Genomic DNA, 57,671 nt, shown 5'->3' on the forward strand with positions numbered 1-57,671 from the left:
AAATGGTGCAAAAGAGGTCAAAGAGAGCTTTTTTTATGATGGATACCTGAAAGATACATTACTGAAAAAAGCTACCTTTTATGCAAAAAATCATACCCAGTACAACATCAATTGTATTTTCGCCTATTCTGAAACACTCAAATATTTCTGTGAGTGGTATGTGCAGCTTTGGGGTGAAAGCTTAGGAAAACATCAACGCCACAGTGCATTTCATGTAGGTCTTACCCCTATCGGCCTTATCGGCCCAGAAGACCAACATTCATTTCTACAGCTTATCATGGAAGGGACCAGAGACAAATCAGTCACTTTCATTAAAATTGAAGATTTTCATGACAATATCACTATCCCGGATATCACACTTCCCCACTTGGAAGGTCTTGATACACTCAATAATCTACCTTTTTCCAAACTCATCAATATGCAGTGTGACTCGGTGTTGGAATCACTGGAAGCACAAGATGACATTCCTATTGACACTATTATCCTTCCAAGTGTCGATGAAAATACTATAGGATCACTTCTCTACTACTATGAGCTACTTACCTCACTTGTAGGAGAACTTATCGATGTGAATACCTATAATCAACCCGGAGTGGAAGCAGGAAAGATCATTTTAAAGAAAAAACTAAATCAAAAGGAAAGATAAAATCATGGGTTACAAAATAGCCATAGCAGGTACAGGATATGTTGGACTATCCAACGGTATTTTACTGGCACAGCACAATGAAGTCGTAGCCCTGGATGTCATTCCTGAAAAGGTAGAGATGCTCAACCAAAAGATCTCTCCTATCGAAGATGCAGAAATAGAAGCGTACCTTAAGAACAAGCCTCTGAACTTTAAAGCGACACTTGATAAGCATGAGGCGTATGAGAATTCAGATTTTGTCATTATTGCTACCCCTACAGATTATGACCCGGAAACAAATTATTTCAATACTGAACTAGTCGAATCGGTAATCAAGGATGTCATAGAAATAAATCCAAATGCAGTAATGGTCATCAAATCTACCATTCCTGTAGGTTATACAAAAAGTATTAGAGAAAAATTCGACTGTGACAATATCATTTTCTCTCCAGAGTTCCTTAGAGAAGGCAAAGCACTCCATGATAACCTCTACCCTTCTCGTATCATTGTAGGCGAGAAGAGTGAACGTGCAAAAACCTTTGCAAACCTTTTAGCACAAGGTGCCATCAAAAAAGATATTGACATTCTTTTTACTGGGTCTACGGAAGCAGAAGCGGTGAAGCTCTTTTCAAATACATTTCTAGCAATGAGAGTTGCCTACTTCAATGAACTAGACTCCTATGCTGAGACACATAACCTTGATACCAGACAGATCATAGAGGGTGTAGGACTTGACCCTAGAATAGGTATGCACTACAACAATCCTTCCTTTGGATACGGGGGCTACTGCCTGCCTAAAGATACCAAACAGTTGCGCGCAAACTATAAAAATGTGCCCAACAGTCTTATAGGCGCTATTGTAGAAGCCAACAGTATGAGAAAAGACTTTATTGCGGACTCTATCTTAAAAAAGCACCCGTCTACAGTCGGTATCTACCGTTTAACGATGAAAAGCGGGTCAGACAACTTTAGATCTTCATCGATCCAAGGTATTATGAAACGTATAAAAGCCAAAGGTATCAACGTCGTGGTCTATGAACCCGTACTACAGGAAGAATCGTTCTTTCACTCAAAAGTCATGAAAGATTTGCAAGAATTCAAAAATATTTCCGATGTGATCGTAGCGAATAGACTCTCAGATGACCTCATAGATGTAAAGGAGAAAGTCTATACCAGAGATCTCTTTGGTAGTGACTAACGGAAGAAAATGAAGATATTAGTCACAGGAACAGCGGGGTTCATTGGATTTCATTTGGCAAAGAAATTACTTGAGCGCGGGGATGAAGTCATTGGCATAGATAATATCAATGACTATTATGATATAAATCTCAAATATGGCCGCTTAAAAGAGTTAGGCATCGATCCTACAAAAATAGAAGAGAACCAGCCTGTCGCTTCGAGCATTTTTCCAAAACATACTTTTATCAAATTAGATCTTGCCGATAAAGATCAAATGGAAGCCCTGTTCAAAAAAGAACAATTTGATGCCGTTTGTAACCTTGCGGCACAAGCAGGTGTACGGTTCAGCCTTGAGAACCCTCATGCCTACATCGAAAGTAATATACAGGGCTTTATGAACATCCTTGAAGGGTGTCGAGAAAATGGCATCAACAACCTCTCTTACGCTTCCAGCTCTTCTGTCTATGGACTCAACAAAGAACAACCCTTCAAAACCACTGATCAGGTCGACAGACCTATCTCTATCTATGCAGCTACCAAAAAATCAAATGAACTGATGGCACATACCTACTCTCACCTCTTTGGTATCTCTACAACCGGTCTTAGATTTTTTACCGTCTATGGTCCTTGGGGCAGACCCGATATGGCTCCTATGCTCTTTGCGGATGCCATTCTTCATGGCAGAGCCATCAAGGTCTTCAATCAAGGGGATATGAGCAGAGACTTTACTTACATCGACGATATTGTAGATGGATGTATCAAGGTGATCGACCACCCTAATGAAAAAGATCTCTATCAGATCTATAACATCGGGAACAATGCCCCTGTACAACTGATGGATTTTATCAAGGCTTTAGAGAACTCTCTAGGAAAAGAAGCAAAGAAAGAGTATCTCCCGATGCAGCCAGGGGATGTTAAATCAACCTATGCAGATGTCAGTGGGCTCATGAATGACTTTGGTTATAAACCCGATACTTCTATCCAGGAGGGTGTGGACAAATTTGCACAGTGGTATAGAGCGTTTTACCATATATAAAATATAACAGAATATATTTTTTATAAGTTTGTAAATTTTAACATATCCATCTTTTTATCATACACTTCACTTTCCACATCAAAGAGCCCAAGCAGTGTGGAGAAAAGATTGTCTTGAGAAAATTCATTTGAAGCAGTTTTTCTAATCTCTTCTTTATCCAGAGGAAAATCTTTTCCTAACCATAGCAGAGAAGCCACATTTTTTTGAGCATCCGGCGCTATAAAATATGGAAGTCCATGCAGGTAGAACCCTCCTTCGCCCAAAGACTCGCCATGATCCGCCATATAGAACATCGCTGTATCCACAGTATCCTCATACTTCTTCAAAAGCCCTATCGTCTGAGAAAGAAAGTAATCGGTATAGAGTAGTGCATTATCATAGGCATTGGCAATCTCTTCCTGGGAACACTCTTCTAGCTGATTGGTCTGGCAAGTGGGAGTAAAGCGTTCAAACTCTTTTGGATACCGTTTGTAATATGCTGGGCCATGATTCCCCATTTGATGCAGCACGATCACCATGTCTTTGGAGCTCTCTTCGATCACTCTATCCAGCCCGACCAGCATCCCTACATCTCGACACTCCCCCTCACACATAGTATTATTCTCAGGTGTTTTATAATACTCATACTGTACTCTATCCGCCACACCTTTAGAATCGGAGTTATTGTCTCTCCATAATACCTCTACCCCGGCATGAGAAAGTACATCCAGTACATTTTCGGTGTGAAGTCCTTTTTGTGTATCATAATCATCTCTATCATAGACAGAGAACATACAAGGTACGGAAACAGCTGTCGTGGTCCCACATGAATACATGTTCGAAAAATTGATGATATTTTCTTGTTTCATCCGTGGATTGGTCTCTCTTTGATACCCATTCAATGACAAATGATCAGCACGCGCTGCCTCACCCACAACCATGATCACTACTTTTCTCTTTTCTCTTTTCCCTATCTTTGCATCTAATCCTGTCTGTATAAGTGGCATATCTCTCTCTGTGACCTGTTCTTTCACATAAGAACCTAAAGAGTAAAGTCCATAAGTTGGATTGCTGTAAGAACGTAAGATCTTATGCTCTCTGAAAAAAGAGGTATAATGTTTGGAAAAAGGGAGCATCACAACAAATATCAAAACAAAACTGCCTGCACCCAATTTTAATTTTGAAAACAATTCCTTTCTGAATCCACGATATACCAAAGGTGTTTTATAGATGATATAGGAAGGCAGAACTCCAAACAACAGCACATAGCCAAACAGCTTCCAACTCATAAGATCGGAAGCTTCATTTATATCTGTCTGCACAGTGTTTTCGATCATCGTTGTATCTATGATGATGTTATAGGTCTGCATAAAATAGTTTACCGTCGCCGCAGTCATCAACATGACGATAAGTATCGGCTTAGTCACATATCTCCAACTTAAAAGAGAGAGTATGAAAGTTAAAAAAAGGCAAAATACCACACCTTGCGAAATGACAAAAGGTGCATAGGTACTGTCAAAAGGGTATACTTCCAATACATGCTTGAAAAATGAAACATTGCTAAAGAGTACGATAAATAACGAAACTCCTATAATAAGAGATGCTGATGTTCTAGGTTTCAATGTTATCCTTGGAAAGATTTTCGTTATGGTAGCTTAAAAAAGTAAATAGATACTATGTGATTCTCCTTACAGCAGTATTTTTCTTTAAAAAAGGTGAAATTTCGAATATTATTTTTTCAGTTCCTTTCACTGAAACTGAGTTAAAAAGTAAAAATTATAATTATCCTAATGTAAAGGAAAGAATTTGCTTTACATTCGACTTAGTTTACTATATAATCTTACTTCCACCTCTAATATAAAGACCATACTTAATGAATATTCTAAACTATACACTTGATACGTATAAAAAATTTCAAGAAAAAAATTTATTTATGAAAATATTTCAAATTCTATTATTTATTTGGATATTTTCAATTCCACTGAAAAACTCCATCTATCAAATAAGTACTGTTTTGATCATTATTTTTTTCTTCATACATTATCTTTATTATAAACAAAAAACTTTTTTATTAGAAATGTTGGCTGAATATAAAAAACTACTTATTGTATTTTTAGCCTTTATTGTTTCGATGACGCTTTCCAGTTTACTTGGCATCAGTGACAAAAATGTACTAATCGAAATTTTGAAATATTTTTTTAGATACGTACTTATTTTAACTATACTATTTTATTTTTATAAACAAAAATTCTATTCAAAAAAATGGTTATTAACAGTAATATTTATTGTTCTATTAATACATTGCCTAGATGGAATTTATCAGTATATCACAGGTTTTGATTTCATCGCACATCAAACACCTCATGGAACTTCCAATCAATTGACAGGTGCAATTTATAGTGTTAATCCCTTTGGCCTTTTAATGGTAGTAGGAGCTAGTATTTCTTTAGTCTTATTTTTTGATAAAACTCATTATAAAAGCTTTCAATATGATAAGATCATATATTTTACAACTTTACTCATGTTTCTATTTACTCTTTTTCATTCTCAGTCAAGATCTGCTTGGGTTATGTTTGGCATTTTCTCTATAGGCTATATGTTTTGCTATATTAAACATCATGGTATTGATAAAAAATTATTTTATACATTATCTTCCTTATTTATCTTCTCTATACTACTTTTTCTCTTAGATGATAATTTATTTCATAGATTAACTTTACTGATTCAAGCATACAGCTCTGGAAGGACATCAACAATTTGGCCATTTACCATAGAAAATATTATAGATTCACCGATTTTAGGCTATGGTGTTGATACATTTAAAATACTAGCAGTTAGGACTCCAGATCTTCGTCTTACAGCTCTAGGTGTACATAATTTAACATTAGAGTTATTACTTTATACTGGTATTGTTGGGTTTTCTATTTTTCACTATTTAATATGGCTTACACTGAAAGAAAGTTTTACCAAGGATAAAATAATATATTTTATCCTTCTCCTATCCTTTATTATTCACATGCAATTTGATGGTAGCTTGATTGATAGTAAAATACATTTGAATATATTTATATTACTATTGTTTTTTATTTATTCTTTTAGACTAGATAAAAAGCCTCCTGACTTAATAAAGTAAATTCTGTTGCTACTTGTTAAATATTTTTTATAAAATTATTAATTTTCCAGAAGGCAAATCGTATTAAGTCTGGCAGATGCCTTACTCTCATCATTCTTCGATTATATATCTTATAATCAGTATCAAGAGATTTGTCTTCTTTTGCATTCTCAACGATATTATTTATCATCGCCAATAAGTTATACTCTTCAATCACTCTTCTTCTTGCCTCTTTTACCGCAGGTAGTCTTCTTTCATATTCACCAGGAGTAGATATAATTTTTTTAATCTTTTCAATGGACCCTTCAACATCATAAATATCTATTAAAATCAAACTTTCTTCTGGAAAATAATCATATATATTTGGGCATCCAAAATAAATGGGTACAGCATACCCTAAAAATGTATCTGCAAGTTTTTCAGTCCAAACATGTGGAGCATAATGATTTTCAATCGCTACATGAAACTCATAGTCATCTATAGCTTCTGCTTTTGTTTCGATCCACTTAAATCCCCTACCAAATCTCTCTAATTCAGGAATCCTCTCTTCCATGATTTTTGTAAATTCATATCTGAGTTTATGTATAGTGTGTCCTTGTTGTTTATTTGAACATACTGTCGATATTTTTTTTGTTTTCGTTGGTTCCTTTACCGCTAATATCTCATCTAGTGATTTACCATAAAACCAGACATTCCCTGTCTGAGAACGGATAGCATTTGGATGAGGCAAGGCTTTTTCATCTTGATTTGTAATCACATAATGAAATTGACCAGTAAAAGCTTTGCCATACATTGTAATTGTACTTGGCTCTGTTGTGACTAAAATAGTGTTTTCTTTTGGACATGATAACTGTTCTACACCATTTGGTACTATACGTGGAACATCATCGATTATGACCAACCAGTCATAATCTTTTTCTAATGGGTTAAATGTAAATGAAGAAGATTCCCACTTAGCTTCATTTCCTCGAGATTGATTTTTAAAACCTGAGTTTTCATCTGCTAAACTTCCACGATTTACTAATTTTACTTGATTACCTTTTTTCATATTTTTCTCTTTATTAATTATTTATTTTATGAATATTAACCGGATCAATATTTGAATTTTATTTTTTTGCAAGATTCTCACCTATTTTATTTATAAAAATAAAATGGCATCTATAAACCTAAATATCCAAAAACTTTTTCATAAGCTTTTTTTACTGTATAGCTTTTTAAACATTTTTCATAACCATTTTTAGCTATTTGTTCTCTTTCTTCTTCATTCTCCAAATAATATTTAACTTTTTTAAGTAAATCTTCTTTTGAATTATATGTCTCTATATCTTTACCCAAATCAAAATATTCTTTTAACTCTTCATGATGCCCTGTCATATAAAAACTTCCAGTTAAAGGAACTTCAAAATCTCTTCCCTTCAGAATATAAATATCATCATTTTTTCCAACAGTAGAAAAACCCAAAACAATTTTTGATTTATTGAAAATTTCAATCATTTCATCTGACTCTGCAAAACCTTTTTGCCAACCTTTTCCTTTTGCATATACATTAATCCCATTATCTTGTAAATACTGTATATACTTATCTCTAATACCATAACTAGCACCAACAAACCCAACATCATACTCTTTCTTCAAGTGTAAGTTTTTATAAATTTTTTCATTACCTGCATAATCTTTATACATTGGTTTTCCACCCTCAACCAAGTATTTAACAAGAGCACTTTGGGACGTGGTTAATGAAAGATCAAAGAATCTACAAATATCCTTCATTCCTCTATAAATTCCATCTTTGCCTTTTTTACTAATAAATTTTCGTTCATCATCCAAACTTTCATTTATCATAAATATGTTATATGATTTTATTTTTTTTAAAACTTCTGGAGTAGTACTAAATCCTGAAAGATAACAAACAATGACATCAATTTTATGATTTCTAATTGTATTATCAACAAAATTTAACATTTCATTATTTCTTTGCACTTTATTTTGATACCAATTTTTTCTATCATCATCTTTATCTAATTCAAACTTGAATACTGTCCCAAATTCTTTTAAAGGCTCATATGTATTATTGATACTAAATGATCCATCATATTGTGTCAAATATATAATATTTAGTTTTTTCCCAGAGAAATTATTTGCTTTAAATTTAAAATTCTTTAATTCAAGTTCTGAACCAAATTGAAACTTGTAAAGTAGGTTTTCTATAGAGTATTTTAATTTTTTAAACATTGCAAATCTCAATTATAAATTTTTTCTAGCATATGAAGTGTTACTACTTTTTCATTAAATATTTCATGCGCTTTTTTATGACCAGCCCGCGCAACTTTAACCCTTTCATCTTCATGCTTTAAATAATAACTCACTTTTTGTTCCAAGTCATTAAAATTATCAAAATAAACGACTTCTTCATCAGTAAACAATTTCTCAAAGTTTGGAATCCTTGGTGTAAATACCAATACACCTTGTCCAGTTAATTGAACAATTCTATCAGATGAATATAATGATATATCGTTAAAACGACTATAGTTAACAGCCATTTTTGACTGAAAAAGCAATTCTAAAAAGTCATTCCCTAAAACTAATGTATCACGACTAGAACCAAAATGTTTATAATTAATATTTTTTAAACCATTAAGTTTTTGAATGAACTCTCTTCTATTTTCATCATCTCTCCCTATAAAAATCAAATCATATTTATGGTCTTTATTTTCAAAAGATTTCTGTACTTCAATAGAGTTGTCACATAAGTTTGGGATATAAAAAAAACTTGTTTTTGTTTTAAATAGTTTATCAAAATATAAAGGATCTGTTGTTGCAAAAAAAGCATCAAGATATTTTATTCTATCATGGATATGGTCAATATTCTCAAATGGATCAACCCACCACATTGCAATTTTCATATTAGGATAAATTCTTTTTACCTGATCCAAAGTATCATTGAAAACAATTTCAGAATGTCCTAAAAGGAGAATATCAGGTTTGATATTTTCAATCACTTTCATCAAAGCTAGATTCATTTTTTTTGCACCAAGTTTTTTACTTTTAAAAAATGCTAAAGATTTAGCCACTTCTCTATAACTAAAATCATATACAAAATGACCATTTCTAATTAATCCATTTGAAATTTTCCTATCAATAGCATAAAATACTGCACCGTTTTTTGATTCACTAAAATTTGCACAATGTACTACCTTTAGACTTTTCATATATACTGCCTTTTTATAAAGTCTACGATTCTCTCACACGCTTTACCATCACCATAAGGATTATGCGCCTTACTCATTCTCTCATATTCCTTTTCATCATCTAAAAGCTTCTGGGCTTCATCTATGATAGTTTGCGAATGTGTTCCTACCAGTTTCACTGTGCCTGCTTCAACGGCTTCTGGCCGTTCAGTAGTATCTCTCATTACAAGTACCGGTTTTCCCAAACTGGGAGCTTCTTCCTGAACTCCACCAGAGTCTGTGATAATAAAGTATGATTTATTCATCATATAGATAAAGTTTTCATACTGTAGTGGTTCTATCAAAAATACATTTGATACATCAGATAGTATCTCTTTCACAGGTTTTTGAACATTTGGATTGAGATGAACCGGGTAAACGATATCAACATCTGGATTATTTAACGCTAATGTTTTTAGTGCTTCGCAGATATTGATAAATCCTTGTCCAAAGTTTTCTCTTCTGTGACCGGTTACAAGTATCAATTTCTTAGTACCATTAAATTGATACTGAGAATTGATAGATGCAATGATCTTATTTTTTAGTTGAGGAGTATTTTCTATTTTATCTAAAGCTAAAAATAGTGCATCGATGACTGTATTACCGGTTACTAAAATATTGTCTTTGTTCTTATTCTCTTTAAGAAGATTATCTTCACTTGTAGTAGTTGGGGCGAAATGGTAGTTTGCTAAGACACCTGTTATCTGTCTATTGGCTTCTTCAGGCCAAGGGCTGTATATATTACCCGTTCTTAAACCCGCTTCTACATGCCCTACTTTTATTTTATGATAAAAAGCTGCAAGAGAACTGGCACTTGTAGTTGTCGTATCTCCATGAACCAAGACAATATCAGGATTGAAATCAGCCAATACCTCTTTCATACCTAATAGCACATTGGATGTTACATCAAATAAGTCTTGTCCTGGTTTCATAATATTTAAATCATAGTCAGGCTTGATATCAAACATTTCAAGCACTTGATCTAACATCTCTCTATGTTGTGCAGTTACACATACTTTGGATAAAATTGAAGCCTCTTTTTCAAATGCTTTTACTAAAGGCGCCATTTTTATGGCTTCTGGTCTTGTGCCGAATACTAAAAGTACTTTTTTCATTTTAATAGCTCTTTGTATTCATTCAATGTCTTGTTGGCTATTTGAATCCAATCAAACTTTTCTTCAACAAACTTCTTGGAATTTTTACCCATTTTTATAAGATCCTCTTCTAAAATCTTATCAATTTTTTCAGCCAGATCTTTAGGATTCGCCGGTTCACAAAGATACCCATTAATGCCATCTTTTATTAAAACAGGTATTCCACCGACTTTTGTACCAACTAAAGGCAACGATGCAGCCATTGCTTCCAGCCCACTGATACTTGTAGCCTCCATTAAGGATGGTAAAATGGACAGATCAGAAGCACTATAATAGTCGATTATTTCATGATGTTTTTTTGAACCCAAAAGAATAAATCTATCTTTAAAATTTTCTTCTAAAATATTTTTTACTTCTTGAAACTGTTCACCATCACCAATAAACAGTAGTTTTAATTTATCATTTTTTATATATTTAGTCGCAAGAGCAAGATAGTTAATTCCATTTTTCCAAACCATTCTTCGAGTCATGATCGCTAGTTTTTCATCATCTTTAATGGATAATTCTGTTCTTAATTTTTTTCGAATTTCTTCATTTCTTGTAAATTTAGAAGAGATCACACCATTTGAAATAAAAACTTTTTTTGCCTCAAAAGAGAATGGAACTTCAAGAAGTTCTTCACTTGGTGCCAAAAATAATTTGGGTTTACTGAACAGTCTTTTTAATAGAGGGATTCTATATCCGCCTTTTTTAATTCTTTTCAAATAACCGGAAGTATGGTTTGTGTACACAAGAGGAATATCTTTTATATTGTAAAATTCTAATGGCCTCATCCCATGTATATGTATGATATCAAAATGGTTTTCTTTTACCAGTTTTTTTAAAAATTTATTGATCTGATATCCGTAGGTAAACCCAATATATTTTAAATCGAATCTATAAATATCAATGCCATCTACCGTTTCAAACGCTTTTTGATCTTTATCAAGAAATTTAGTAGCAACAGTGACATCACATCCTATATTTTTTAAAGCTTGTGAAAGCTCATAGACATGTGCAGTAATACCTCCTACTGTAGGAGGATAATCCAAACTAACCATTAATATTTTCATCGTTTTAATAAGCCTTCATATACTGCAATAGTCTTCTCTACCATATTCTTCAAGGAAAAATTATAAGTTACATAATTATATCCATCGAACTTTAATCCCTTTGACTTTAAAATCTTTTCAGTCAATACTTCACTCTCACCTACAGGATAAAAGAACCCATTTTCACCTTCAACGATAATATCCAACACTCCTCCATGACTTGTCGCCACTACAGGTGTGTTAAGAGCCAATGCTTCAGCAACACTTCTTCCAAAACTCTCTGGTTTTTTAGAACTGCTCACCACTACATCACTTAAAGCATAGATCTCAGCTACTCTACTTTGTGAACCGGTAAAAATAATATTATCCTCTAAACCTAATTCTTTCACCAATCCTTCTAAGGAGTGAAAATACTCCTGTTTGTCTTCTCGTACTCCACCAACGATCAAGCCTACAATGTTTGGATCATTTTTTTTCAATAAAGCAATAGCACGGATAAAGGTCTGATGGTCTTTAAGTTGTGTAATACGACCTACGGTTGTGACAATTTGTCTCTCTTCTAGATGATACTCTTTTTTGAAATCTTCGATAAATGATTGATCAAGATTTTGAGGATTGAATTTTTCTAAGTCTATGCCTCGTGGTATTACGGTGATCTTCTTCTCTTCTGTGTGATAATGCTCTTGGATATACGCTTTGATGGCACCGCTCACACAGATCACCCTATCTCCTTTTGCCATAATGGCACTGTAAGGGCTCACACTGTTAAATCCATGCACTGTGGTAACAAAAGGGATATGTAGCTTTTTATTTGCCAGGTAAGTAAGCCATGCAGGGACTCTGCTTCTTGCATGAAGGATATCAGGCTTTAATTCGCTCAAGATTTTTTGTAATTTCACTATACGTAAAGGAGCAGTCAAAGGATTTTTGGAACAGACATCAAAAGTGATATGTATCCCGCCCTCTTTTGTGATCTGTTCTTCCAGTTTTCCCCCTGCACTGATCACGATACTCTCATGCCCCAATTTCACCAACTCACGGCTCAACTCTACAGTACCGCGTTCTACACCGCCTTCATTCAGTTCAGGCAATAACTGTACTATCTTCATAGACTTACCTCTTCAAGGTATGTCTTAAAATCTATTTTTTTATTATGATGTTTTATAGTGCCATCAAAAATATGCAGATACCCTTCTTTTTCCAACGTATCTATGAATCGAGTGAATTTATTATCTCCCTGACTCTCTAAAGGCAAAACAACCACATTTGACATACCATAGGAAACCGCTTCTGAGATCATTGAGGTGCTGTCCCCCGTGATAAAGACCGTTTCACACTGTTCCAAAAAATCAGGGATCGGATTAATGGGGTTTTTAGAGAAGATCACTTCATAATCAAAAGCATATGACTCTATCAGATCTTCTATCTCTTTACTGGTCCTAGGAGATGTGGTGATAGCAACCTCATACTCTCTGTATGCTTCAACTATCGTGTCTAATTGTGCCTGTAGTTCTTCTTTCGACATAGTAAAACTTTTATTGTCCCCGCCTATCACGATACCTATAGACTTTTTTTGTGCCTTATAAAGTCCTTTAGGCTTCACATAAGAAAAATTTGCAGGTATCTCTATAATGTTCTTCTGTTTAGGCGGATTGTCATGGCTTTGGGCGAAGATGGTATCAAAATCATAACGATATCCTCGAGGCAGCATCATCGCTACAGATTTTGCATGCATTTTTTTAGCCAGCACTTTCGTTGCATAGGATGTGCTGGAGCCTGTCCCCACGACCATATCATATGTTTTATCTAACTGTATATCGAACAGTTTTTCACTGTATATTCCTACTTTATCAAATATATAGCTCAGTGCTTTAAACCATTGATGTTTAAATGTGACCGATACAACATCATAAGATACATTCAAATACTTCACAAAAGCTAGCGACTGATTCAGATGTCCAGGACGACCATCACTGAGTATAAGTACTCTACTCACAGCCGCCACCTGTTATGCATCCAGAACCATTGTGAAGGATACTTTCTAACGACATCTTCTATGGCTTGATTGTATTTCAAAGTCATCGCTTCAAGCTTTTTCTGCTGATCTTCTATCTCATCTGCCACATACTCAACGGGTGCATTGATCACCAACTCATACAACCCGTCACTACCTCTCACCACAAAAACAGGCACGATCAAGGGATCAAGCTTCAATTTCAGTGAAGCAACAGAAAGCGTGGTCTCCGCAGGTTTTCCAAAGAAGTCTATCTTGGCACTGTGTGAACCACCCGATTTCTGATCTATAAGCAGTCCTACATTCCCCTTCGCTTTCAGCTTTTTCATCATTGAAAGCATTGCTTTATCTTTACTTGCAGCACTATTACCGTATTTTTCACGAAACGGTGTGGTAATGTTGGATTCTATCAGTCTGTTGTTCCCCTTGCGACCTATGACGATCATAGGGAGTCCGTTTTTTGCAATAAAGTGTGCCATGAGTTCCCAGTTGGAGAAATGTGCCGTCATAAAGACGATACCATGTGGACTGTTTTGTGCCAATTCTTGTAATTTCTCTTTGACTTCTTCTCTGTTTTTGATCGCATTGTCGATATCGAATTTTCCCGTGAACATCAACAAAATTTCAGTAATGGTTTTAGAGAGTTCCCTGTACACTTCTTTAGAGAGGATCACTATCTCTTGAGGTGTTTTCTCAGGAAAGGCCATGGCAAGATTAGTGATAGTAAGATGGCGTCTTTTTTTATCGACATGATAGACAAGAAGGGTAAGCGCTTTCATCATCATATAAATAAATGATGTAGGTGCTATCTTTGCCAACCACAAAAATAGTCTTACAAACGCATACTCAATTTTTTCTCTCATTCCTATCCTGTCTGCAAATATGATATGTAATTTTACCCAAATAGCCTAAAGGATAAAGACCCCAAACACCTGCTTTCAATTTAATTTGCTATAATCACAGTAATTTATAAGAGTATCAAAGGAATACGATCGTGATAGGAATCGTCGATTACAACATGGGGAACCTGGCCTCTGTCATTAATGCATTTGCTAAGGTCGGTGCAGATGCCACTCTGGAGAGTGACCCTTCCAAACTTGGCCAGTATGATAAACTCATCCTGCCTGGGGTAGGTGCCTATGGTGATGCTATGGAACACCTCAAAGCAAACGGTATGGATAAAGCGGTCATTGATTTTGCTGCATCAGGCAAACCGCTTTTAGGTATCTGCCTTGGGATGCAATTGCTTTTTGAAAGTTCTGAAGAGTTTGGACAGACACAAGGTTTGGGACTGATTCCCGGCAAAGTCGTTGCTTTTGATGAAAAGAAATTTGACCATCACCTCAAAGTACCGCATATGGGTTGGAATGAACTCTTTCAACAAAAAGAGACGGCTATCTTTGCAGGACTGAACAAAGACTTCTATCTCTACTTTGTCCACTCATTCCATGCTGTATGTGATGATCAGTACGTCATAGGAAAAACACACTATGGGTATGAGTTTGTATCGGCCGTACAAAATGGGAACATTTACGGTATCCAGCCACACCCTGAAAAAAGCCATGAGAATGGTTTGAAGATCATAGAAAATTTTACAAAACTATAGGAAAAGAACAGATGACAATACTACCAGCAATAGACCTTAAAGACGGTAAAGCAGTAAGACTAAGCAAAGGGCTCATGGAATCTGCAAAGATCTACTCGGATGAACCTTGGCAAGTGGCCAAACGTTTTGAAGAGCTTGGGAGTGAGTGGGTGCACCTTGTTGACCTTAACGGTGCTTTTGCAGGTAAGCCTGAGAACTTGGAACAGATCAGACAAATCCGTGAACACTGTAACCTTAAACTTGAACTGGGTGGAGGTATCCGTGATGAAGAGACTATCAAGATGTACCTTGACTTGGGGGTTGACAGACTCATATTGGGTTCAGTAGCAGTCAAAAACCCTCAGTTTGTAAAAGATATGGCAGCCAAATACCCAATCGTTGTGGGCATTGATGCCATAGACGGCATGGTCGCTGTGGAAGGCTGGGCAGAGGTGAGTGATATGAAAGCCACTGACCTCGCACGAGAATTTGCCAACGCAGGTGTACAAGCGATCATCTGTACTGATGTAGGCCGTGACGGAATGATGACAGGGGTCAATGTAGATTTTACACTGGAAATTCAAAAGGCTTCAGGCCTTGAAACGATCGCTTCTGGCGGATTAAAAGATATGACAGATATCAATGCACTTATAGAGGCAGGTATCGATGGTACGATCGTAGGTAAAGCTTTCTACGAAGGTACACTTGACTTGGAAGAAGCATTTAAGGTCGCTAATGCAAGATAAATATTATGAACTGACCATCACACTTGATGATACTTATGTAGATTTTATCGCAGACTTCATTGCCAATATTTATGGTGAAGGACTGGAACTCGGTACAGGAAAGATCATCGTACGAAGTGAATCTGATTTAACTTTCGTTAAAGATGCACTTGTATCATTAGCCGGTACTTTAAGTAATGCCATCAAAATGGACTATACACTCGAAGAGAAAGAAAATATAGACTGGATAAAAACCTATCAAGACTCTATCCAACCTATAGAAGCTGGTAAATTCTATATCTTCCCAAGCTGGTATGCGCCTAAAGAAGAGTGTATCAATATCAAAATAGACCCTGCACTTGCTTTTGGTTCAGGACACCATGCCACGACATTTTCATGTTTGGAGGCTATCAGCACTTATGTCGATGCCGGTAAATCTGTTATAGATGTCGGTTGTGGTTCTGGTATTTTGGGTCTTGCATGTAAGAAACTGGGTGCAAATGTAGAACTTTGTGACACGGACCCTCTCTCTGTTGAAAGTTGTAAAGAGAACTTCACACTCAACGAAGAAACCTACGACAAACTCTGGGAAGGCTCTATAGACAAAGCTGAAGGTACCTATGATATAGTCATTGCAAATATCATAGCAGATGTACTCAGATTTATCGCAAAAGATTTAAAATCTGCCTGTAAAGAAGATGGACTGTTGATACTTTCAGGTATTTTAGATAAAAAAGAAGACCTGGTAGTAGAATCATTTAAAGAACTTACACTAGTACAAAGAATACTTAAAGATGAGTGGGTCACACTCGTATATAAGAAGGAAATAAATGGCTAATCAAAATAATAATCAAGATAATAATAACAATAATAATAATTTTTTCAACAATAACCCGTTATTGGCATTTGCACTCTTTTCTATTGTTATCATCATGATCTTTAAATCGTTTGTGGGTGATAGTGGCGGTCTTGGCAATATGCTCGACAGCAGCAACAATGTCACACAAACTAAAACAGTAAAATACTCTGAGATCAAGAGTGAAATAGCAAAAGGAACGATCACATCTGTAAAACTTACGCCTACAACGGTAGAAGCTATCGCTGATATTGATGGACGTAAAACGCGTTTTATTGCACAAAATGTTCCTACCTATGACAAAGATCTTATCCCTCTTTTGGAAGAAAAACATATCACTTATGAAGGTATCATGGGCGGTGGATTTCTTTCTGATCTTTTAGGGTCACTGCTGCCTATCCTTATCTTCTTTGCTATTTGGATCTTCTTGGCTAAAAAAATGTCTAAAGGTATGGGGGGCGGTATACTGGGTGCAGGTAAAGCCGACAAGCTGATAAACTCTGAAAAACCTGATACGAAGTTTCATGATGTACAGGGAGTGGAGGAAGCCAAAGATGAAGTAAAAGAGATCGTAGATTTCCTTAAATTCCCTGAACGTTATATAGAACTGGGAGCAAAGATCCCTAAAGGTCTACTTTTAGTAGGACCTCCAGGTACGGGTAAAACGTTGCTTGCAAAAGCTGTGGCAGGTGAAGCCTCCGTTCCTTTCTTCTCTGTAAGTGGTTCAAGTTTCATTGAAATGTTTGTGGGTGTGGGAGCAAGCCGTGTACGTGATCTTTTTGCCCAGGCAAAAAAAGAAGCACCCTCTATTATTTTCATTGATGAGATCGATGCCATTGGTAAAAGCCGTGCATCTGGTGGACAGATGGGTGGAAATGATGAGAGAGAACAGACACTCAACCAGCTCCTGGCAGAAATGGATGGGTTTGGTACAAATACTCCTGTGATCGTACTTGCTGCGACGAACAGACCAGAAACACTGGATGCAGCCCTTCTTAGAGCAGGACGTTTTGACAGACAGGTACTGGTGGACAAACCTGATTATGACGGACGTTTGGCTATCTTGAAAGTACACTCTAAAGATGTGAAACTAGCAGCCAATGTTGATTTGACCATTGTTGCAAAACAGACAGCTGGTTTGGCAGGTGCAGATTTAGCGAATATCATCAACGAAGCTGCGCTTTTAGCCGGAAGATTTAACAAAAAAGAGATAGAACAAGAAGATCTTTTAGAATCTATAGAGCGTTCATTTGTGGGACTTGAAAAGAAGAATAGAAAGATCTCAGAAGTTGAGAAAAAGATCGTAGCCTATCATGAAAGTGGTCATGCACTGATGGCAGAACTTACACCAGGTGCCACACGTGTCACAAAAGTCTCTATCATTCCTAGGGGGCTGGGTGCACTGGGCTATACCCTGCACCTTCCTGAGGATGAAGAGCGTTTCTTAAAACAAAAGCATGAGCTTATGGCTGAGATAGATGTACTTCTTGGTGGCCGTGCGGCTGAAGAAGTTTTCATCGGTGAAATCAGTACAGGTGCGGGGAATGACCTTGACCGTGCAACGGCTATTTTAAAAGATATGATCTCTGTATATGGGATGACAGATGTGGCAGGGCTCATGGTTCTTTCCCGTAGCCAAAACTCTTTCCTTGGCGGTGGTGCAGTATCCACAGACTATAGTGAGAAAATGGCAGAAGATATGGATAACTATATCCGGTCTACGTTGAATGAACGTTATACCTATGTCAAAAATACGTTAACTGATTACCATCAAGCCATAGAAAATATGACGGCTGTACTTTTGGATGTTGAAGTGATTGAAGGTAAGAAAGTACGTGAGATCATAGAGAATTATGAAAAAGAGAATAATATGAAGAGCCGTCTGGCCCATGGTGATAAAATAGCAAAAGCTGAGTCTGAAACTGCCGAGAAAGAAAAAACTGACGAGTAACAAATGAAAAATGCAAAGCTTATCTATATCCTGCCAAATCTGTTTACTGCAAGCAGCATTTTTGTAGGAGTGATAAGTATGGTCGAAGCAAGCAAAGGAAACATAATACTTGCTTCATGGCTCATCCTTTTGGCACTTGTCTTTGACGGTTTGGATGGCCGTATTGCACGTATGACAAACACCACCAGTCAGTTTGGTGTAGAGTTTGACTCTTTAGCAGACATTATCTCTTTTGGTATCGCTCCAGCCATGTTACTCTATTTTTTCATTGGTAATGAATTTGGACGTTTTGGCATACTGGTCTCTGCACTCTATGTGATCTTTGGTGCAATTCGTTTGGCACGATTTAACATCTCTACTGCAAAAACAGATCCCAACGTATTTATAGGACTGCCTATTCCTACTGCAGCCATCTTTGTCTCCATGTGGATACTTCTCTTTTATAAATATACACTTGAAGATTACGGTATCATATTGCTTTTTCTAACGCTTGGTATTGCCGTACTGATGGTAAGTAACTTTCGTTACCCTTCATTTAAGAAGGTAAGCCTGGACAAGCCCATGGTATTTAAAACCATGATCATGCTGATGCTGACCGCTTCTTTACTCTATCTTTTTTCGGCAGAAGGCTTTGCCATTATTATCTTAGGATATACACTCTATGGTCCTCTTCGTGCATTACGGACATTAAATGTACGAAATATCAAAATTAAGAGATAATTATTATCTCTTGTATTTTATTTTTAAATACTGTATAATTTCTAAAATTTAAAGGAGAGATTATGAAAACTATCATAAACCAACATACTATTTTCACTAAAGATAGCTCTCTCCTGCTGCTGCTCGCACTCTAATCGTCTAACGATCCATACCCTTTTTACACAATAAATAAACAATTAGTTTCTAATAACTACAATTTAGGTAGAATTAGACAATCATTTACACCCGTACTTTAAAAAAGTATGCTATTGAACCCTCACTGCCAGGTGTAGCTTTAGTGAGAGGTATGATAATGTAGCGCTGCCGCATTATGAGGAGAAACAGAATGGAAACCATAAAAATATTTGACACTACATTAAGAGACGGTGAGCAGAGCCCAGGGGCTTCTATGAACACTGAAGAGAAGATCCAGATCGCTGTACAGTTGGAGCGTTTGGGTGTAGACATCATCGAAGCGGGTTTTGCCGCAGCAAGTCCCGGAGATTTTGATGCTATTGACAAAATATCACAAAAAGTCACGAACTCGACGGTCTGTTCTTTGGCCAGAGCAATCGATGCAGATGTGAAAGCTGCAGGAGAAGCCATCGCCAAAGCAAAAATGAAACGTATCCATACATTCATTGCCACCTCAAGCATCCATATGGAACATAAGCTTAAGATGAAACCTGATGAAGTGATCAAAAGAGCGGTCAGAGCTGTTGAGTATGCCCGTACATTCGTGGATGACGTAGAGTTTTCCTGTGAGGATGCAGGCCGTTCAGATATCGGTTTTATGAAAGAGATCTCTGATGCCGTCATAGAGGCAGGTGCAACTACCATCAACTTACCCGATACGGTGGGCTTCAGACTTCCGTTTGAGATCGGTGCAATGGTCAAAGAGATGAGCGAATACACCAAGGGTAGAGCGATCATCTCCGTACATAATCACAATGACTTAGGTTTGGGTGTCGCAAACTCTTTAGAAGCGGTGATCAATGGTGCAAGACAGGTAGAGTGTACCATCAATGGGTTGGGTGAAAGAGCAGGAAATGCTGCACTGGAAGAGATCGTCATGGCATTAAAAACACGTTCAGATGTTTTTGCCAACTATCAAACCAATATCAACACCAAAGAGATCTATCCATCAAGCCGTTTGATCGCCAATATTACAGGTATAGAACCTCAGCCGAACAAAGCCATCGTCGGCAAAAATGCTTTTGCACATGAGAGCGGTATTCACCAGGACGGTATGTTAAAAAATAAAGAGACTTATGAGATCATACGTCCAGAAGATATCGGATTGGATATGGATGACACATTGGTCTTAGGTAAACATTCGGGCCGTGCAGCCTTTAAAGACAAATTGGCTAAATTAGGATTTACTTTAGATGATGAAGCATTAAATGCTTCTTTTGAACGTTTCAAGATCATGGCAGACAAGAAGAAAGACATTTATGATGATGACCTAAGGGCGTTGGTCACCGATGAGATGACAATGGCGCCTAAAGTCTTTGAATTGGTCTCTTTACAGTTAATGGATTGTTCCAATGGTGTACCCTCAGCGGCCGTAAGTATTAGAAAAGGCGAAGCAGAGATCATTGATGCAGGTATAGGTGAAGGGACCATCGATGCGGTCTTTAAAACCATTGACAGAATCTCCGGCTATGAGGGTCAATTGATGGACTACAAAGTAAAGTCGGTAAGTCAGGGTAAAGATGCTTTGGCAAATGTCACCGTTAAAGTCTCATTCAACGGCGAACCTGCCATCATAGGACATGGATTGAACATAGACACCATGTTAGCCTCGGCAAGAGCTTATATCGGTGCGCTAAATTCTTACTTGAGCATGGAAGGGAAGTTAAAGTCTCGTTACGCTGACAGTTCAAAGACTGTCTAGTCCTATTCCCTTTATTGATATTCGGGCTTTTTCCTCTACTTTTCTAGAAAAGTAGAGGAACGTCATCACGGTTCTCAAATGACTTCTCTTTTTTAAGGAGGTTTTCCGTGACACTCAACCTTCTGTTAACAAACAGTTAAAATAAAAGTTGTACCATATACTCTAATTCGATCTTCAAAGAAATGTGAATCATGCAAAAAATACAGAACATACTGGAACCATTGAACTTAATCTATTATGCATATGATGAAAAAAAGAACCTTTTAATTTTGGATAAAAATTGGGCCAGTGAGTATACCTACCCTGAATTGATCAAAGTCACACATGCACTCAGTAAAAAGCATATCCACTTTTTTATTGATGAAAATAAATCTATCGTGATCGCAGATTCAGATACTTTATTGAAAAAAATAAAAAGATACTTCAGATCAATGATCGCAAACATAAACAACATCAGAATGCCTATCTATATCTTGAGTGATAAAAAAGTTAAATGGGCAAAGAACTTACCGGTATTTGATATAGAACCGATCCCACAAGATATTGATCTGTCTTCTTATGATGCTTTGATCTTTACATCCAAAAATGCACTTTATGCTCTTGATACTATGGATAAAACCTGGAAAAAAAAACCAGCATATGTGATAGCGCCTGAGACGGCTAAAATAGTTAAACACTTAGGTGGGAATCTAAAGTTTGTTGGCAAAGAAAAACATGGGGAGCAGTTTGCATTAGAGATAGCAGAGAAATTTAAACATCAAAAACTTCTTTATGTCAGAGCCTCTAAAGTGATCTCGAATATTACAGATATTTTAAATACAAATAGCATACTGTGTGACGAATTGATCATATATAAAACGGTTTGTAAACATTTTGATAAAAAAGTAAAATTACCTAAAAATTCAACCATTATCTTCTCTTCACCTTCAACGATTGAATGTTTTTTTAAAAACATATCTTGGGATGAAAGTTTTAAAGCCATATCCATAGGGCATACAACTGCATATCACTTCCCGAAAAATATTACGCCTGTCATTTCTGATACAACTTCGCTTGAATCTTGTGTTAAAAAAGCGATAGAATTAAATAGCTAGGGATCATACATTCTACTTTCCAGAACATAGATCCGTCGATCTTTAGTCTTACCACCAGTAACGCGGATAGTGCCGCTTTGGATTGTTAGACATATTATTGACTGCAAGTGCGATCATCAACAAAATGAAAGCACCTGTTGCGATCGGTGTGATTACGAACTTGTATCCCAATTCATGGATTTGAGAACTCCCTATCACAGCTATTAACGCCGTAGCACCCCCAGGCGGGTGCAAAGTACGTGTAAAATGCATGACCACGATAGATAGAGAGACGGCCAAGGCACTTAGGACTGAAGTTTCCAGTGGAACGTATTTGTAGACCGTGATGCCTATACATGCGGAAAGGATATGGCCACCAATTAAATTTCGGGGCTGTGACAACTCTGCCTGTGGAACACCATATATCAGTACTGCAGAAGCGCCAAAGGAGCCCACTAGAAAAAGAGTATCTAATGCATTCATAAACATGTATTTATGCAGCACTGATATAAGGTAAATGCCAAGAAAAGCGCCTATACCAGACCACATAACATGTGACAAACGTGCTCTAGATGGCGGAGCTTCCAAGCCCCGCATTCGGTTGAAATAGCCATATAAATGCCGGCGCATCACCGTCTCCTTTGAAGAGTATTCTTCCCGTAAAAATCCAAGAAAGCAACTATACAGTTTGAATCCTTTATTTACGATGCATATAGCTCTTTTTCCCTGGCGATAAGGATATCAGCTAGGAAAAAATAAGCTTCTTTCCAGGCATCAAGGATCTCATCTGTAGCAGCATCGCCCAGTACCTCTTTAATTGCACCAAGTATTGCAGTACCCACCATTGGATAGTGTTCAGGCTTGACATGGGTACGTACATGGCTTTGGGCCATCTTCTCAACCGCTTTAGATAAAACGTCAAGGTTATCAATATTTGCTGCATAGGCTCCTACTGCCGAAGCTAGTTTTTTGTGTTGATCCGGATCTGCATCTTTGAAGAGCTCTTTGAGTTCCGGATGTTGGCTAAAAAGGATCTCATACATTTTTGTTGTAATGGCTTCTGCATTTTGAGAAACAGCACCTGCTGTAGCTTTGACCGTAGTGATCGTTGATTGTGAAAGTGACATTTTATCTCCTGTTGTTTATAAAGTTTCCGAAGTATATCCCAAGAAATGATTTAAAAAATTGATTTATATCAAGATTGTATTTTTAACCATTCAGCATCATACATGGTCAATAGACTTGAATTATTTTATTGCTTAACTCTGTAGAAAGTAAAATTTCTTTCACTCTTGATTGCCATAACTCTTTGAAAATACCTTCTTCCAGATCTGATGCTTTTCCCTGCAGTATTTTTCCCATCAACGGCCTTAATCTTTGATCTCCCGGAACCACTGAGGGATCATAACTTAGAGAAACAGACGTATCATTATCCATTCTTTTTAGGGTGACTTCTCCCATCATTTTTTGATCATAAGCAAGTAAGTGATCCCTTGAAAATCTTCCCTGTATCCCTTTAAATCCCTCTTCACCGCTTGCACCTACAATAAAGGAAATAATATTGCCTATGACACCTATGGTGCCTTCTGATCTTTCCCCCTTTATCCCAACATAGATATTCCCACGTTGTGGCAGCTCAGTACCGTAGAGCATCTTTAAACCAACCATTGTCATAAGATATGCGCCTGCAACAGTCGGACAAGAGTGGCCTGCTTGCTTGACACAATCCAAATAACCAATCTCAACTTTACCCTCTTCAAATGCTCCTAAAAAATCACTGAGCGGATCATAAAGTTGAATAGTGTCGACTTCATCAAAAAATAAGGGATATTTCATTTTCATTACCATCCTATTTCAAATATATTATTAGGAATCAATATATAGATTCAGCCAACTGATACTGTAATTTGAAGGTTAAAACAACTATTTATATTCCCAGAAAGGTAGTAAATAATTTATTTGCTCATCATCGAGTATTTCAAGTGTTTCAGCGATACATTGAATATGCACTTTTGTCACAGCTGCTTTCAGCTTGGCAACTTCATCTACTTTAGTGTCCAAATTTTTGGGTGATTCCTCATCCATGAACAAAGCTTCCATAAGTTCTGTTTCTAAAGTATCAATGTTTCGTTTTGCTTTTTGGACCTCTCCTATCGTATGATGCCTAATGACAAGAAGTTTCTCTTTCTGTTCGTTGCTGAGTCCCAAAGCCTGTTTATCCCAATGTTTGATAAGAAGTTTTGTCATATGAGGCAACGCTTCCTTGTTGATCAGAAATGGAGAGTTCTGCAGTGCATTCATTTTGTCATTTCTTTGAATTTCATTGATCATATCTACAAAGGCTTTGGAAGGATAATGCTCGATCAGGTAATCCGAGATTTTAGACAGCTCTTCTTGGGAAATACTCCCTTTAAGTGAAGGCATCACACCGTATTGCTGTACTTTGTTTGACTCACACACTGATTTTTTTGCCTCAGGGTTTATCACATAATCAGCAATAAAAGCTTTCATTGTCTCTTGATCATTCATAACCAGCTTGGTATGATACATCACAGCCTCCATAGGCGGTGCTTTTAATTCAGGTATCATACTGGCTGTTGGTTTTTCAAGCATATGGCAGGTGGCACATTTTGACTTGACCAAATCAACTCCACTAGCATATAATATATCTATCCCAATTATGACTGCGGTTAAAATACTTTTTTTGATCATCTTTTATCCTTATATAAGCAATGATCGCATCATACATCAAAAATTAAAAAAATGTATTGATATATGTCAAGATTGAGAGATCACGGTATTTTATAGCCCGTTGAAGCCTGTATCAGTTTTTCTTCCTGCAATAGTTTGGAGATATTACGAGAGAGTGTTTCAGGTGTCATACTAAGTATAGAGGCTATCTCGTACTGTTTGAGATCTAAAGCCAGTTTAGGATTTTTCTGGTAAAAATTCAATACTTTTTCTTTTGAAGTTGCCGCAAGGTTAAAATGTATATTCTGTTGGAGGAGTTCGATCTTTTCAAGCAGTGATTGGATAATGGCATAAGATAGACTCGTATGACTGAGAAGAAACCTTTCAAAACCATCAAGTGAAATTTTCAGAATAGCTCCATCTGTTTGAAACCTTGCCGATGAGGGTAAGGGAGTTTTTCTTAATGTAGCTGCCTCAGCGAGTAGTGCATACCGGTTAAAATAACCGATCACTACCTCATTCCCCTTACTGTCATGTTTATAGATACTCACGACTCCATCGATCAATATCATGACATTTTTACTCATCTCCCCTTGGGTAAAAATGATCGAATCTTTATCATAATCAGAGATGTGTGTCATTGTTGCAAGTTCACTGAGTTCTTGTTCGCTTAATGAAGAAAAGAGAGTGATTTGCTTCAGTATCTCCGTAATATTCCGTTTTTCCATCATACACCTTACATTTATTTATCTTACACGGAAGCACTCTAAACTTCCATGTTTGATAATCGACTTTGTGACCGTTCAGGGTTTTGTATTACCGATAGGAAGTGAATTATATCACAACTCCGCAGACCTAGATAAAAATCAAAAGCCTGCATATTGATTTTTATCAATACAGTTTTAATACTTCTATACTACAATTAATTAAAAAAGGAGCCTCTATGGGATTAATTTATGCTGAACAGGTCGAGTATATGAGTGTCGATCAGATGCAAAAGACACATGAGGATGAAATTAAAATTATCAATGAGATCGAAAAGCTGGCCGTAGGATACGAAAGAGGTACTACAGAACAAAGTGAGCTGGAAAACAAACTGGATGAATATATCGAACATGTGAAAGCACACTTTGCCAATGAAGAGCGTTTAATGCAAGAGTATCACTTTCCATCTTATGAGATGCATAAACTGGCGCATGATATGTTTTTAATGGATCTTCAGTATGCAACAAAACAGTGGAAAGAGTTTGGAGATATTAAAAAAATGATCAACTTTGTCGCCAAAACACCCGAGTGGATCGTGATGCATGTCAAGTCGGTAGATGCACCCACAGCAGATTATATTGCAAGAAAAATGGAACAACAGAACGAAGCGTAAAAGAGGGATTTCCCCTCAGTCTTCTTGAAAGTTTCAAAAAAATGAGATTGCGAGTGCAATGTATAAAAGCCTTGAACTTGAAAAAATATATGAGAATATACTAAGGATAAATAATGCTCATAAAAGATAAAGAAATACAACATGTTTCCAATGATATGATGAATATATTACACGAAGAAGAGATCAGAATCATTAATGAGTTTCATGATGCTGTAGTAGCCAAAGAGAGTGACAAAATAGATGAGCTCTTTAAAGTTGTTCAGTTTGATGTAGAGGATCATTTTTCAACCGAAGAGGCGATGATGGAAGAGAGTAAGTTTTATGCTATGCAAATGCATAAAAGTGAACACGATACAATGAGACAGAAGCTCGATAAACTCCAAAAAAACTGGGAAAGCCATAGGGACCCGGAAGAGATACAAAGGTTCCTGGAAGATGAATTCAAACATTGGCTGGTGCTTCACGTTGCAAGATGGGACTCAGAAACTGCAATGCATCTTGGAGATTCGATGTAAAAACATGGCTATATAAGCATAGAATCTACCTCAAGAAAAAATTCATCAAATGATATTACTTTAATATATTTTTGTAAAACTATAAGGATGGGGACAACTCCCATCTTTGTTTTGATCATTCCCCATGATCGAGAACAATGAATATCCTAATCTTAAATATCCAGCCGTTTAATCTATGAACGAAGATCTTCTGTTTACCATATTTTATAGAGGATTGATTTTTTAATTATTTTATATTATTATATAAATATATTATTTTAGATAAAGGTTGTGATACGGAATAAAGAGTTAGTGACAAGGAAGGAATATATCATGAAGAAGTCTGTTTTGTATAAAGGGTTGATTTTAACACTTTTCGTGCTTGCTGTAGGTAGTCAAACTATTGCAGATGCACCTAGTTCAAATTATGATGACCCCAAATATACAGGTGATATAGTGGGCCAAATTGATACCTGTTTGGTCTTAGGGTCAAATGAAGGCGTTAGGATCTACATACCTGGCTCCTCCTTTGAAGCAATTACAGGTTCAGTTGGCAATTTTAAAATGAGTCATGTCCAGTCAGGTACATACAATTTAACCGTCACACAAAATGGACACCATATAGGTACTATTCCTAAGGTCACTGTTGTTCCAAAACAAATTAACAATATTGGAACGGTTACATTCTGTTTAAATAATAACGGTAATGACTTATACGAGCAGTGATGGAGAGATCAAAAGTTCAATCATTGTAGTGGCTAATAGACCGTATATATAACAAATGAGTATAATGTTCTACTATATTCATTGGCTGTAAAACTTGATAGAACTTAGTTTATCAATGTTTCTTGAAGCTTCAATGCGTAACCATAACTTGTAATATATTGCATCATATGCTACTGCATGAAAAAAACGGCTATCTGTAGAGTTATCTCGTAGATCACCCAACATAAAATAGTGTTTATCTGTAATTTTTGTTTTTGGATAGGTAAAGAGAAACTTTGGTCCTACTATATTATCAAAATGTGTGATTGTATAGTAAGTAGCGTATGGAGCTTGAATCCAAATTTCACCATCAAGTTGTATAGTTTTAAGTAAGTGTTTTTTTGCATATTGACGGGTTAGGTTTTCATCTGTCGCAATTTGTAAATAAAAAATTTTATTTTTTTGCATCACGCTATCACCAGGTAAGGCCACACATCTTTTAATGTAAAGTCGATTATCAATTGGATGTTTAAACACAAGAATATCACCACGTGAAATACCTTGTGGATGCTCATATATATGTTTATCAAAATACCCAAAGAAACTTGGTATTTGAACACCTGCACTTATATTTTCAACAATGACATAATCACCATCTATCAATGCAGGATGCATGCTAATATCTTCAACCTGATAGATGCGTATAAAAGAAAACAATATGGTTAGAAATAATGCTAAAAACCCGATTTTCATCATTAAAGACAGTGTATTTTTTAATTGCAAATTTATAATCTTTTTCTAAATTTTATATTACATCATTGTTTAATATTGTATCTTTAAAATATTCTTTTTCAAAGGTGATGTTAAAGATTGGGAAATGAAGGTTTAATAATTGTGGTAGTAAATAGGCAGTTCAGACTGCCTATTTATAGGTATTTAATAAAAATCCTCAAAAGAAACACTAGGATTACAATTTACATATACTTTTGAAGCACAGTAGGGATTGTGATGCTTCCATCTTCGTTTTGATAGTTCTCCATAATAGCAATTAGAGTACGTCCTACCGCAAGTGCTGAGCCATTCAAGGTGTGTACGAAACTATTTTTCTTGCCATCTTTAATACGGATCTTTGCACGTCTTGCTTGGAAGTCTCTTGTGTTAGAGATAGAAGAGATCTCGCGGTATTTGTTTTGTCCAGGGAGCCAAACGCCATCGGATATATTATGTGTAAACTGCTTTACAGTATTTGTTTACAATACTTTGCGTTATATTTGAAATTTTATTATTTAGGTTTTGGGCAGTGTATAGGCAGTTAAGTTAGCGATTTAAGTAGGCTTTTAATGGCGTATTAGAGCTAATCCAAGAAAGAAAACCTATAATATATGTTAGATTATAAGGTTATGGTTTTATTACTCCCATACCCATGTCAATTTGTCTATTGTATTTTTTAAATGTTGCATTGTTCATTGGAATAATTTTTCCATCTTTGGTTTTCATCTTCAAGAACTCTCTTGGGTTCCTAGAAGCATTGAAGTAGTGGTTTTTATCTTCAACATACCATGCATTATTACGTTGCCAAATTTTAAAGCGATAGACTTCTGTTTTTTGTTCAAAGTTGGACTTAGATAACTCAAGAATATACATTTTTTGGTCATCCAACCTATAAAGAGCTAATGTAAAACCTTTATCACTTGTACTGGTTGAAATAGTTGAGTATGTATTATGAGCCCAAATATGTTTCATATAGGTTTCCCATATAGCAGGATCAAATTTAGCTTTATACTTATCAAAATAGACTTTTCTACTTTCGCTAATAGTTATAAAATCTAAAGCATGTTTTTGAATGTGTTCAGATTTTATTTTATTCCATGCTTTTTCAATCATTTGATGTCTGGAATTTCTTTCGAAAGAATTATCGTTTAAAGTATCTACTACTTCTAAAGTTTTTAAATCAAAAAAATAAGCTTCAAAAAGATAATTAACAAAAAGGATATTATCACCTATCAACATGTTCATTGCAGAGTATCTTGGATCTCTATTTTCTCCATCATACTTTTGATTTCGTGGCAACTTCTTCTGTTTTAGCATTGTTAGGGTTTTATCATCCCATAATGTTAGTTGACTATCATAATCCAATGTTACAAAACCATATTTACTGTTCGAAGCCAGCCACCATTTTGTTTCACCTTTGATTTTTTTGATTAAAATACGTTTTTCAAGATCCCATAATTGAATACCCTTTGTGGAATGGAAAATCAATCGTTTGTTATCACTGCTAATATGAATACTTTCTCTAAAGGGCTGTCTTGAACGAGCATTTTCTTCAATTTCAAATGAATCAATAGGTTTAATAGGGTTTAAATGCCAAATGGTTACTTTACCATTTTGATAGGTATAAAATCCCTTTCCATCTGGCATTAACACTGCACTTGATATCCAACCACTTTGGCTTATCATATAAGGTGTAGCAATCTCTTCAGTATCATTTTGTATAGCAGACGTCTCAGTTGCATACAGTCCTAAAGATAACAATAAAACAATCAAAAATACTCTCATATAACAGCCCTTCTCTAAGATTACGATACTTTCAGCATTAAGAGTATATCAAATTGTCCTATTTTCAAAACCTTATAAATTTATAAGGTTTTCTCTTATAGCCATTTTTTGAGTGTGTCTCACAAAGTCAGAGTATTGCCACAGAATGATAAAAAATCAAATAACTATTAAATAGTATGTCTACGATTATGTCTTATATAAATGTCTTCACACCCTTTAAAATCAAATTTTCCAATTACTATAAAATAATATAAAACGTACTCATTGAAGCTATACGTACTTTACTTCTTCTTTTGTATAAGTAATGTCAGATTGGTTACTCTAAAATTGTCTATATCAGACGAAACTATAGTCAATGAAGAGAATTAAAAAAAGCATAACAGAAAAAGAATATAAAAAGTTGATGGCTTACGCGAGAGGTGATAAAAAAAGAAAAAGGTTCAAGAATTGTGGCAGCAAATAGGCAGTTCAATCTGCCTATTCATAGGGTATTTAATAAAAATACTTACTAAACTGATGAGAAGTCTGATCTACATATATTTTTGAAGAACAGTTGGTATAGTAATAGTACCATCCTCATTCTGATAATTCTCCATGATCGCAATCAAAGTACGGCCTACGGCGAGTGCTGAGCCATTCAGGGTATGGACAAATCTGTTTTTCTTGCCGTCTTTAAAACGGATCTTTGCACGTCTTGCCTGGAAATCTCTTGTATTTGAGATAGAAGAGATCTCTCTGTATTTATTCTGTCCCGGGAGCCAAACTTCTAAGTCTATAGTGGTTGCGGCAGAGAAACCTAGATCACCTCCACAAAGTTCTACAACTCTGTGTGGTAGTCCAAGTGACGTGAGTATATCAGAAGCATTTTGAACCATCATTTCAAATACTTCATCACTTTTATCCGGATGCGCAATGGCCACCATCTCCACTTTATCGAACTGATGCTGGCGTATCATACCACGTGTATCACGCCCTGCTGATCCCGCCTCTTTTCTGAAACATGGTGTATAACCTGTCATAAGTACAGGCAGATCTTTTTCGGCAAGTATCTCATCGTGATACATATTAGTCAAAGGCACTTCGGCTGTAGGGATAAGATAAAGATCCTCTTCCTCGATCTTAAAGAGGTCATCTTCAAACTTAGGCAGTTGTCCTGTACCTTGAAGCATGGCAGCATTATTCATAAACGGTACACAAAGCTCTTCAAACCCTTTAGTTGCATTTGTATCAAGAAAAAAGTTGATCAGTGCTCTTTCCAGCCTTGCCGCCTCACCACGAAGTACAGAGAAACGACTCTTGGCAAGTTTAACCCCACGCTCGAAGTCTATCCATCCATTTGCCTCGGCTAAAGCCCAGTGCTCTTTAGGCTCAAAAGAGAATGTTTTTGGCTCGAGTACTTTTCGAAGTTCTACATTATCTTCTTCATCAGCACCTTCTGGCACACTGTCATCCGGGAAGTTAGGCATCGCAAGGGCTACATTATAAAGTGCTTCTTCCGCTTCTCTGGCTTTCTCCTGAAGAGGAATCATCGCTTCTTTATTTGCATCCACTTTTGCTTTGAGTTCCGTAATATCTTTGCCTTCACGCTTATACTGGCCAAAAAGTTTAGACATACTGTTCTGTTCTGCTTTTGAAGCTTCCAATGTCGCATTGGCTTCTTTCAGAGAGGCAAAAAGCATTTTAAGGTTTTCAAGCGTAGCTGTATCTACACCCTTTTTTTGCAGTTTCGCACTGGCTTCTTCAAAGTTGTTTTGGAGATATTTTAAATCGATCATCATCTTTACCTAGATATGGAATATTTATGAAATTATAGTGGAAAGTTTAAAAGAAGTGGATTAAGCCCCTTCACTAAAGTGAGAGTAAGGAATCTTAACCTATCTGGCTTCTCAAATTACTCTGATCTCAATAGTGTAGGCAGTTGCTCATTGATGAATGTTTTAAACCCCTCTTTTTCACGGATCGTATCAAAACTGCTTTCACTATCAATATCATTTGCAAGTACCGGAGAGATTTTGATCGCTTTGATGATGTCACTGACTGCATTCTCTATATTTCCCATTTCTGCATTCACACAACTTCTCTGCCAATAAGAATAGGCATATCCGCTATCTAATTCCAGTGCCTTATTACACAAGTTCAGTGCCCACTCTTTTTGTCCTAATTCCAGTACCGCATCTGCTTTGTAGGTCAATGCCTCTACATTATTCTTATCAATTTCCAGGATCTGATCATAGATCTCGACTTTTGCCTGAACATTATCTTCAAGGTTACTTCTTCTCCAGAGCGCATGTATGGCATTGGATCGGGCTATACTCTCCTGGTTATTCATAATATCTTCAGAACGGCTCTGCATCTCAGCTTCAATTTTTGCAAGTTTTTCTGCATACTCTTTCGTAATCTCTTCCAATTTTTGCTGCACAACGAGTTTGGTCTGCTCTTTGGCATCCCTGACACTTTTCCATCCTAAGATCGCGATCAAAGAGGCTATGGCCGTAAGGATCAAAAAAATATTACTCACTGTACTGGTCATATAGTTCATAGCACGATCCGAAACATCCAAACGGGCCTGTGAGATCTTTTCATGCATCTCCACACGTAAACTTTGCTGTTCTATACGCAGATTCCTAACCTCATCCAATAGATAGCGTTCGACCAATGGTTTATACATAGGCTCCTTTAAAGATGCTATCTCCTTTTGTGCTTCTACTTCATTCATTTCTGAGGAAAAAGAAAAAAGTGAGACACATAGATAAAATAATATAACCCGCATTACAACTCCATTTTTCTTTGAGTGTAACATATTTTTAAAAAATAGACCTAATACACAATAAGACACGTTCATTTTTTAGATTGACATAAAAACAATGCTCTGTTAGAATAGTATAGTTAGTACCGTAAGGGGCTATTCATATCCACAAGGATCACCGTATGGAAGAGATGCAAAAGATCATCAACTATCATAAAGACTCAACGAAATGGAACAAATGGGCCATACTTTTCATTCTCGTCACACTCATATCTATCTATTTTTTCTTTTTCAGAGAAACACATGGAATGAAGTATCGTTATGTCTCAGAAGTATTGCAAAAATCTGATCTTTCTCTTACCGTATCAGCAAGCGGGTATATACAGCCGCTTGAAAGTGTGGATGTGGGTACGGAAGTATCAGGCACTATCGAAGAGGTCTATGTCGACTATAATGACCAGGTAAAAAAAGGAGAACTGTTAGCCCGTCTGGATACGACCAAATACCAAAGTGCCTATGATAAAGCCAAAGCAGCACTGCAAATGTCAAAAGCGGCATTGGAAAGTGCACAAGCACAATACTATCAGACCAAAACAACCATCGAGCGCTATAACAAACTCAAAAACGCTTCCAAGGGAACACTGCCCACACAAAGTGACTGGGACAGGGAGTGGGCAAACTATCTGCTAAGCAAAGCGCAGATCGCTAATGCACAAGCCCAGATAGCCCAAGCCATCCACACTTTGAAATCCGCACAGTATGACTTGGAACGTACCAAGATCTATTCACCTATCACTGGGACTATTTTGGTTAGGAATGTCGATCCGGGACAGACAGTAGCTGCGACATTCCAGACCCCTGTACTTTTCAGCATTGCAAAAGATCTGAGCAAGATGGAGCTTCAGATCAGTATTGATGAAGCAGATATCGGAAAGATACAAGCAGGGCAAAAAGCAAGTTTCGGTGTTGATGCCTACCCCGATACTACCTTCGATACAAAGATACGTCAGGTCAGGATCAATTCTGAAGTACTAGAGAGTGTCGTCACCTATAAAGCGATCATGGAAGTGGACAACAAAGAGCTATTGCTCAAGCCAGGGATGAGTGTAGATGCTGATATTGTGACAAAAATGCTCAAGGATGTATTTGTAGTAAAACGGTCTGCGTTGCTTTTCATACCTGTCAAACCAGCATCTCAATCCTTTTTTGGCGGGGAGAGGGGTGAAAAGATAGAGGTGGATCCAAAACCTCATGTCTGGATACTTGAAGATGGGCTACCTAAAAAGGTCTATGTCAAAGTACTCGGCAACAACGGCCCTTTGAGTGCGATAGAGAGCAGTGATCTTCAAGAGGGACAGAAGGTCATCATCAATCAGGAAACTGCACAATGATCACTTTAAAGAATATCAGTAAAGTGTATGGAAAAGGAGATGCAGCAAGCACCGTACTGCATGGCATCGACCTGGAGATAAAAGAAGGTGACTTTATCGCTATCATGGGGCCCAGCGGAAGCGGAAAATCGACACTTTTGAATATTTTGGGTACGCTCGATGTACCCAACAACGGCGAGTATACGTTTTTAGATACACAGATAGATTCTCTAAGTACTGACCAACGTGCATTGTTCAGAAGGCATATTTTAGGATTTATCTTTCAGGGTTATAACCTGTTAAAAAAGACGACTTCACTCGAAAATGTGGAAGTCCCTTTGATCTATCAAGGGCTCGACAGCAAAGAACGCAAGCGCATGGCAACCGAGGCACTCAAGGATGTAGGCCTGGAAGATAGACTCTATTATGACCCCGGCCAGCTTTCGGGAGGACAGCAGCAGCGTGTAGCGATAGCCAGAGCAATGGTGACACGTCCAAAGATCCTCATCGCAGACGAACCTACAGGAAACCTTGATACCAAACGAGGTCATGAGATCATGGAGTTGATCCGTACTTTTAACCAGCAGGGGATCACCGTGATCATGGTGACACATGAAGATGATATAGCAGCCTATGCTTCAAGGACGATCTATCTGCGGGACGGGGCAATCGAAAAAGAGGTCAATCGTGTTTCGTAATGCATTTTTACTGGCACTGCGTGAGATCAAGCGTAACCTTATGCGTTCACTGCTTACTGCCGTAGGTATTGTGATTGGTATTGCTTCGGTGATCGCGATGGTCAATATAGGTCAAGGTGCCAGCCAGTCGATCACACAGAGTGTGGAGAAGTTGGGGAGCAATACACTCTATATTATGCCAGGACAACGTAGAGGCCCCGGAAGTAGAGGTGTGATCGAAAAACCTTTTAAAAAGAAGGACCTTGAAATCATTCGCTCCTCGATCTATGCGCTTGATGCGATCTCCCCCGTGGAGAACACTTCCATGACGGTGATCTACAGGGAACAAAATTACCGTACCAGTATCAGGGGTGTTGAAAATGAGTATCTACAGATACAGAACTGGAAGATAAAAGAAGGAAGAGGCTTTGAGAAGAATGAACTCAGAACAGGACAGAAAGTATGTATCATGGGACAGAGCATCATCAAAAATCTCTCAGCCACTCCCGAATCGATCCTAGGCAATAAGATCCGACTGAAAAACTTTTCATGTGAAGTGATCGGTATTCTTGAAGCAAAGGGTGCAAATACATTCGGACAGGATCAGGATGATGTGGTGTTACTCCCTTTTGCATTGTTCCAGCGTCGTATAGGTGGAACTGACAATCTTCATTTAATGATGGCTGCGGTAAAAGAGAATGTCCCTTTGGCGGAAGCAAGAATCCAGATAGAAAGAGTACTTAGAGAACATAGACATATAGAAAATCCCATAGATGATGATTTCCAGGTTCGAAGCATGACAGCACTGCTTGATACTATTTCACAAGTGACGACCGTACTGACAGTGATGCTGGGAGCTGTAGCCGCGATCTCTCTGATCGTAGGAGGCATAGGTATCATGAATATCATGTTGGTCTCCGTAACGGAACGTACAAGGGAGATCGGTATACGTATGGCCGTAGGCGCCATGGCAAAAGATATCTTGATACAGTTCCTTATCGAATCGATCGTACTTTCAGGCCTTGGAGGGATTGTAGGTATACTATCTGGAGTACTAATCACCTTTGGTGTGGCACAATGGCTTGATATCGTACTGGTCATTGATCCTTCCATTACGGTGATCGCACTTGTGTTTTCCATGTTGATCGGTATCATCTTCGGTATCATCCCTGCACGAAAAGCTGCTGCAATGAATCCAATCGATGCCTTACGATATGAGTAATAGCTTAGATGAAATTAAGAAAATTTTTTATATAGTGTTCACAAATTATCATTTAAAAAGGAATAGACATGAATAGAAGAGATGCATTGAAAGTAGCAGGTGTGACAGTAATGATGGCAGCAGTCAGTGCTGAAGCAAAGATGTCTGTGGAACATATGAACCGCATGGAGATGAAACCAAAAGATCCATCTAACATGGATAAAGGCGAACTCAAACACTCTCCACTTGTCACTATAAAAGAAAAAGATGCCAACGGATATACAGATGTATATATCACTGTAGGCCAAGAGGGGATCATTCATCCAAGTACACCGGACCACTGGATCGACTTTATAGAACTTTATGCAGATGATAAACTGGTAGGTAAAAGTGTCCTTGAACCAGAAATTTCACGTGGTGCAGCTTCTTTTGCCGTAAAATTGGACAATGTTAAAGTACTGAAAGCAAAAGCAGGCTGTAATTTACATGGTATTTGGACAACAACCGTAACTTTATAATTTGATATAGACTACTTCAAATAAACAAAGGAAGTAACCATTGGCTTACTATATAACAAAACTGGTTATTACCACGGTTTTAATTGTATTGATCTCCGAGATCTCTAAAAGGAGCAGTCTGGCCGGAGCCATATTGGCTGCTATCCCTCTGGTATCGATATTGGCTATGACCTGGATGTATATCGACACAGACAGCAGTAGCAAGGCAGTGGAGTTTTCACAGAACATTGTCTGGCTTATTGCCCCCTCCATGACGCTATTTATCACTTTTCCTCTTTTGATCAAAAAAGGACTCAGCTTTTATCCGAGTATGCTCATCTCGATCTTTTTAACGGTTTTAGCCTATTACAGTGTGATCTTTCTTCTTCATAAATTAGGTATTAGATCATAAGAATAAAGGTATTTTTTTCAACACCTTGCTTATCTACTCTATCTATTTATGCATAAAGCGTGTGTTCAATGAGAATCTTTAAACCGATCATGATCAAAATCACACCCCCTATTTTTTCAGCCTTCTCTTCTAAAAATCCGCCGGCCTTGGAACCAATATACACACCAAAAAACTGCATATAAATGTCACCATCCCTATAATGATCATAGAAATATATGGGTCTAACTGAAGCAGATTGAGCGTAAATCCTTCTACGATGGCATCTATACTTGTGGCAATAGCTAGATATAATGGCAAATTTTATTTTTAAATATTATCAAAATAGAGCCATAAACCTCTTAGTAATGATTTGCCTTAACACAGGGTCACTCCTTACAATTTCCTATGTGTCCCATCACAAAAAGGAAGATTCTCACTTTTTTTACAGGCACACAGAGAATATTCCTTTGTTGTATCTACGGTAAATGGTTGTGGTCTATAGGTTGTTCCTTTATGGCTGCCGTCACACAATACTCCGTCTGCACTTTTCCTACACGTACAGAAATAATGTGTTTTATCTGCTTCCAATCTGACTTTTACCGGTGTTGCCATGATCTCTCCTTTTTTAAATAGTATATATCTTTGCCTATGTTTTCATACCTTCAATTGCAAAGTGGGTCTTTACCACACACCTACCAGAATACAAACTTATTTCCACTACATACTATAGGTATTATGACTTATTGTACCATGAAGTTCAAATTTTGTAAAAATAGAAGCAATATACTTTATAGGGTTCTGAGTAATCAATCATTTATAGTGAAATTTTGAGAAGGAAGAAGGTAACTTTTTAAAGTTTTGGACAAGATTAAAGGAAGCATACAAACAAGGAAGCTGATGCAATCTAAAATAAAAAGTTACCAGAAAACCAGAAGTATCAAAAAGGGGAAAGAGTCCTTCATGGAATTCATAGTGCAAGTATAGTCCTATTGTGTGAAGTAAGTATGAAGTTGGTAAATAAGGGGTTGTTGATTATTCTAATGGTGTCAAGAGAGATTTCCACCCTCGGACTACAGCTTATTGAGTAAGCTAGATGAAAAGACTATGTCCTATATAATCCTTCTGAAAGATCAGTTTCATAAAAAACCGTTGGGACAAAAGCGGGTCTTTTTTTGGAGTCTTTCAAGGTCGTTTCAGATAGTTTGACTTGGACAAACTTTTTTGAACTATACTGAAAGTTATTTTAAAGAAAAATACACCATTGTTTGACCTTCATGATCTTATAAAATACACTTGCTATAGCACATTTTATAAAGTTTTCATTTTCTTTAAGACTTGGAGAAGAAGTGTTTAGTTAATTGAAGTCATCCTCATAAAGTCATTATTATGGTCTTAAATTTTGTTGTTTTATGAGGTCAGTATTATCTAAAAGTTGTTTGGCATTACTTAGTGATAAGCCTGATTTTGAACAGGCAACATCAAATAGTTCATGATTATTTAAAAGTCTAATCAATACATTTAGTTTAATCATTTTAGATATATTTATTGTGTTTATTGACATATTTTCTCCTTGTATTTTATTTAATTGGTTGCGGAAGATGGATTTGAACCAACGACCTTTGGATTATGAGCCCAACGAGCTACCGAACTGCTCTATTCCGCGATAAAAGTAAGCATGTGTAAATGAAAAATCTAAAAAACAGGAGGTTAAAAATAGCAAGAATGTATCTATATAAACATAATTGAATAAATATTTTTAAACGAAAATAATCTAATATCACCATTATCCTTGTTAATGGTTGTTCTTTATGATTAATAGGTGATTTCGAAAATTGTCTAAACTATGGACAGAACTCTCTGTCCATTGATGCTCTTAAAGACCAGTAACGTTCTCAGCCTGTGGGCCTTTTTGACCTTCACCGATCTCAAAAGTCACTTTTTGACCCTCATTAAGAGAGACACGGTCGTAACCATTGCTATTAATTTGACGATAGTGTACAAATACATCATTTCCGCCATTTTCTTGTTCGATAAAACCGAAACCTTTTTCACTGTTGAACCATTTTACGGTTCCATTTACTTGAGTTGCCATTGCAATTCCTTTATTTGTTTATACATTTTATGATTAAAATGTTCAAAATATAATGTGGAGTGTTCTTTTGGGAGGATAATACTGTAAACTGTAAGTAAGCAATAAGAATCTTGCCTAAGATGAAACTCTAGATCATCTTTGATAAATTCATTATAGCTGAATCATTTAATAATAGCAAGGCTATATAGAATTTAATATCGATTGGCCTAAGATGATGAGAGTAAGGTTAAAAATTAAAGTATAAATTGAATGTTATTTATTAGATTTGCCGTTAGACTCTAAAGACCACTTATCAGTAGCACTACAGCCAACATCACAACTCACATGAGGCGTAATGCCCACAGCCTCAGGATTGATTGCCACTGTAATTAGAAAGTAGTCACCATCCCCTTTTTGTGCAGTAAAGTTGTGTGTACCACAAAACTCTTCATTCATAAGTTCAGCGACTGTGGTTGCATACTTGTAGGCATCTTGTTGTGTTTCAAAGGTCATATTATTGGTGTATTCACTTTTTTTAAAACATCCACACTCTTTTTCCATTTGTACTGTATACATAGGTGGTATCCTTTTAGATATGAGATAATCCTTTTTGGCATAATAACATTATTTTCTTATTCTTATACAAAAGATAAATAATACTTTTTCTAGATCCCATCGAGACGATCAGAATAAGATAAAAACTTTATAAAATATATAACTTTATGAAGTTTTTATCATTCTATTTCCTTGATTTTTTTATTTGCTTTCCTGAATAAATTCTTTCGCTCTATCACCTCGTAAAGTATCTGCGGTTCTAAGTAATCCATCACTCAAATATCTCACTCGATATCCTTTGAAATATAAAAACATTCTAGCAATATTGGCTCTATCGTTGTGTGGGCATGCTGTGATTATGAGTTTGTTTTTATCCAACTCATTCAAACGTTTAGGTAATTCATTGAGAGGAATATTCTTAGCAAATCCCATACTCCAGGCCTCAAATTCCTCTTTGAAGCGTATATCAATGAGCTGTGCCTCATTATTTGCTACTAACTCTAACATTTCATATGTAGAAATTTTCATCTCTTTACGTGCTTTGTAATCAAAATTTTTAAGATAGGTATCAAAGTCTTCTGCATGTATTAGTGTTATAATAGAAATTAAAAATAATAAGGTCTTCTTCATGTATACTCCTTATACAATTACATTTATAATCATTCTACTATAGACCATATCAAAAATTTCTTATCTTTGCTAACCTTATAAAATATATAATATTATAAAGAACTTTTGTCCGTTATGGTCTATGTTAGATTATAAGAGTTACAATCATATTCATATTAAAGTGTAGAATATAACAGAGGAAAAATATGAATGTAATAAAAACAAATATTAAACATATTTATTGTGGGACTGTAGAAGAGATCAATGATGGGAAAAGAAAACAATATCCATCTGCTTACAGAAAAAAGAAAATTGACCCGCATAAAAGCCTTTTTGTCAACAATTTAGGCTTGATTGATGATATGCAAGGGGATAAAGTAAATCATGGAGGAGCTGATAAAGCTGTATGTGTGTATAGTCAAAAATACTATGACTTTTTTAAAAATATACATAGTTTAGAACTACCAGAATGTACATTTGGAGAAAATATAACAATATTAGATTTGGATGATAGTGATGTTTGTATTGGTGATCGATTTCAATGTGGTGAAGTTATTTTTGAAGTATCTCAACCTAGGCAACCTTGTTGGAAAATATCATCAGTTACAGGGATAAAAAATCTCACTTCATTAGTGGTTAAAGAATACAAAACAGGATTTTATGTAAGAGTGATTCAAGAAGGCTTTATTGCCACACATGATACTTGGGAACTTATATCAAGGAAATACCCAGAATTTACAATTGAGTTTGTCAATCAATGCTCCCTTAATGCGAAAGATAATCAAGAAAACATCAAAAAGATCTTAACATGTGAAAAACTAGCAAAAGCCTATTATGAATCGTTATTAAAGAGATATAAATTTAAAGAACATGGAATTCAAAACTGGCAAGAAGATGAATACTTTAGTAATAATGAATAGATCATCTCAGTCTGTAAAGATATGAGTATCACAAATATGCCTTATTCATAAAACCTTATGCACTATATAAATTTATAAGGTTTTCTCCACATAAGAATTTTCCGTTTTTTTCAGTAAAAGGCACTAAAAAAGACCCGAAGAATTTTCAAAATATATACAAAGACTTTGTACATGGGTCTTAATGACAATTCAACCACAGACTCATCTATTTTTTGGAGACAATATTTTTCATCTGGACAAAAAGTAGAGCCTAGGCTCAAAAAGAGGAAAATATAAATACGTGAATTATTTTAATTAATCTTCACAAATCTTTTTCTATATTTACATATTGAATTAGTAGTTTTAGTTCTAATTTTTTCCAATGCATATGCTGATATTCATTAAGTAAAGCATAAAATTCTCATTCAAATGTTTCTTACAAAGGTTATATATGTGTATATTATTATTGTAAAAAAAATCAATATAATATTCGTCATTAACACTAGTAAACATGATGATTTATCCTTTTTACACCAATTATAAATACCTTTTAATATGTTTTTCACGCTTATTATCTCCCTCGTAAATAATTGACTATGATACTGAGCATTTGTAAAATTAATGTAAAATTAATATCGGGACAAACATGGGACAAAAAAATTAGACCCGTGGCTCAGAAACTGGGAAATACAAGTACGTGAATTTTGATCATTCTTCAGAATGTTAAGTAAATAAGGGGGATTGTTGATAATTTAAATGGTGTCAAGAGAGGGACTTGAACCCTCGACCTCCGGCTTATGAGACCAGCGCTCTAACCAGCTGAGCTACCTTGACATCGTTGTGAAGAGACGGAATTTTATCTAAAGATACCTTTATTGTCAACACATTTGATAAAAAAAAGGTAAAAAGGCCTTAATATTTTATAGACAACAAATAGTTTAGTCAATATCACTCATATTTGTTAAATAATTTAAAGAAAGTTATTGACATTTTTGGAAAAAATGACTACAATGCAACTACAAAAATTAAATCATATACAAAGGAGTCACTATGGCATTTGAACCATTAAAAGACAGACTGCTTGTTCTTCGTGAAGAGCAGTCAAATCAAACCGCTTCTGGGCTATATATTCCAGATACAGCCAAAGAAAAACCACTGGAAGGAAAAGTCGTTGCAGTTGGTCCTGATGCAAAAGAGGATGGTATTAATGTAGATGATACTGTAGTCTTTGCAAACTTCAGTGGCATGGAAGTCATGATCGAAGGTACAGAGTACCTGATATTAACAAGCAAAGAAGTGCTTGGATTAATCAAATAATTTAAGGAGATAATATATGGCAAAAGAAATATTTTTTTCAGATAAAGCAAGATCAGGTCTCTTTGAAGGTGTCACAAAGTTAGCCGATGCTGTGAAGGTGACCATGGGGCCTAGAGGTCGTAACGTTCTGATTCAAAAATCATATGGTGCACCACATATCACAAAAGATGGTGTTTCAGTAGCACGTGAGATAGAGCTTGCAGACAGCCTAGAAAACATGGGTGCACAACTGGTAAAAGAAGTTGCTTCCAATACGGCTGATGAAGCGGGAGATGGTACAACGACTGCAACCGTACTTGCACATGCTATCTTTAAAGAAGGTCTCAGAAACATCACTGCCGGAGCAAATCCTATAGAAGTAAAAAGAGGTATGGACAAAGCATCTGCTGCCATCATCGAAGAGCTCAAAAAGATCTCTAAAGAGGTCAAAGATAAAAAAGAGATCGCACAAGTGGCTACGATCTCTGCAAACTCTGATAAGACGATCGGTGATCTCATTGCTGAGGCTATGGATAGAGTCGGAAAAGATGGTGTCATTACCGTAGAAGAGGCAAAAGGGATCAACGATGATCTTGATGTCGTTGAAGGTATGCAGTTTGACAGAGGGTATATCTCGCCTTATTTTGTAACAAACACAGAGAAAATGACCTGTGAGCTTGAAGCACCTATTATTCTTTTAACGGATGGTAAAGTGACTTCACTGAAAGATCTGGTGCCTATGTTAGAGCAGGTACAACAAAGTGGTAGGCCGCTTCTTATCATTGCAGATGATATTGAAGGTGAGGCGCTCTCAACACTCGTTCTTAACAAGCTAAAAGGTGTACTCAACATTACTGCAGTGAAAGCGCCAGGTTTTGGTGACAGAAAAAAGGAAATGTTGAAAGATATCGCTATCTTGACAGGTGCGACACTGATCACTGAAGAACTTGGTCTTACACTTGAGAAAGCAACACTTGCAGATCTTGGGCAAGCAGCAAGAGTGGTCATTGACAAGGACAATACTGTCATCGTTGATGGAAAAGGTGATACCAATGCCGTTGCTGCGCGTGTAAATGAGATAAAAACACAAATTGGTACAACCACCAGTGAATATGATAAAGAAAAACTCCAGGAACGTCTGGCGAAACTCTCTGGCGGTGTTGCCGTGATCAAAGTAGGTGCAGCCACTGAGACTGAAATGAAAGAGAAAAAAGACAGAGTGGACGATGCACTCTCTGCTACAAAAGCTGCTGTGGATGAAGGTATCGTTATCGGTGGTGGGGCTGCACTGATAAAAGCAAGCCAAGCTGTCAAACTTGATCTTAAAGATGATGAAGCGGTAGGTGCAGAGATCATCTTAAGAGCAGTCTATGCACCAGTGAAGCAGATAGCACAAAATGCAGGATTTGATGCAGGTGTAGTAGCGAATGAAATCGCTAATTCAACCGATGCGAATTTAGGGTTTAATGCTGCAACAGGAGAGTATGTCAATATGCTTGAAGCAGGGATCATTGATCCGCTTAAAGTAGAACGTGTAGCACTTCAAAATGCTACATCTGTAGCTTCATTGCTTCTGACAACCGAAGCAACTGTTTCAGATATACCTGAACCACCTTCAGCTCAGCCAGATATGAGCGGCATGGGTGGTATGCCAGGAATGATGTAAATTCATTCCTGATTAGTACTCAGAATATTCAGAGGATCTGCTGAACATCCTGTTTGGTAGATCTTTCTTCATACTCGCTACTTTCTTACTTTTACACTCTACTTATGCCTAAATGAATGACCTTTTATGATATTTCCTTATCGATGAAAATAATGAGATTGAAAATCTATAGAAATACTATTAAATTTACTTAGGTTTGTACAATCCTTTACGAAGAATTAACACTTCTTTGCTATACTTCCAGCCCAAAATAACTTAAAGTATAGAAGCATACTTCTCTGGTAGCCCCTTCTAGATAAGACCATAAGTGTTTCTGTCCTTTGTAACTTTTTCCGTCACTTTTTAAAGATGAAATGGTGTATGGCATGAGTTGGTTATTTGATAATTAAAGAAGAAAGGACGAGAATGGAGTTACAATATATCTTTTTTGGTATCCTGACAGCATTAGTAATTACTACAGGTGCAATTGTGGCAATAACTAACGCTAAAAACTAGACAAGAGAAAAGGACAAGACATTCCGACTACGTCCAAAATCACAAAAAGTCATTCATGCAATCATAGATAATAAAAATAGAGACTAATGAGGGGTAAAAGCTACCGAACAGATTGTTCGGTAGCTTCTCTCTATATTCTAATGATTGTCAAATACCCATTATCTGATCAGTTTTTGAAATTCAAACACAGGTAAGGGTTTTGAAAAATGGTATCCTTGCAGATAATCACATCCATAAGAAGTTATCATATCGACCATTTGTTTATTTTCAATACCTTCCACCACTATCTTCATGCCTAATGTATGTGCCAGTTCGATGATCGCTTTTACAATTCTCTGATCTTCTTCGTTGGTTAAGATATAGTCGACCAAACTTTTGTCAATTTTTACAATATCTGCAGGAAATTTTTTCAAATATCCAAAAGAAGTATACCCTGTACCAAAGTCATCCAATGAGATACCCACACCCAATTTTTTTAATGCAAGAAAGTATTTGACAGTCTGCGCTTCATTGAGCATAGCGATACCCTCTGTAATTTCAAATTTGATACATTCCGGATCAAGCTGATGCTCTGCAAGTTTTTTCTCTACATGTTGAACAAATTCACCCGTATTGATCTCAATCATAGATACATTGATCGAAACCTCGATACTCTTAAAATTGAACAGTTCCCAGCGTTTTTGCTGTTTCAGAACTTCATCCAGTATAAATTGGCCCAACTTCACAATAAAACCTGTTTTCTCCATTAAAGAGATAAAGACATCCGGAGGGATCATACCATATTGCGGATGCTTCCATCGGATCAGTGCTTCAGCTGCAACAACTTCCTGATCTTTTGATCGGACAATTGGCTGATAGTATACTTCAAATTCACCTCTGCTTAATGCACCCGGCATATCACTGTGAAGTCTCAATTCATCATACGCAGCTGTAAATTTTTCAGGTAAGAATATAGTGATATTATTATCACCCTCTTGTTCTGCTTGTGCCAACGCTTTATATGCATGATCAAGCAGTAGGCGTATATTTCCACTATCTGGATATATGGCTATACCTGCTGAAGCAGTCAGATGTAAATGTACACCATCCATTTTATAAAATGTGGCCAATTTTTTCTGGATATTTTCTATAAATATTTTTGCCTCATCTATAGAGTGCAAGTTCGTTACTGTCATCAAAAAATGATTATCAAACGTATGATATACAGATACATTTGCATTCTTCGTCAAAGTCTCCAAGTATGTAGCAAATTTTTTGAGTATATCATTAGCCTGTTCATCTCCTATAATGGATCGTAACCTTGAGAGATTGTCTAAACTCATAAGCATTAAAGCCAATTTATTTTTTTCTAAATGTGCTTTTGAAAAAAATGCCGGCAGGTCATTGTAGACCTGTAATTGATTGGGTAAGTGTGTCAATGGATGTTTAAAGTCCGCAGCAGATCGTTCCTTGGCTTTGCTTAGATCTTGAATCGATATCACATCACACAAGACACCCTTCGGCATCTCCATCACTATAGTATCTAAATATACATTCACAGGTATCTCATCATCTGCTGAAATTTTTAATGTAATATGAGGATAAGTACGTACTTTATTATTAGATGTGATACGATGTTCTTGAATAAATTGATTTAATCCTGCCCACTCTTTTTTTACTTTGATTTGAGCCGTGCTTATAAATGTTTTCAATAAAAAATCACTTTTTAGATCCAGCAATCGTACCATGGCGTTACTTGCATATATCACTTTATTTTGGGGAGAAAGTATCAATACAGCATCATCAGAAAGATCAAATGCTTTTTGAAAAACCTTTAAGTTATTTTCAAGTGTTATTTTTAATTTCTTTTGTTGTCTTGAAAGCAGATACGTATAGAATACAAAGAGAATAGATAAAAGCACTATGGCCATTGTTGCATACTCTTCACGTGTGATTTGAGCTATAATGTCTTGAAATCTTGTCAATATGATATCCATCCCTGAACCCTAAAGGTATTAAACTAAATTATATTATAAATATTAAAACTCAAGCTTTACTTAAACATAAAGCTTCTATTCGTGTTTCCGCATCTTGGACCGTAAATTTCTGATTGACTTCAATGGCACTCAGTTCAATGGTCTTCTCCTCTGCAGATATTTGTGCCCAACCTTTACGACACTGCAGTTTAGGATCATTCATCTTTAATTTTTTATCCATATATTCCAGATACTGGTTTTTCTGCTCAAGAATGAACACCAAATTCTGCCTATACTTTGTGTACATTTCAGGTAACAAAGAAGAGAAACGCTCTAACTTATACGTCATGATTCGCTTAAACTCCTCTTCTAAACGTATAAACTCTATCTGTGTCTCTTTGAGTTGTCTGCTAGGTGAACTACGCAACAGTATCTCTTCTGTATGTTTTAATTCACGTACAAGATGCTGCAGTTTTTGATTCATCGCATAGGTAAATCGTTCAACCAGTTCATTTAAAGTATATAGTATCTCTCTCATATCCGGAAGTATCATCTCCATAGCAGCACTTGGAGTCGGCGCACGCAGATCTGCGACAAAGTCACTTATCATCACATCCACTTCATGTCCCACGGCACTCACTACAGGTGTTTGCATCGTAAAAAGAGCATCTGCTACCATCTCCTCGTTAAAACTCCACAGATCTTCTGCACTACCCCCACCACGTCCTACGACCACTACATCCACACTTAAACTGTCCGCATAGTGCAAGGCATGGGCTATCTGGGCAGCGGCTTCATCCCCCTGTACCAATGTATCGACTATCACGACTTCTAGTAAGGGCCAGCGATGTTCAATGATCTTCAGCATATCATGTAGAGCAGCACTCTCTTTTGCTGTGACCAATGCTATTTTTCTAATATGTTTAGGGATGGGTTTTTTTCTTTGTGCATCAAAATAGCCCTTTTCTTTTAAGCGTTCTTTGAGCTGTTCATAGGCCAATGCCAAAGCACCCTTTCCGTAAGGTTCGACATGCACCGCATAGAATTGATATTCACCCCTGGGTGTATAAACGCCTATAGAACCCTCTATGACGATATGCATCCCTTTTTCTATGCGGAATTTCAATTTCGAAACCGAAGAGCGCCACATGACACATTTGATACTGCTCTGCTGGTCTTTAATGGAAAAATAGATATGTCCTGATGTATGATAAGTTACCGACGCCACTTCACCTTCCACAAGAATATGCATAAAGGTGGCTTCAAGCAGTGATTTGATTTTTGTATTGAGTGAGGAGACACTCATCATTGATTGACTCATGGTACTCCTTTTTGATCTATGCGTTAAATTTTTTGTGCAACGAGAAGGGTCGAGATACCCATAGAGAAAGATTTGATATACTTCATCTCAAATCCGGCTTCTTCCAACTCTTTGGCCAGCATTTCTGTGGTTAAGAACTCTTCGATCGAGTCCGGCAGATATTTATAGGCTTCATAATTCTTGGAGATCAGTCCACCTACACGAGGAAGCACCTTTTTCATACCAAAATCAACGATCTTGTTGACCACACCTCTTCTGTCTTGTTTGGTAAATTCGAGGATAATTACAATACCATGTGGTTTAAGTGCACGGTTGAACTCTTGCAGTGCCTCTACCCTATCTACCACGTTACGAATACCGTAAGAGATGGAGATCACATCCGTACTCTCATCTTCTATGGGCAGCTTTTGGGCTTTTCCTTCAATGAACTCTGCGAAATCCACTTTTTTTCTTGCCACGTCCAGCATACCTACAGAAGGGTCGATTCCTACATATTTGTCAATCTTGACACCATTCTTTTTGGCTTGTTCTTTCCAGTAGATTAGCAGGTCTCCCGTACCCGTAGCCACATCTGTCACCTGTGTCAACTCTTTTTTATCCAGGATCTCAAAGGCTTTGTCACACCCTTTTTTGCGCCACTGGATGTCGATGCCAAAACTCAATACCCTGTTCGCCAAGTCATACGTTGATGCAATATCATCAAACATTGTGACAATTTTTTCTTGTTTCTCTTCTTTATCCGTTAATTTCTCAATGCCCAATTTTTTTGCTCCATATCATCAGATCTTTATCTTTTTTATCTTGATACAAAAAATGTAAATTCATAGTTGTATTATAGGTTAAATTATTCGTAGAGAGCTTAGGTGTCTGGTAAATAAGCATCCAATCTATCTTCTCTTGAAGTGCCTTCAGCATACCCTCACCACCTTCTACCAAAACAAAAGACGGTGTCTCTAAAAAATCCAATCTAGTGATAACTTCTACACGCCTATTCTCAACAGTGAAAAGCGGGATCTCTCTATCAAGGTTGTCTTCTTTGGCATAGATCTTAACGTCAGGTGCCTGTGCTTGGATAAATCTGCAATCCAAAGTTGGCCTGTCTACTCTTACCGTATTTCCACCTATAAGCAGTGTATCACACACTTCTCTTAACTGATGTACGTGGGTCAAGGATGCCTGAGAACTTAAGTAACCCCCACCGATACGCCCATTGGTCGTCTGCGCCAGTTTAAACAATACAAAGGCCCTCTTTTGCCAAATAAGAAAAGGTTCTATCAGTGCCTGACACTCCTTTTTTAGTACACCTACAGTTACATGTTCCAACTGCTTCATCCCCCCGCCATGTCCCGCTATAGGATCCTCTGTACCTATGACTACCCTGTGCAGTGCAAGTGACTGCAGTAAAGAGGCACAGGAAGGTGTTTTTCCTTCATGTGAACAGGGTTCAAGTGTCACATAGATACTACATTGAGCAAAAAAATCTTTGGGAAGTGCTAAAAGAAAGGCATGTGCCTTATGGGAATCATAGGGATCAAAATCTATAGATCTGTGTGAAAGTGTTTCGTAGGCTGAGAGCAATGCCAACACTTCCGCATGTGAAGTGCCAGCTTTTTGGTGCGCCTCTATGGATAAAATGTTTCCCTCTAGTACAACGACTGCACCTACTGCAGGGTTGGGGTAGGTCAAGCCTTGGTATTCCCAGGCTTTATCCAGGGCAAGTTGCATATAAAACTCATCTCTCACAGCAACTTCTCCTTTTTGTAAAAGTGAACTCTAGTTCCAGTCAAAATAGGTTTTTGCTGTACCTAATGCTCCATATTCAAAGCTTTCATCACCCTGCTTTGTCTCTACAACGATACCATCGTTATCAGCACTTTTAAGGGTTCCTTTCACTTTATCACCGCCTGAGATCTTGAGCTTCACTTTTTCACCGATCGCATTTTTAAAGTGCACTGGTTTTGTGAGTTTTCTTTCAATCCCTGGAGAACTGACCTCCAAACGGTATTTCTGACTCATAGGAGGATGCACATCTAAAAAAGGAGAAAGTTCGTGAGAAATATCTGCACACAGATCAAGATCCACACCACCCGCTTTTGTTATCAGAACACGAAAAATCGTCTCTTCAAACTCTGTCACTATCTCTATATCATACAGGGATGCACCATTGGCTTCTATAATTTTAGCGATTTGTGTTTCAAGATTCATCTGTAGACTCTCCGTCATCTTTTGTTTTTCTCGTACTTATTTGTTTAAAGAGATCTTCTATTCGACTCACTTTTTCTAGCTGATGATCGAACTCGAAAGTAAGTCTTGGCGCCTTAAACCACCCTTCACTCTGTTTACAATGGTTTTGTATATATCCTGCTACAGTCCGTAACTGTCTAAGCGCTTCATTCTGTTCTTTCTCATTAAGGAAGGAGGTATCAAGATATACCTTCGCATCCGACCTACCTTTTGAACACACCACATCAGTCACTGTCAGTCCGTTGATACGCTCATCATCCAAACTACCGAGTGCCTCAGGAATAATCTCTTTAAGTATAGATTCTACACGATGTCTTTTGATCTCTTCATGTGTCATCTTTAACCTTTCTTATACATAATGCGACAAGTCGTCACATAAGCCAACGCCTGAAATGACATCAGCGTCAGCATTGTCATTTGGACTTTCTTCCAATGACGTCTTATAGAGTCACCTGTTCTTCAACATCTTTGAAGGTTTCGATCACGTCACCCTCTTTGATGTCGTTAAAGTTTTCAAGCATGATACCACACTCATAACCGTTCTTCACTTCTTTTGCATCTTCATTGAAACGCTTGAGTGAAGCGATCTTACTTTCATAGATGACTACACCATCACGGATCAGTCTTGCTTTAGAGTTTCTAGTGATCACACCGTCAGAGACTTTACATCCGGCGATCGTACCCACTTTACCCACAACAAACGTCTCACGTACATCTGCCTGTCCTGTTACTTCTTCGGAAATAACCGGACTCATCAGTCCACCAAGAAGCGCTTTCACATCATCGAGAAGGTCATAAATGATCGTGTAGGTACGTATCTCTATACCTAACTCTTTGGCTTTCTTTTTCACTGCACCAGTCGGACGTACATTAAATCCAAGTACCACTGAATGTTCAGATGCATCTGCAAGTGTAAGATCACTCTCTGTTACACCACCTACACCTTCATGAATGATATTGACTTTTACCTCTTCATTTCTAAGCTTCTCTAAACTACCTTTGATCGCTTCAAGAGAACCTTGTACATCCGCTTTGATGATCACAGGAAGTGACTTGAGCTGCCCTTCAGCGATAAGTGCAGAAAGATCATCGAGTGATGCTTTTGTACTCTTAGAGAGTGCTTTTGCTCTATCATACTCCGCTCTTTTTTCAGCCAATTCACGTACTTCTTTATCTGTATCCATCACGATAAGTTCATCACCGGCTCCAGGTACTTCATTCAATCCTACGATTGCTGCCGGTGTACTTGGCCCGATCTCTTTAGCATTACTTCCATCATCAAGTTTGATCGCTTTGATACGTCCGTATGTCTTACCTACGATCACATTATCACCTACATGTAAAGTACCATTCTTGATAATGACATTGGCAACTGGTCCAAAGCCTTTTTCAAGTGAACTTTCTACCACAACCGCTTTTGCTTTTCTATTTGGATTAGCTTTGAGTTCCATCACTTCTGCTTGTAGAAGAATCGTTTCAAGCAAGTCATCTATTCCCATACCTGTGTGTGCAGAGACAGGTACGAATTCATACTCTCCGCCCCAATCTGCTGCCATGACACCTATTTCAGAAAGTTGAGCCTTCACATTGTCTGGATTTGCACTCTCTTTGTCCATTTTGTTGATCGCAACGATAAGAGGGACTCCTGCTGCTTTGGTATGTGAGATCGCTTCTTTGGTCTGAGGCATAACACCATCATCCGCTGCAACAACAATAATAACGATATCTGTCGCCTGTGCTCCACGTGAACGCATCTCTGTAAATGCTTCGTGACCCGGTGTATCTACAAAGGTGATCTTCTTACCATTCTTCTCTACCTGGTAAGCACCCACGTGCTGTGTAATACCACCCGCTTCTTTATCTGCCACTTTTGAAGTACGGATTCTGTCAAGAAGTGAAGTCTTACCGTGGTCAACATGTCCCATGATCGTGATCACAGGTGGTCTCTCTTCAAGATTCGCTTCATCCTCTTCTGCATCATGATCTTCTGCAATTTCAAGTTCATCAAGAGGATTGACAGTCGTCACTTCCACTTCAAACTCTTCAGCAAGGATTTCAATTTCATCTTTACTTAAAAAGTCGTTCTTCGTTACCATCATACCCAACGCAAAGAGTACACCGATCACTTCACCTACAGAACGGTTTACTTTTTCAGCAAACTCATAAACCCTTACATTCTCAGGGATCTCTACTGAAGTCACCACTTCTGTGCTTTCAGCTTTCTCATACTTCTTACGTTTACCTCCACGCTTCAGTGAACGTTTCTGTTGAGGACGGAATGCTTGTTTGCCTTTACCAGTTCCTACACCTGCAAGCTCTCTTTTCTTCGCTTCTTCTTTACGTTTCTGCTCTTGACGCATCATATCTTCATAAATATTTTTATCAGAGAAATCTAAGAGTACGACTTCTTCTTCACCAAAACCACTATCGATATCACCACTCATACTGTCATGGTTGAAAATGTCTATCTTGGTACCGCTGTCTCTTGCTTCTGCAACTTTTTTAGGCTTCTTCTTTGATACATATGGTGTCTGTTCATCCATAGAAATCTTCGTTGCAGCTCTTACCGGTGCAGGTTTTGCTTTTCTTACAATTTTAATGCCACCTCGAGAAAGTGTTTTTTTCTGTGGTTTATCTTCAGACTCTTCTATCGTCGCAGGTGCTTCAGTTTCTGTTTTCTTACTTACAACAGAGATACCTTTACGTTTCTTCACTTTCTTAACTGCAGGTTTTTCAGTGCTATCGGGAGCCACTTCCTCAACCTTCTCTTCTATCGTTACTTTAGAAGTATCAACTGTAGTTTCAGCTGCCGGTTTTGCTACAGTCTCACTTTCATCTGAAGGTGTTGAAACTTTTTTCTCTACAGTTTCCTCTTTCTTCTTGACGACAGTAATTTTTGCTTTGCTACCAGGTTTCTTGAACCCTTTTGGCAATGTTCCGCTAATCGCATAATCTACGAGGATACCAGCATTTTCCATACTAATAGTACTATTGGCTGCTTTGACATCAAACCCTAACTCTTTGGCTTTGTCTAGCAAATCTGCGTTTGACAATCCTGCTTCATCTGCTATTTCTTGGATTTTAACTTTATCCATTCTTGATTAACTCCTTTAATATACTGCAACTAGTTGCATGTGTCGGCTTCATTTGCCAACGCTTTTAACAACTTGGTAAATCGTTCTTCATCCTGTTTAAAACGCTTCACTAAGCCTTTGATTTTTTTTTCATTATTTACACAAATATCACAGAGGTAAAAGCTTCTTCCTTTACCATCAAATCCTACTACCTCGCTACCCTCTTGTTTTAAACGAATCAAAGTGTCTTGAGGAAGTCTACTTCGGCAGGCGATGCACATACGTGTTGGCTGTGATTTATTCATGCGTATTATACCTAAAAAGAGATTAAGCGTACAGCTTAACTCTTCGTGATGACACCATTATTGTCTAAAGAGAGAATAAAAACCCTGAATTGCGGGAAACGTGCTTGCAGTGCCTGTGCTATTTTATTGGCATCTTTCTCGTAGGTAAGGTTAAAAAATGTAGAACCTGAACCTGAAAGTGTACTCATCAGTGCACCATGCTTCAGTGCCAACTTCTGTACATCAAACAATTCAGGCATCATTTTCATTCGTCTTGCCTGATGGAGCTTGTCTTTGGATGCAATACGTAAAAGGTCCCAGGATTCGCTCATAAAAAGTGCTGTCATATAAGAAGAGCGGGAGAGAGAATAGACTGTCTCTTCTTTTCTGTACATTTTAGGTAACACTGTACGCGATTTTGCCGTCGATATAGTGCGGTTAGGTACCACTACTACCGCTTTCAGATAGTCAGGCATACGTCTTTTTTTGCTGTAGACCCTGTCACCCTCTACACAAGCGACATTGAACCCGCCCATGACTGCAGGAGTGATGTTGTCCGGATGATGTTCATAGCGCAGTGCATGGTTGAGTATCTCTCTTTTATTGTATCTCTTATCTGCTGCCGTATACGCTGCACTCAATGCAGCCACAATCACTGCAGAAGAACTGCCGAGTCCTCTTGAGATGGGAATACGGTTATGAAACTCAAATCTAAAATTATCATCTCTTCCGGTAAGTCTTTTATAATTTTCATTAAAAATACTTAAAAACAGAGAATTCTTCTTTATTTTAGGATTGTCATCACCCTCTCCATGAGTAGAAAGACTCAAAAATTTTGAAGGTGTGATCGTAATTTCATTTCTTAGGTCTACAGCAAGACCCAAGGTATCAAATCCGGGGCCTAAGTTTGCAGAGGTTGCAGGTACGCTTATAAACATCATTGTCCTTATTTTGAACGCTTTTGGAGATTTCTCCCAAAACTACGCTGACACTTTGTCAACTCCAGCTGTCGATCATGCAACTGATCACAGGATTCTAAACAGCTGGCAGTATGTACTCAGGTGTTGATTCTTCATCTAATTCAAGATCTTGAATACTCTGAGGCAATGTAAACTTCACATTGATCGCTTGTTCAAATTTTTTTGTAATTATAGTCTCTTTTTCCTTGATAAAATAAAGGTTTCCTACCGCTTTGATAGGTTCCCCACCATTTAAGGCAAAACCACTACACCCAGCACACTTTATACCTTGCAGAATCTCTATCGTTTTAAGCATGATATAGGTGAGTTTGATAGCCATATACGAACCAGGACCTCTGGTATAGATGATCCTGCTGATATCATATTTGTCAAGAGACTCTTTGATCAGGGGTAAAAGGATTTCGGAAGTTTTTAACTCACTGGATATCGTCTCAATAAGCCTACCCTCTTCATAGACCCCCAACAACAGAGGTGAAGAGATGGATATAACGAGGAGTTCGTATCTCTTAGGCAAAGCTTTTTGCAAATGTTCTACTTTGTAACTCTTCTACTTCTACAAGATCATAGTTTTTACTGTCTGAGAGTAATTTGGATGTAAGTTTATAATTGAGATCATGACTGCCTGCAAATGATTCATATTTACCTAGTATATTATGACCGGCGACCAACATATCACCCATGGCATCCAAGATCTTGTGTCTTGCAAATTCATTCTCGAAACGCAACCCTTCAGGATTAAGTACTTTATGGTCATCCAGCCCTATGGCATTTTGCAGTGTTGCACCAAGCGCCAGGTTCTGACTCTGCAGATACTGTATATCTTTGGCAAATCCAAATGTTCTTGCTCTTGCGATCTCTTCTACAAACGCTTTGGTACTGAACTCAAAATGCTCTTTTTGATCACCGATGACGGGATGATCAAACTTGATACGAAAATCAAACTCTGCGCTCTCATGCGGTAACAAACGCACAAATTTATCACCTTCTCGTACCTCAACAGGCTGCTTCACACGGATAATTTTCTTTAGAGCATCCTGTTCATGGATACCTGCCTCTTCCAATAAAAGACAAAAAGAGATGGAGGATCCATCCATGATAGGCATCTCGTTTCCATCCACGATCACACGCATATTGTCTATACCATACGCGTAGACGGCAGAAAGAAAGTGCTCGATGGTCGAGATATACCCTTTCTCATTCCCTATGACCGTAGCCATACGTGTATCAATGACCGAATCGGGAGAAAGCAGTATTCTCATCGCTAGATCTTCACGATAAAAAATAATACCGGAATCTACATCAAGCGGTTCAAGTCTCAACTTGATCGGTTCACCTTTATGCAGACCTATACCTACAACTTCCACAGCTTTTTTCAGTGTTCTTTGTTGCATAGCTCCCTCCTTTCTCAATTTTTTATTGGCGTATTATAGTATAATATAATAATTATTGCAAAGTGTATACTTTTACTCTGTATAATTTTTAGTCTACTTCCCCTGAATGATCTTGTCAGCAGCTTTAAAAACATTGTCTACATTCTTTCTGATCCACTCTTGATCGAACCACTCTACGGGTCTAACCTCTATACCTTGAACCAAAAGACCAAAATGGAGGTGATCACCCAATGCCAGACCTGAAACACCTGTTTTTGCTATGGCATCTCCCGTCTTCACTTCATCACCTTCATTGACCAAGAGTTGAGAGCAGTGCCCATAGAGTGAATAGAGACCCAATCCATGATCGATCATAGGCATATTTCCATAGATCCCATTTTCATTGGCAAAGACGACCTTACCGGGATTAGACGTTTTTATCGTCGCCATTTTTGTACTCGCCAAGTCATACCCGACATGATAAGATTGAGAAACTTCATTCTCTTTGTTTCCATAGTAGTAATGTCTTTCATCCCCATAGCTGGCAACCTTTTGTCCATTTCTAAGCGGATAGAATTTTTTTATTTTCCAACTTTCCAAGACATCTGAAGAGACCTCTTTGCTTAAGGAGTGGATCAGCGCTTCGTTTTTCAAACGCATGGTCTCATTGATTGCTTTTAATTTTTCCAATTTATCATCGATATGCGCATACTCAGGATCACTTGACGCAAGATCCGTGATCTTTCCATCTATGAAGTGGTCTTTTGCTCTGATCCATGACACTTGATACTGATAATTTTTAAGATAGAAAGGAATATCAGCCATACGTTCGTTTTTTGCAGCATCTATTGCAACTACCTTCGCTTTAAACTCTGTCTGAGTGAAAGCCCATGCTATCAGTGCCGCATAGTATCCTTCTTTTTTATATGGCTGTGCTTTGAACTTTGTATCACCTGCTTCTATATAAAGTGTCTCTAGATTCTCGTCATCTGCTTGAAAGACAACCAAAGCACTTCCGCCTTGTGTAATACTGTAAGAGTTTGCGACTACATTGACATTGGGTCTTGTGAAATCAACATTGATGTCGATCACTTTTTCACTCTTATTCCCCTGCGTAAAGTTCCACAGACTGCTGTCAGTGACCAAGACTTTTAATTTTAGTTTGGTTGCTTTTGGATCCAGAGTCTTACTTTGAGGATAGTTCACCAGAAGCATTTGTTCTTTTGGTTTTCCTTCCAAAGTTCCCTCTCCAACGATCAGGCTGTTTGTACCGTCACTCAGGATCAGTTGAAAACTTTTCAATCCTTCATTGTCAGAAAGTTGCACTTTCAATGGATCTTTACGGTTCCAAAAGACATTTTGTTCACTATGTACTGTCGGGACTACTCTTTCAAATTCCGGTGCAGTATAGACATACCCTGCTCCAGCAACTAAAGCTACCAATACCACTAAAAATAATCCACCTGCTAGTTTTGCTCCGCTTTTTTTACCACTTCTATTTCTCATCCAATAATCCTAATTCTTCTATCTTTTCTAAAATTGTATCGATACTTTCTTGTAACCCACTTTGAGCAAGTATGAAGCCTGCAGCTACCTTATGCCCACCACCTCCAAAAGCCATAGCCACTTTGGAAACATCTACTTTTTTACTGCGTAGAGAGATACGAATACCCTTCTCGAGTTCCATCGCAAATATCGCTATCTCAACCGTCGCTAAAGATCTGGCATAATCTACCACACCTTCCATATCAGGTACGGTCGCACCTGCTGCACTTATATCTTCTTTTGTTACCATAAGTGTAGCTATCTCCGCGTCATGGTATAAAGATAAAGAGCTTAAAGCCCTTTGTAAAATGCGCAATGAACTCAATGGTCGTCTCTGCGTAAAATGACACGCAATTTCATCAGGTAAAGCACCCGCTTGAACAAGCTCTTGTGCTACGGTAAACACTTCTTCATTGACTGAGGATGTTGTAAAGAACCGTGTATCAGAAAGGAGTGCT

At 37.3% G+C, this 57,671-nt stretch carries 58 protein-coding genes, 2 tRNA genes and 2 pseudogenes (2 of these 62 cut by a window edge); 22 read left to right on the plus strand and 40 right to left on the minus strand.

All coding sequences use genetic code 11. The features are described from left to right. The 3 genes in view from PF327_RS01790 to PF327_RS01800 are tightly spaced (at most 9 nt apart) and all read left to right on the plus strand, a layout consistent with a single transcriptional unit that may run on beyond the window. Nucleotides 1-646 carry the 3' portion of a glucose-6-phosphate isomerase gene (locus tag PF327_RS01790; RefSeq protein WP_289401075.1) on the plus strand. 578 nt of this gene lie to the left of the window's left edge, so 646 of the gene's 1,224 nt are visible here — the last part of the coding sequence; its start codon lies beyond the left edge, outside the window; the stop codon is at nt 644-646. A 4-nt stretch (nt 647-650) separates the two neighbouring features. Further along, nucleotides 651-1,823, plus strand: a complete 1,173-nt coding sequence (locus PF327_RS01795; RefSeq protein ID WP_289401076.1) for a nucleotide sugar dehydrogenase — start codon at nt 651-653, stop codon at nt 1,821-1,823. Between the two features lie 9 nt (nt 1,824-1,832). Further along, complete coding sequence (locus PF327_RS01800) at nt 1,833-2,840, plus strand: NAD-dependent epimerase (RefSeq protein WP_289401077.1); 1,008 nt, start codon at nt 1,833-1,835, stop codon at nt 2,838-2,840. Between the two features lie 20 nt (nt 2,841-2,860). Here the strand turns inward: PF327_RS01800 and PF327_RS01805 are convergent, their stop codons facing one another. After that, nucleotides 2,861-4,441, minus strand: coding sequence for a phosphoethanolamine transferase (locus PF327_RS01805; RefSeq protein WP_289401078.1), 1,581 nt, complete (start codon nt 4,439-4,441; stop codon nt 2,861-2,863). A gap of 251 nt (nt 4,442-4,692) precedes the next feature. Here PF327_RS01805 and PF327_RS01810 point away from each other — a divergent pair, with 251 nt between their 5' ends. Next, nucleotides 4,693-5,952, plus strand: a complete 1,260-nt coding sequence (locus PF327_RS01810) for an O-antigen ligase family protein (RefSeq protein ID WP_289401079.1) — start codon at nt 4,693-4,695, stop codon at nt 5,950-5,952. Between the two features lie 16 nt (nt 5,953-5,968). On the opposite strand, the gene PF327_RS01815 is transcribed toward PF327_RS01810, so the two are convergent. The 8 genes from PF327_RS01815 to PF327_RS01850 all read right to left on the minus strand — a co-directional run bounded on the left by PF327_RS01815 (nt 5,969) and on the right by PF327_RS01850 (nt 14,220). After that, entirely contained in the window at nt 5,969-6,979 is a 1,011-nt protein-coding gene (locus PF327_RS01815; RefSeq protein WP_289401080.1) for a glycosyltransferase family 10 domain-containing protein, read from the minus strand. A 110-nt stretch (nt 6,980-7,089) separates the two neighbouring features. Next, nucleotides 7,090-8,163 carry a glycosyltransferase family protein gene (locus PF327_RS01820; RefSeq protein ID WP_289401081.1) on the minus strand — a complete coding sequence of 358 codons (1,074 nt, stop codon included), beginning with the start codon at nt 8,161-8,163 and terminating at the stop codon, nt 7,090-7,092. Nucleotides 8,164-8,171: 8 nt separating this feature from the next. Beyond that, nucleotides 8,172-9,140, minus strand: a complete 969-nt coding sequence (locus PF327_RS01825) for a glycosyltransferase family protein (RefSeq protein WP_289401082.1) — start codon at nt 9,138-9,140, stop codon at nt 8,172-8,174. Further along, nucleotides 9,137-10,273 (minus strand): non-hydrolyzing UDP-N-acetylglucosamine 2-epimerase, encoded by a 1,137-nt coding sequence (wecB, locus tag PF327_RS01830; protein ID WP_289401083.1) that lies wholly within the window; start codon nt 10,271-10,273, stop codon nt 9,137-9,139. The genes PF327_RS01825 and wecB overlap by 4 nt, the downstream gene beginning before the upstream one ends. Beyond that, on the minus strand, nt 10,270-11,364 hold the full coding sequence (locus tag PF327_RS01835; RefSeq protein ID WP_289401084.1) for a glycosyltransferase family 4 protein: 1,095 nt from the start codon (nt 11,362-11,364) through the stop codon (nt 10,270-10,272). The genes wecB and PF327_RS01835 overlap by 4 nt, the downstream gene beginning before the upstream one ends. Further along, a complete protein-coding gene (locus PF327_RS01840; RefSeq protein ID WP_289401085.1) occupies nt 11,361-12,452 on the minus strand; it encodes a glycosyltransferase family 4 protein in 1,092 nt (363 codons plus the stop codon). The genes PF327_RS01835 and PF327_RS01840 overlap by 4 nt, the downstream gene beginning before the upstream one ends. Then, nucleotides 12,449-13,339 (minus strand): ELM1/GtrOC1 family putative glycosyltransferase, encoded by an 891-nt coding sequence (locus tag PF327_RS01845; RefSeq protein ID WP_289401086.1) that lies wholly within the window; start codon nt 13,337-13,339, stop codon nt 12,449-12,451. The genes PF327_RS01840 and PF327_RS01845 overlap by 4 nt, the downstream gene beginning before the upstream one ends. Then, complete coding sequence (locus PF327_RS01850; protein WP_289401087.1) at nt 13,336-14,220, minus strand: lysophospholipid acyltransferase family protein; 885 nt, start codon at nt 14,218-14,220, stop codon at nt 13,336-13,338. The genes PF327_RS01845 and PF327_RS01850 overlap by 4 nt, the downstream gene beginning before the upstream one ends. Nucleotides 14,221-14,351: 131 nt before the next feature. Between PF327_RS01850 and hisH the strand changes: the two genes are divergently transcribed. The 7 genes from hisH to PF327_RS01885 all read left to right on the plus strand — a co-directional run bounded on the left by hisH (nt 14,352) and on the right by PF327_RS01885 (nt 22,164). Continuing rightward, nucleotides 14,352-14,963 carry an imidazole glycerol phosphate synthase subunit HisH gene (gene hisH / locus PF327_RS01855; RefSeq protein ID WP_008244267.1) on the plus strand — a complete coding sequence of 204 codons (612 nt, stop codon included), beginning with the start codon at nt 14,352-14,354 and terminating at the stop codon, nt 14,961-14,963. An 11-nt stretch (nt 14,964-14,974) separates the two neighbouring features. After that, nucleotides 14,975-15,688, plus strand: coding sequence for a 1-(5-phosphoribosyl)-5-[(5-phosphoribosylamino)methylideneamino]imidazole-4-carboxamide isomerase (gene hisA, locus PF327_RS01860; RefSeq protein WP_008244268.1), 714 nt, complete (start codon nt 14,975-14,977; stop codon nt 15,686-15,688). After that, nucleotides 15,678-16,505: a 50S ribosomal protein L11 methyltransferase gene (locus PF327_RS01865; protein ID WP_289401088.1), complete on the plus strand. Its 828-nt coding sequence runs from the start codon at nt 15,678-15,680 to the stop codon at nt 16,503-16,505. Before hisA ends, PF327_RS01865 begins: the two co-directional genes overlap by 11 nt. Next, complete coding sequence (gene ftsH / locus PF327_RS01870; protein ID WP_289401089.1) at nt 16,498-18,474, plus strand: ATP-dependent zinc metalloprotease FtsH; 1,977 nt, start codon at nt 16,498-16,500, stop codon at nt 18,472-18,474. The genes PF327_RS01865 and ftsH overlap by 8 nt, the downstream gene beginning before the upstream one ends. Before the next feature lie 3 nt (nt 18,475-18,477). After that, the gene (gene pssA, locus PF327_RS01875) at nt 18,478-19,194 is read left to right on the plus strand and encodes a CDP-diacylglycerol--serine O-phosphatidyltransferase (protein WP_008244275.1); all 717 of its coding nucleotides are present in this window, start codon (nt 18,478-18,480) and stop codon (nt 19,192-19,194) included. A gap of 325 nt (nt 19,195-19,519) precedes the next feature. Then, nucleotides 19,520-21,070, plus strand: coding sequence for a 2-isopropylmalate synthase (locus PF327_RS01880; RefSeq protein WP_434481327.1), 1,551 nt, complete (start codon nt 19,520-19,522; stop codon nt 21,068-21,070). 191 nt (nt 21,071-21,261) lie between these two features. Then, nucleotides 21,262-22,164: a uroporphyrinogen-III synthase gene (locus tag PF327_RS01885; RefSeq protein ID WP_289401091.1), complete on the plus strand. Its 903-nt coding sequence runs from the start codon at nt 21,262-21,264 to the stop codon at nt 22,162-22,164. Nucleotides 22,165-22,212: 48 nt separating this feature from the next. Here the strand turns inward: PF327_RS01885 and PF327_RS01890 are convergent, their stop codons facing one another. The 5 genes from PF327_RS01890 to PF327_RS01910 form a co-directional block, all read right to left on the minus strand. Next, nucleotides 22,213-22,773, minus strand: a complete 561-nt coding sequence (locus PF327_RS01890) for an HPP family protein (protein WP_289401092.1) — start codon at nt 22,771-22,773, stop codon at nt 22,213-22,215. A 71-nt stretch (nt 22,774-22,844) separates the two neighbouring features. Further along, nucleotides 22,845-23,270 carry a globin domain-containing protein gene (locus PF327_RS01895; RefSeq protein ID WP_289401093.1) on the minus strand — a complete coding sequence of 142 codons (426 nt, stop codon included), beginning with the start codon at nt 23,268-23,270 and terminating at the stop codon, nt 22,845-22,847. A gap of 106 nt (nt 23,271-23,376) precedes the next feature. Next, nucleotides 23,377-23,985 carry a hypothetical protein gene (locus PF327_RS01900; RefSeq protein ID WP_353049132.1) on the minus strand — a complete coding sequence of 203 codons (609 nt, stop codon included), beginning with the start codon at nt 23,983-23,985 and terminating at the stop codon, nt 23,377-23,379. Nucleotides 23,986-24,066: 81 nt separating this feature from the next. Next, nucleotides 24,067-24,855, minus strand: coding sequence for a c-type cytochrome (locus PF327_RS01905; RefSeq protein WP_289401094.1), 789 nt, complete (start codon nt 24,853-24,855; stop codon nt 24,067-24,069). An 80-nt stretch (nt 24,856-24,935) separates the two neighbouring features. Then, the gene (locus PF327_RS01910) at nt 24,936-25,562 is read right to left on the minus strand and encodes a Crp/Fnr family transcriptional regulator (protein WP_289401095.1); all 627 of its coding nucleotides are present in this window, start codon (nt 25,560-25,562) and stop codon (nt 24,936-24,938) included. A gap of 215 nt (nt 25,563-25,777) precedes the next feature. Here PF327_RS01910 and PF327_RS01915 point away from each other — a divergent pair, with 215 nt between their 5' ends. From PF327_RS01915 to PF327_RS01925, 3 genes are all read left to right on the plus strand, one after another. Next, a complete protein-coding gene (locus tag PF327_RS01915; protein ID WP_289401096.1) occupies nt 25,778-26,212 on the plus strand; it encodes a bacteriohemerythrin in 435 nt (144 codons plus the stop codon). A gap of 113 nt (nt 26,213-26,325) precedes the next feature. Continuing rightward, on the plus strand, nt 26,326-26,727 hold the full coding sequence (locus tag PF327_RS01920; RefSeq protein WP_289401097.1) for a bacteriohemerythrin: 402 nt from the start codon (nt 26,326-26,328) through the stop codon (nt 26,725-26,727). Between the two features lie 312 nt (nt 26,728-27,039). After that, entirely contained in the window at nt 27,040-27,432 is a 393-nt protein-coding gene (locus PF327_RS01925) for a carboxypeptidase-like regulatory domain-containing protein (protein ID WP_289401098.1), read from the plus strand. A 78-nt stretch (nt 27,433-27,510) separates the two neighbouring features. Here the strand turns inward: PF327_RS01925 and lepB are convergent, their stop codons facing one another. The 5 genes and pseudogenes from lepB to PF327_RS01950 form a co-directional block, all read right to left on the minus strand. Beyond that, nucleotides 27,511-28,194 carry a signal peptidase I gene (lepB, locus tag PF327_RS01930; protein WP_289401099.1) on the minus strand — a complete coding sequence of 228 codons (684 nt, stop codon included), beginning with the start codon at nt 28,192-28,194 and terminating at the stop codon, nt 27,511-27,513. A gap of 191 nt (nt 28,195-28,385) precedes the next feature. After that, nucleotides 28,386-28,619, minus strand: a pseudogene (locus tag PF327_RS01935) (aminoacyl--tRNA ligase-related protein); the annotation flags it as partial. 190 nt (nt 28,620-28,809) lie between these two features. Then, on the minus strand, nt 28,810-29,967 hold the full coding sequence (locus PF327_RS01940; RefSeq protein ID WP_289401100.1) for a WD40 repeat domain-containing protein: 1,158 nt from the start codon (nt 29,965-29,967) through the stop codon (nt 28,810-28,812). Between the two features lie 530 nt (nt 29,968-30,497). After that, entirely contained in the window at nt 30,498-31,742 is a 1,245-nt protein-coding gene (serS, locus tag PF327_RS01945) for a serine--tRNA ligase (protein ID WP_289401101.1), read from the minus strand. A gap of 116 nt (nt 31,743-31,858) precedes the next feature. After that, nucleotides 31,859-32,737, minus strand: coding sequence for a tetratricopeptide repeat protein (locus PF327_RS01950; RefSeq protein ID WP_289401102.1), 879 nt, complete (start codon nt 32,735-32,737; stop codon nt 31,859-31,861). A gap of 158 nt (nt 32,738-32,895) precedes the next feature. On the opposite strand from PF327_RS01950, the gene PF327_RS01955 reads away from it, so the two are divergent. From PF327_RS01955 to PF327_RS01975, 5 genes are all read left to right on the plus strand, one after another. Continuing rightward, a complete protein-coding gene (locus tag PF327_RS01955) occupies nt 32,896-34,104 on the plus strand; it encodes an efflux RND transporter periplasmic adaptor subunit (RefSeq protein WP_289401103.1) in 1,209 nt (402 codons plus the stop codon). Beyond that, the gene (locus tag PF327_RS01960; protein WP_289401104.1) at nt 34,101-34,781 is read left to right on the plus strand and encodes an ABC transporter ATP-binding protein; all 681 of its coding nucleotides are present in this window, start codon (nt 34,101-34,103) and stop codon (nt 34,779-34,781) included. Before PF327_RS01955 ends, PF327_RS01960 begins: the two co-directional genes overlap by 4 nt. Next, nucleotides 34,771-35,982, plus strand: a complete 1,212-nt coding sequence (locus tag PF327_RS01965; RefSeq protein WP_289401105.1) for an ABC transporter permease — start codon at nt 34,771-34,773, stop codon at nt 35,980-35,982. The genes PF327_RS01960 and PF327_RS01965 overlap by 11 nt, the downstream gene beginning before the upstream one ends. A gap of 68 nt (nt 35,983-36,050) precedes the next feature. Further along, complete coding sequence (locus PF327_RS01970; protein WP_289401107.1) at nt 36,051-36,479, plus strand: desulfoferrodoxin family protein; 429 nt, start codon at nt 36,051-36,053, stop codon at nt 36,477-36,479. 40 nt (nt 36,480-36,519) lie between these two features. Beyond that, on the plus strand, nt 36,520-36,870 hold the full coding sequence (locus PF327_RS01975) for a DUF3147 family protein (RefSeq protein ID WP_289401108.1): 351 nt from the start codon (nt 36,520-36,522) through the stop codon (nt 36,868-36,870). Nucleotides 36,871-36,916: 46 nt separating this feature from the next. On the opposite strand, the pseudogene PF327_RS01985 reads toward PF327_RS01975, so the two are convergent. From PF327_RS01985 to PF327_RS02015, 7 genes and pseudogenes are all read right to left on the minus strand, one after another. Further along, nucleotides 36,917-37,167, minus strand: a pseudogene (locus tag PF327_RS01985) (manganese efflux pump). Between the two features lie 75 nt (nt 37,168-37,242). Then, nucleotides 37,243-37,461, minus strand: coding sequence for a CDGSH iron-sulfur domain-containing protein (locus PF327_RS01990; RefSeq protein WP_289401111.1), 219 nt, complete (start codon nt 37,459-37,461; stop codon nt 37,243-37,245). A 772-nt stretch (nt 37,462-38,233) separates the two neighbouring features. Next, the gene (locus PF327_RS01995; RefSeq protein ID WP_289401112.1) at nt 38,234-38,410 is read right to left on the minus strand and encodes a hypothetical protein; all 177 of its coding nucleotides are present in this window, start codon (nt 38,408-38,410) and stop codon (nt 38,234-38,236) included. Nucleotides 38,411-38,435: 25 nt separating this feature from the next. After that, nucleotides 38,436-38,512 (minus strand) — tRNA-Met (locus tag PF327_RS02000). 210 nt (nt 38,513-38,722) lie between these two features. Then, nucleotides 38,723-38,941 carry a cold-shock protein gene (locus PF327_RS02005; protein ID WP_008244343.1) on the minus strand — a complete coding sequence of 73 codons (219 nt, stop codon included), beginning with the start codon at nt 38,939-38,941 and terminating at the stop codon, nt 38,723-38,725. A 252-nt stretch (nt 38,942-39,193) separates the two neighbouring features. After that, nucleotides 39,194-39,496, minus strand: a complete 303-nt coding sequence (locus tag PF327_RS02010; RefSeq protein WP_289401113.1) for a hypothetical protein — start codon at nt 39,494-39,496, stop codon at nt 39,194-39,196. Between the two features lie 180 nt (nt 39,497-39,676). Beyond that, the gene (locus PF327_RS02015) at nt 39,677-40,105 is read right to left on the minus strand and encodes a rhodanese-like domain-containing protein (RefSeq protein ID WP_289401114.1); all 429 of its coding nucleotides are present in this window, start codon (nt 40,103-40,105) and stop codon (nt 39,677-39,679) included. A 185-nt stretch (nt 40,106-40,290) separates the two neighbouring features. Here PF327_RS02015 and PF327_RS02020 point away from each other — a divergent pair, with 185 nt between their 5' ends. Further along, entirely contained in the window at nt 40,291-41,004 is a 714-nt protein-coding gene (locus PF327_RS02020; protein WP_289401115.1) for an MOSC domain-containing protein, read from the plus strand. A 736-nt stretch (nt 41,005-41,740) separates the two neighbouring features. Here the strand turns inward: PF327_RS02020 and PF327_RS02025 are convergent. After that, nucleotides 41,741-41,817, minus strand: a tRNA-Met gene (locus tag PF327_RS02025). A 216-nt stretch (nt 41,818-42,033) separates the two neighbouring features. Here PF327_RS02025 and PF327_RS02030 point away from each other — a divergent pair. Further along, nucleotides 42,034-42,300 carry a co-chaperone GroES gene (locus PF327_RS02030; RefSeq protein ID WP_008244354.1) on the plus strand — a complete coding sequence of 89 codons (267 nt, stop codon included), beginning with the start codon at nt 42,034-42,036 and terminating at the stop codon, nt 42,298-42,300. 16 nt (nt 42,301-42,316) lie between these two features. Next, nucleotides 42,317-43,945 (plus strand): chaperonin GroEL, encoded by a 1,629-nt coding sequence (groL, locus tag PF327_RS02035; protein WP_289401116.1) that lies wholly within the window; start codon nt 42,317-42,319, stop codon nt 43,943-43,945. 653 nt (nt 43,946-44,598) lie between these two features. On the opposite strand, the gene PF327_RS02040 is transcribed toward groL, so the two are convergent. From PF327_RS02040 to PF327_RS02100, 13 genes are all read right to left on the minus strand, one after another. Then, nucleotides 44,599-46,404 (minus strand): sensor domain-containing protein, encoded by a 1,806-nt coding sequence (locus PF327_RS02040; protein WP_289401117.1) that lies wholly within the window; start codon nt 46,402-46,404, stop codon nt 44,599-44,601. A 61-nt stretch (nt 46,405-46,465) separates the two neighbouring features. After that, nucleotides 46,466-47,716 carry an exodeoxyribonuclease VII large subunit gene (gene xseA, locus PF327_RS02045; RefSeq protein WP_289401118.1) on the minus strand — a complete coding sequence of 417 codons (1,251 nt, stop codon included), beginning with the start codon at nt 47,714-47,716 and terminating at the stop codon, nt 46,466-46,468. A 23-nt stretch (nt 47,717-47,739) separates the two neighbouring features. Beyond that, nucleotides 47,740-48,477 carry a bifunctional demethylmenaquinone methyltransferase/2-methoxy-6-polyprenyl-1,4-benzoquinol methylase UbiE gene (gene ubiE / locus PF327_RS02050; protein ID WP_289401119.1) on the minus strand — a complete coding sequence of 246 codons (738 nt, stop codon included), beginning with the start codon at nt 48,475-48,477 and terminating at the stop codon, nt 47,740-47,742. After that, nucleotides 48,467-49,459, minus strand: coding sequence for a bifunctional diaminohydroxyphosphoribosylaminopyrimidine deaminase/5-amino-6-(5-phosphoribosylamino)uracil reductase RibD (gene ribD, locus PF327_RS02055; RefSeq protein ID WP_289401120.1), 993 nt, complete (start codon nt 49,457-49,459; stop codon nt 48,467-48,469). The genes ubiE and ribD overlap by 11 nt, the downstream gene beginning before the upstream one ends. 30 nt (nt 49,460-49,489) lie before the next feature. After that, on the minus strand, nt 49,490-49,921 hold the full coding sequence (rimP, locus tag PF327_RS02060) for a ribosome maturation factor RimP (protein ID WP_008244361.1): 432 nt from the start codon (nt 49,919-49,921) through the stop codon (nt 49,490-49,492). Next, on the minus strand, nt 49,911-50,297 hold the full coding sequence (gene rbfA, locus PF327_RS02065) for a 30S ribosome-binding factor RbfA (protein ID WP_008244362.1): 387 nt from the start codon (nt 50,295-50,297) through the stop codon (nt 49,911-49,913). The genes rimP and rbfA overlap by 11 nt, the downstream gene beginning before the upstream one ends. A 103-nt stretch (nt 50,298-50,400) precedes the next feature. Next, a complete protein-coding gene (infB, locus tag PF327_RS02070) occupies nt 50,401-53,055 on the minus strand; it encodes a translation initiation factor IF-2 (RefSeq protein ID WP_289401122.1) in 2,655 nt (884 codons plus the stop codon). A gap of 29 nt (nt 53,056-53,084) precedes the next feature. Beyond that, on the minus strand, nt 53,085-53,339 hold the full coding sequence (locus tag PF327_RS02075) for a DUF448 domain-containing protein (protein WP_008244372.1): 255 nt from the start codon (nt 53,337-53,339) through the stop codon (nt 53,085-53,087). A 35-nt stretch (nt 53,340-53,374) separates the two neighbouring features. Further along, complete coding sequence (thrB, locus tag PF327_RS02080) at nt 53,375-54,256, minus strand: homoserine kinase (RefSeq protein ID WP_008244374.1); 882 nt, start codon at nt 54,254-54,256, stop codon at nt 53,375-53,377. 97 nt (nt 54,257-54,353) lie between these two features. Beyond that, nucleotides 54,354-54,824 (minus strand): hypothetical protein, encoded by a 471-nt coding sequence (locus PF327_RS02085; protein ID WP_008244375.1) that lies wholly within the window; start codon nt 54,822-54,824, stop codon nt 54,354-54,356. Continuing rightward, nucleotides 54,805-55,689 (minus strand): UDP-3-O-acyl-N-acetylglucosamine deacetylase, encoded by an 885-nt coding sequence (lpxC, locus tag PF327_RS02090; protein ID WP_289401124.1) that lies wholly within the window; start codon nt 55,687-55,689, stop codon nt 54,805-54,807. Before lpxC ends, PF327_RS02085 begins: the two co-directional genes overlap by 20 nt. 93 nt (nt 55,690-55,782) lie before the next feature. Then, entirely contained in the window at nt 55,783-57,174 is a 1,392-nt protein-coding gene (gene pgp6, locus PF327_RS02095; RefSeq protein ID WP_289401125.1) for a peptidoglycan metallopeptidase Pgp6, read from the minus strand. After that, a protein-coding gene (locus tag PF327_RS02100) for a DHH family phosphoesterase (protein ID WP_289401126.1) crosses the window boundary here: on the minus strand, nt 57,164-57,671 show its 3' portion. Its footprint extends 461 nt past the window's final position; 508 of the gene's 969 nt are visible here — the last part of the coding sequence; its start codon lies beyond the right edge, outside the window; it ends in the stop codon at nt 57,164-57,166. The genes pgp6 and PF327_RS02100 overlap by 11 nt, the downstream gene beginning before the upstream one ends.

The organism is Sulfurovum xiamenensis (assembly GCF_030347995.1).
Lineage (GTDB): Bacteria > Campylobacterota > Campylobacteria > Campylobacterales > Sulfurovaceae > Sulfurovum > Sulfurovum xiamenensis.

Bases quoted from the DNA above. Each gene is read 5' to 3' on its own strand.
- PF327_RS01955 (WP_289401103.1), top strand. From the start codon at position 32,896: ATGGAAGAGATGCAAAAGATCATCAACTATCATAAAGACTCAACGAAA.
- PF327_RS01820 (WP_289401081.1), bottom strand. From the start codon at position 8,163: ATGTTTAAAAAATTAAAATACTCTATAGAAAACCTACTTTACAAGTTT.
- PF327_RS01880 (WP_434481327.1), top strand. From the start codon at position 19,520: ATGGAAACCATAAAAATATTTGACACTACATTAAGAGACGGTGAGCAG.
- groL (WP_289401116.1), top strand. From the start codon at position 42,317: ATGGCAAAAGAAATATTTTTTTCAGATAAAGCAAGATCAGGTCTCTTT.
- PF327_RS01840 (WP_289401085.1), bottom strand. From the start codon at position 12,452: ATGAAGATAGTACAGTTATTGCCTGAACTGAATGAAGGCGGTGTAGAA.
- PF327_RS02030 (WP_008244354.1), top strand. From the start codon at position 42,034: ATGGCATTTGAACCATTAAAAGACAGACTGCTTGTTCTTCGTGAAGAG.
- PF327_RS01900 (WP_353049132.1), bottom strand. From the start codon at position 23,985: ATGAAAATGAAATATCCCTTATTTTTTGATGAAGTCGACACTATTCAA.
- PF327_RS01835 (WP_289401084.1), bottom strand. From the start codon at position 11,364: ATGAAAATATTAATGGTTAGTTTGGATTATCCTCCTACAGTAGGAGGT.
- PF327_RS01865 (WP_289401088.1), top strand. From the start codon at position 15,678: ATGCAAGATAAATATTATGAACTGACCATCACACTTGATGATACTTAT.
- rimP (WP_008244361.1), bottom strand. From the start codon at position 49,921: ATGAATCTTGAAACACAAATCGCTAAAATTATAGAAGCCAATGGTGCA.
- PF327_RS02075 (WP_008244372.1), bottom strand. From the start codon at position 53,339: ATGAATAAATCACAGCCAACACGTATGTGCATCGCCTGCCGAAGTAGA.
- PF327_RS01795 (WP_289401076.1), top strand. From the start codon at position 651: ATGGGTTACAAAATAGCCATAGCAGGTACAGGATATGTTGGACTATCC.
- PF327_RS01905 (WP_289401094.1), bottom strand. From the start codon at position 24,855: ATGATCAAAAAAAGTATTTTAACCGCAGTCATAATTGGGATAGATATA.
- PF327_RS01895 (WP_289401093.1), bottom strand. From the start codon at position 23,270: ATGTCACTTTCACAATCAACGATCACTACGGTCAAAGCTACAGCAGGT.
- PF327_RS02020 (WP_289401115.1), top strand. From the start codon at position 40,291: ATGAATGTAATAAAAACAAATATTAAACATATTTATTGTGGGACTGTA.
- PF327_RS01915 (WP_289401096.1), top strand. From the start codon at position 25,778: ATGGGATTAATTTATGCTGAACAGGTCGAGTATATGAGTGTCGATCAG.
- hisA (WP_008244268.1), top strand. From the start codon at position 14,975: ATGACAATACTACCAGCAATAGACCTTAAAGACGGTAAAGCAGTAAGA.
- PF327_RS01920 (WP_289401097.1), top strand. From the start codon at position 26,326: ATGCTCATAAAAGATAAAGAAATACAACATGTTTCCAATGATATGATG.
- PF327_RS01950 (WP_289401102.1), bottom strand. From the start codon at position 32,737: ATGCGGGTTATATTATTTTATCTATGTGTCTCACTTTTTTCTTTTTCC.
- rbfA (WP_008244362.1), bottom strand. From the start codon at position 50,297: ATGACACATGAAGAGATCAAAAGACATCGTGTAGAATCTATACTTAAA.
- PF327_RS01940 (WP_289401100.1), bottom strand. From the start codon at position 29,967: ATGAGAGTATTTTTGATTGTTTTATTGTTATCTTTAGGACTGTATGCA.
- thrB (WP_008244374.1), bottom strand. From the start codon at position 54,256: ATGTTTATAAGCGTACCTGCAACCTCTGCAAACTTAGGCCCCGGATTT.
- PF327_RS01925 (WP_289401098.1), top strand. From the start codon at position 27,040: ATGAAGAAGTCTGTTTTGTATAAAGGGTTGATTTTAACACTTTTCGTG.
- PF327_RS01850 (WP_289401087.1), bottom strand. From the start codon at position 14,220: ATGAGAGAAAAAATTGAGTATGCGTTTGTAAGACTATTTTTGTGGTTG.
- pssA (WP_008244275.1), top strand. From the start codon at position 18,478: ATGAAAAATGCAAAGCTTATCTATATCCTGCCAAATCTGTTTACTGCA.
- PF327_RS01800 (WP_289401077.1), top strand. From the start codon at position 1,833: ATGAAGATATTAGTCACAGGAACAGCGGGGTTCATTGGATTTCATTTG.
- xseA (WP_289401118.1), bottom strand. From the start codon at position 47,716: ATGAGTCAATCAATGATGAGTGTCTCCTCACTCAATACAAAAATCAAA.
- lpxC (WP_289401124.1), bottom strand. From the start codon at position 55,689: ATGCAACAAAGAACACTGAAAAAAGCTGTGGAAGTTGTAGGTATAGGT.
- PF327_RS01960 (WP_289401104.1), top strand. From the start codon at position 34,101: ATGATCACTTTAAAGAATATCAGTAAAGTGTATGGAAAAGGAGATGCA.
- PF327_RS01910 (WP_289401095.1), bottom strand. From the start codon at position 25,562: ATGGAAAAACGGAATATTACGGAGATACTGAAGCAAATCACTCTCTTT.
- PF327_RS01970 (WP_289401107.1), top strand. From the start codon at position 36,051: ATGAATAGAAGAGATGCATTGAAAGTAGCAGGTGTGACAGTAATGATG.
- PF327_RS01815 (WP_289401080.1), bottom strand. From the start codon at position 6,979: ATGAAAAAAGGTAATCAAGTAAAATTAGTAAATCGTGGAAGTTTAGCA.
- serS (WP_289401101.1), bottom strand. From the start codon at position 31,742: ATGATCGATTTAAAATATCTCCAAAACAACTTTGAAGAAGCCAGTGCG.
- PF327_RS01990 (WP_289401111.1), bottom strand. From the start codon at position 37,461: ATGGCAACACCGGTAAAAGTCAGATTGGAAGCAGATAAAACACATTAT.
- PF327_RS01890 (WP_289401092.1), bottom strand. From the start codon at position 22,773: ATGCGCCGGCATTTATATGGCTATTTCAACCGAATGCGGGGCTTGGAA.
- PF327_RS01825 (WP_289401082.1), bottom strand. From the start codon at position 9,140: ATGAAAAGTCTAAAGGTAGTACATTGTGCAAATTTTAGTGAATCAAAA.
- ftsH (WP_289401089.1), top strand. From the start codon at position 16,498: ATGGCTAATCAAAATAATAATCAAGATAATAATAACAATAATAATAAT.
- PF327_RS02015 (WP_289401114.1), bottom strand. From the start codon at position 40,105: ATGAAGAAGACCTTATTATTTTTAATTTCTATTATAACACTAATACAT.
- PF327_RS01885 (WP_289401091.1), top strand. From the start codon at position 21,262: ATGCAAAAAATACAGAACATACTGGAACCATTGAACTTAATCTATTAT.
- pgp6 (WP_289401125.1), bottom strand. From the start codon at position 57,174: ATGAGAAATAGAAGTGGTAAAAAAAGCGGAGCAAAACTAGCAGGTGGA.
- PF327_RS01995 (WP_289401112.1), bottom strand. From the start codon at position 38,410: ATGTCAATAAACACAATAAATATATCTAAAATGATTAAACTAAATGTA.
- infB (WP_289401122.1), bottom strand. From the start codon at position 53,055: ATGGATAAAGTTAAAATCCAAGAAATAGCAGATGAAGCAGGATTGTCA.
- PF327_RS01810 (WP_289401079.1), top strand. From the start codon at position 4,693: ATGAATATTCTAAACTATACACTTGATACGTATAAAAAATTTCAAGAA.
- PF327_RS02005 (WP_008244343.1), bottom strand. From the start codon at position 38,941: ATGGCAACTCAAGTAAATGGAACCGTAAAATGGTTCAACAGTGAAAAA.
- wecB (WP_289401083.1), bottom strand. From the start codon at position 10,273: ATGAAAAAAGTACTTTTAGTATTCGGCACAAGACCAGAAGCCATAAAA.
- PF327_RS02010 (WP_289401113.1), bottom strand. From the start codon at position 39,496: ATGTATACAGTACAAATGGAAAAAGAGTGTGGATGTTTTAAAAAAAGT.